Origin of the sequence: Hassallia byssoidea VB512170, assembly GCF_000817785.2 — a bacterium.
Lineage (GTDB): Bacteria > Cyanobacteriota > Cyanobacteriia > Cyanobacteriales > Nostocaceae > Hassallia > Hassallia carrinoi.
This window is the reverse complement of sequence record NZ_JTCM02000006.1, coordinates 115,344-156,767: the sequence shown is the minus strand read 5'-3', so window position 1 is coordinate 156,767 and position 41,424 is coordinate 115,344. Positions and strand designations below refer to the sequence as shown.

Sequence of the window (41,424 nt, the reverse complement as noted above, 5' to 3'; positions counted from 1 at the left end):
ACCGGACTCGAATGAGTCTTTTACGTGAGGGCAAGGGGTGTGAATCCCTTGGCGGAGAAGCCTCCGCTTACTAAACGACCATTTCAGGTCGCGCCGGGCTGGTTACCGTGATTCAGCTTTCAACGAATCGCACGTCGTGGGTTATTGCAGGGGACGCAGAGGACACAGAAGTTGAGAGTTTCGGAGAGTTTTTCCGTAAGTCCTGATATATATGAGGCGATCGCATTTATAAAAATCGAGTGGATGATTGTCGCTATTGCAACGCATCTCCACTCGTAATTTTTTGCATCAAACTGCTTCTACTTTACACAGTTCCGGCACAATTTAACGCGATTCAGTTCCCTGATTCGGGCTGCCTGGTACTGAATCATTTTCCGGTGCTTCTGGTCTTGCCGTAGACTTAACATCATCCTCAGCAGCAACGCCAGTCTTGCGGGTTTCTTCGTCGATGGTGGTTTGATAGCCACCTGATGCATCTGCTGTGTTATCTGGAGTTTTGGTCTTTTCTTCTTCCGACATGGTTACATTCCTATTGTTTATTCTTTAGCATCATTTTAAGAAGATAGGAAGTGCAATTTCATCTCTCTAAAATGTAGTTTTGGCTGATTCCTCCATCTGTCGGAAGGATGATATAAAACTCACTTATATTGAAATATTTGGGCAAAAAAATGCTTTATTGCTCGGCACGATCGCTCGTGTTGTCTTAGTTGTAAGCTACTATCTTGGAGGGGTCGTTACCTGATTGTGGATTGGTGAAGCCATGCACTAAACCTGGTAATACCACCGCTTGCCAGTTCACATTAGCTTGAAGTTGCAAAGTAGCGTAAAGAGTTACCGATTTGCTGCCACTACAATATTGTCGCCGTGTTTGAGGTGAGTCAAAATGCAACTGCACCAAAAAGGGAAGCGATCGCTTTAATGTATCTTCCAAACTTTCACCACCTGGAGGGCGCAAGGAAAATCATCTGCGCCATTGGTAAACTAAGTCTAGACCAAACTTTTGTGCTGTCTGGGTTTTGTTTAATCCTTGCAAAACACCGTAATAACGTTCATCTAATTGCTCAAAGGCACATCTACCCAACCTGTAAACTTGTTTACAGCATTCCAAGTACTTTGACCGTGACGAATCAAAATTAACTTTGCCATTAATTCAACTTGAGGTTTATCTTTACGGCATAATCCACCGCTTCATCATATAAGGATTAGGGATTGGGAGAGATTTTCATTACTTTATTATTTGATTAAATCACAGAAAGGGCTGTTGGAAAAACAATTAATCATTATTTTGATAAAACTATTTTCAATTGTTCGGGTTAATATTTGTTTAAGCTATTTTTAAATTTTCATCAAACTATGCATTTATCTGGAATTTACCTCTCAAGGTGTAAGAAAGTAAAGCTTAATTAATGCAAAAATATTATTGTCTACTGATGATAAAAAAAATGAATGATCTTTTGGCAAAAGACAACATCTGCATTTAAGTAATATCATCACCATTTTTTGTGCATAACAGCATATTGATGTTTGTTCCGGTTATTTTTGAAACTCTCATCAATAGATATTTATCATGTTTGAGATTGCGTATTAAATGATATGTTTGAGGAAGTATTATGTTTTTCTCAAAGAAGTCAAATCAAAGACTGCCTAAATTGTTAATATTATGTATTTTAGTTTCGGGTTTGGTAATTGCACCGTCTGTAGTTGAAGATAATTTACATTGGTTTAACAAACCAGTTTTAGAAGTTAGTGCTAACGCTCAAACTCAGGCTGGGGTACAAGAAGCGCAACCGAAACAAAGCAATCAAGATAAGAATTCCGAAGAAGAAAAAAGTAGTAAATCTGAAGGTGAAAAACCAGGAAAACTGGATATTTTCAAAATGATAACAGGTGCGCTAGCGGGACTAGTGCTTTTTTTATATGGGGTGACAAGAATGGCAGAGGGATTGGAAGCGATCGCAGGCGATCGCGCCAAAGAATTAATTAGCAAGTTCACCACCAATCGCTATGCTGGAGTAGCAACCGGCGCGGTAGCAACAACGATATTAGATTCATCCTCAGTAACAATCATCATCGTCATCGCGATGGTTAGTGCTGAATTATTATCGTCTGTGCAATCTCTCGGTGTCGTTTTAGGTTCAAACATCGGCACGACAATTGGCGCCCAAATTGTCGCTTTCAAAATTAATGAATATGCTCCGATTGCGATGTTTGCAGGCTTTTTGTTGATTTTTCTCGGTAAAACCGAACGCTGGAAGCAAATCGGTTTAATTGTACTTGGTATCGGCTTGTTATTCTTTGGTCTTGACACAATTGAAAAGGCAATGGAACCTTTTGAAGAATATCAGCCATTTATCAAATGGATGGAAACCTTGGGGGATAACACGCTACTCGGTGCGGGAGTTGGGGCATTGTTTACAATCTTAGTTCAATCTTCCTCCGCTACGGTTGCGATTATCGTGACTTTGGCTAGTCAAGGTTTAATTTCCTTACCCGCAGGGATAGCATTGATGCTGGGCGCGGAAGTTGGTACATGTGCTGATACACTAGTAGCTACGATTGGACGCGATCGCCCAGCAATAAGAACTGGTGTGTTTCATTTAATTTTTAATCTTGTTTGCGCTGCTGTGGGAGTTGTATTTGCGGCACAATTAGCAACACTCGCTAAATGGCTTTCAACAATGCTGGGTGCGGGGGACGACATTGCTCGTCAAATTGCCAATGCTCAGATAATATTTAACATATTGGGCGTAGTATTAGTAATTGGATTTCTCCCGTTGATTGCCCGTGGATTGGAAAAGCTGATTCCTGATAAACAAAAAGGCGATCGCCAAGCTGAAGCTTTAGCAAAATAAAAAAATACCTACAGGCTGGAAGCCTGTCTCTATAGCCGCACCCTTCACGATACAGAAGCGCGAATCAGGGGTCAAACCTATTATTCGCTGTTCTGTATCCTAGAAGGGTGTAGGTGCAAGATATGCGATGTTAGTAACCAAAAGCATGATGTTAGTAACCAAAAGCGCGATGTTAGTAACCAAAAGCGTGATGTTAGTAACCAAAAGCGCGATGTTAGTAACCAAAAGCGCGATGTTAGTAACCAAAAGCGTAGATACAGAGGAGTAAATCAGGGGTATAGCCCCTCACAGAACAATTTTTCGTCATTCCAAACAATTGTAGAGACGTTCGGTCTAAAACGTCTGTACGAGGGTTTTTTGGGAAATTGAGGAGTCAGACCTACCATTTGCTTTTCTGCATCCTTTTTTATTGTCGGTGCTTTCATTGGGATGCTGCACTCAAATTAAACGGCGATCGCTACATTACAAGGAAAGCATAAATCGTAAAAACCGTCTTCAATCATTCTCTCAACTTACTAGACTGAAGATATATAGATAAAAATCGCCCTTATTTACTCGCAACTCACACAAAACCATGAGTGCAAACGCCACTATTTCTCAAAATCCCTTACTGAAAGGCTACGGCTTACCTCCTTTTTTTGACATTTCCCCAGAACAGGTAGTCCCAGCCTTCAAACAACTCCTGGCAGAATTAGACACAGAACTTGCCACCTTAGAAACTAAGATAGAACCATCTTGGAGCGGTTTAGTAGAACCTTTAGAACATTTAACAGAACGCCTAAATTGGAGTTGGGGCATAGTCAGCCATTTAATGGGCGTAAAAAATAGCCCAGAACTGCGCGAAGCTTATGAAACTGTTCAACCAGATGTCGTGCAGTTTGTCAACAAGCTTGGTCAAAGTCAAGCTATCTACAATACTTTTAAAACACTACGGCAAAGTAATACTTGGGCAACTTTAGATTCTGCTCAACAGCGCATCATCGAAGCTTCAATTCGAGATGCAGAACTTTCCGGTGTCGGGTTGCAAGGTGAAGCGAAAGAGCGTTTCAACGCTATTCAGATGGAGTTAGCGGAACTTTCGACCAAGTTTTCTAACCATGTACTCGATGCTACTAAAGCCTTCAGTTTAACTTTCACAACTAAAGCAGAAATTGACGGCTTACCACCGAGTTTACTCAGTCTTGCCGCACAAGCTGCACGCTCTGAAGGTGCAGAAAACGCTACACCCGAAAACGGTCCTTGGCGCATCACTTTGGACTTTCCGAGTTATAGTCCTTTCATGCAGCACAGCACCCGCCGCGATTTGCGAGAACAGCTTTACAAAGGCTTTATCACTCGCGCTGACTCTGGGGAGTTGGATAACAACCCGCTAATTGAGCGCACTTTGGAGTTGCGTCAAGAACTAGCAAACTTACTCGGCTTTAAAACTTTCGCTGAGTTGAGTTTAGCCAGTAAAATGGCTCCGAATGTTGAAGCAGCAGAAGCGCTTTTAGAAGAATTACGTCGTGCAAGTTACGATGCTGCTGTTAAAGACTTAGAAGAACTCAAAGCTTTTGCAGCAAAGAAGGGTGCAGCAGAAGCGAATGATTTGAAGCATTGGGATATCAGCTTTTGGGCTGAACGTCAACGAGAAGAAAAATTTGCTTTCACAGCTGAAGAGTTACGTCCTTATTTTCCGCTTCCCCAAGTGCTAGATGGTTTATTTGGGTTAGTGAAACGGCTATTTGGCGTGACTGTCACTCCTGCCGATGGACAAGCTCCAGTATGGCATGAAGATGTACGTTATTTCCAAATTGCTGATGAAACGGGTAATCCTATAGCTTACTTCTACTTAGATGCTTACAGCCGTCCCGCAGAAAAGCGCGGCGGTGCTTGGATGGATACCTGCATCAATCGTGGGAAAATCAAAGCTCAGGGGGTAACTAATACTCGTTTACCTGTAGCGTATTTGGTATGCAATCAAACTCCCCCTGTCGATGGCAAGCCGAGTTTAATGACTTTTAATGAAGTCGAAACTTTATTTCACGAGTTCGGTCATGGTTTGCACCACATGCTAACGAAGGTAGATTACAGCAGTGCGGCAGGCATTAATAATGTAGAATGGGATGCGGTGGAATTACCTAGCCAGTTTATGGAAAACTGGTGCTATGAAAGACCAACTTTGTTTGGGATGGCAAAGCATTACGAAACTGGCGAGACGCTACCAGAGCATTATTATCAAAAGCTGTTGGCAGCAAAGAATTACATGAGTGGTAGTGGTATGCTCAGACAACTGCACTTTAGCATGTTGGATTTGGAATTGCACTACCGCTATCGTCCAGGCGGAAATGAAACTGCTAAGGATGTACGCGATCGCCTAGCCAAAACCACAACCGTTTTACCACCACTCCCCGAAGACGCATTTTTATGCGCTTTTGGACACATCTTTGCTGGTGGATATGCGGCTGGTTATTACAGCTATAAATGGGCAGAAGTCCTCAGTGCTGATGCTTTTGCCGCTTTTGAAGAAGCAGGCATAGAAGATGAGCAAGTAATCAAAGCTACTGGCAAACGCTACCGCGATACAGTACTGGCTCTTGGTGGTAGCAAACATCCGATGGAGGTATTTAAATCCTTCCGAGGACGCGAACCGAGTACAGCAGCCTTACTTAAGCATAATGGTTTAATGGCTGCTTAATCCTCTAATTAGCCCGCCTAGGCGGGCTTTGTTCGTATAGCTTCAGGCTTCCAGCTTGAAGGTGAATAAATTAACTTTTTATTAAGCATAAAACGTTAATTTATTTACTTTCTTTTGGTACTTGTTTGCAATATTTAACCATTTTTTAATTAAGAATAATTAACATAGATTAAAACTAATAAAAATAATTATAAATAGTTAACTTAAGAGTGCAAAATTGGAAGTATGCTTAATCCTTAGGAGCCTAGTTGATAATTTAAGTAACTGGGTGCAAATAAATATAACTTATCGATAGCTCTTTGTCATATATTTCAAACCCAATGACAAACGTTTATTTGTACCGATTTACTTGCTAGGTTGTTGAGCAAAGCGGTGAAAACCATAGCAAACTTAACAACAGAAGGTAACATGATCCAAAAAATTTTGCTAGCTGTCTCTGGATTGGGGCACGCTGAAGAAATGTTAAAAACTTTAACACAATTGCCATCCATCCAAAAGGCAAAAGTTACAGTTTTGCACGTTGTACCGGGAAAAACTACCACTGAAGCAATGACAGCTAAGTGGGAAGAAGGTGGTAGAATATTAGCTAATGCGATTCAAACTTTAAATTTAGATCCTAGCCAGATTTCTTCAATTTTGCGGCAAGGAGATCCCAAAGATGTAGTTTGTCAAGTCGCCGATGAAATCGACGCTGATTTGATAATTATGGGTTCACGCGGATTGAAGCGACTGCAATCGATTTTATCAAACTCAGTTAGTCAGTACGTTTTTCAGTTATCTTCTCGCCCGATGTTGCTGGTAAAAGATGACATTTATGTCAAAAATATTAAGCGCATTATGGTGGCGATGGATAAATCTGATGCTGCAAAACACTGCTTAAAATTGGCTACATTCTTATTGCAAGGTATTCCCGGCGGTCAGTTAATTCTTGCTAATGTTGATACAGATTTACGCGGTAAATCATCGGAAATAACCGAAGTTAGTTCCGAAAAAAATCCAGTTTTTGCAGCGGCAGTTGCAGAAGCCCAAAGATATGCTGTACCTGCTCGTTGTTATACTAGCAGTGGCAAACCCGGTGAAGAAATTTGTCGTTTGGCAGAAGAATTGAACGTAGACTTATTATTACTCGGTTCGCCCGATCGCCGTCCTTCAATTGCCAAGAGTTTTGTAGATATAGACAGACTTATAGGCGCTTCTTTATCTGACTACGTTCGCGTTAATGCTACTTGTCCGGTATTGCTAGCCAGAACCGAAGCTTAAGCATCAATAGAAACCCCCACACTACAAGTGCAGGGGTTCTTTATTTTATACAAATCTTAATTATCTTTTCCACCTTCGCGGCTGGCAGTTTGGATGTAAAGAATGAGTAAAAACACGGCGGGAACTAGTACGAACAAAATGCTCGCTACGAACCCTAACTCATTAACTTGCATGGCAAGATAGCCTCTCTTTTATTTCCGGTCAACAACTTTAGAATAGCATTATACACGTCCGAGTCAGCCCAAATTTTTACTTACGTTCATTAGTTACGCCCCAAGAACCGAAATCTTAAGGCTTTGTGGCTACGCTGACTGCACCATTAACCACAGTTTGACAAGCTAAACGGTAATTTTCCGGCTTTTTCTTCAATATCCGTTTTTCTGTATCGGTGCGGGGTGAAAGATTTTCCATTCCTTCAACAATCTCAACAATACAAGTGCCGCAATTACCACCACCGCCACAATTCGTCATTTTGCCGATAAATTTATAGATGTCAATGTTGTTTTGCATGGCTTTAAGCCGCAGATTAGCACCATTTGCTGCTATTACTTCTTTATTCTCTTTAACGAATTTGATGTTACCCATTGCTGTTTAGTGACTTTCAAGGCAGAGTGTTGATTTGGCTTGATTGGTGTATCTTACTCATTATATAGAAATATTACGAAATATTAATAAATATAAATTTAATCAAAGATGGTTATCCAAAAAATAAGACAGGCATGTTGCCTGTCCCGTAAAATCTAACTCAATTGTGGCGTTACCACCAAAGCCAAATATTTAGCTTACCTAAAACCCACCGCTGCTTGCCAAACGAAAGCTAGCAACAAAAAGAAAACGGGAATGACTGGTAGAACATCTACCAATGGGTCGAAAATTTGGTAAGCTTCCGGCAATTTTGCTAATAATAGTGCAGCTTCCATGTTCGTTTAAATCCACCTATCCAACACAGCTTTCATAATTGAGAAATATCTTAACACGCATTGGTTCAGTTGTTAATTGTTAGTTGATGGGTATTGGGCATTGGGCATTGGGAATAGGTAATAGGTAATAGGTAATGGGTAATAGAAAGAAATTGTCCCCCAAGTCGTCCTCCTTGTCTCCTTGTCCCCCTTGTCCCTTTGTCCCCCTGTCTCCCCATTACCCCATTTCCCCAGGAGTAAGCCAGTGAGCGAATTCTTTCGTGAAGCGATCGCCTAAAATAGCCTCTCTTATCTTTTGCGTAAAACGTATCAGTTCGCTGATGTTGTGAATACTCAACAAAGTGTAAGCCAAAATTTCTTGCGATCGCACTAAATGAGATATATACGCACGGGTAAAGTTTTGGCAAGTGTAACAAGCACAAGTTTCATCTAATGGCGTAAAATCTTCACGAAATTTAGCATTTTTCAAATTCCAGCGATCGCCTTTTACCATCGCCGTACCATGTCTCGCCCAACGAGTAGGAATCACGCAATCAAATAAATCTACACCAGAAGCGATGGCGATCGCCATCTCTCGATAAGTACCTACACCCATCAAATAACGCGGCTTATCTGGCGGTAAAAGTGGCGCTGTCGCTTGGACAATACTCGCAATTAATTCTGGCGGTTCTCCCACACTCACACCACCAATCGCATATCCGGGCAAATCTAACTCAGCCAAAGCCACAGCCGCTTGAGAACGCAAATCTAAATACACGCCTCCCTGTACAATACCAAACAACGCCTGATCGCTACGTTGATGCGCTGCAATACAACGTTGTAACCAGCGATAAGTACGCGCTGTGGCTGCTTGGACCTCTTGGCGAGTAGCTGGATAAGGTGGACATTCATCAAACGCCATAATCACATCCGCTCCCAGAGTATTCTGAATCTCGATTGAGCGCTCTGGTGTTAAGTTAATAATCTGACCATCGTGAGGTGAGCGGAATATTACACCATCTTCAGTAATTTTTCGCATTTCGCTCAAGCTGAAAACTTGAAACCCACCAGAATCTGTCAGCATTGGACCATTCCAGCCCATAAACTTATGCAACCCTCCACCCCCAGCCACAATTTTTTCACCAGGTTGGAGGTGGAGATGATAAGTATTTGATAACACCATTTGCGCCCCAGTTTCCTTTAATTGGGCAGGTGTCAAGGTTTTGACATTTGCGAGGGTTCCCACTGGCATAAACCGTGGAGTTTCAACGATACCATGAGGCGTAGAAAACACCCCAACCCGCGCTTTTGTCTGGCTACAGCAAGCAAGGCATTGAAAAGAGAATGTGGAACTCAAGATAGGAGAGGGGGGGAGGGGGAGACAAGGAGACAAGGAGACAAGGGGGAGGGGGAGCCAGCGCTGTGCGGAGGTCACGAACGCCATCGGAGCCAGTGCGTTGCGGGGGTTCCCAAGGCAGCTTTTGGGGGGAAGCTTCCCCCCAAAACGTGCCGCCCCGTTGTAGCACAGCCGCGTGCGACTGGCGTGGAGACAAGGGGGATTTAAGTCTTGACTTAAGACTCTTGACTAATGAATCTAAAACGAATCAGAACTGTCATCGTCAATTTCCGCATCCCACCTTGCTGATAGTACCTGCTCCATCATGGCTTCAATGGTGCTGACATTCAAGTTGCGATCGCGTCGCTCTTGTAAAGGGGTAGACAAAGGAATAAGTCGCAAACAAGTTCCTTCCTGCACCAAATCAAAAAAGCTTTGCTGCTGCGGAGACTGTTTTAATTCCAAATAATCGAAGCTATAAACATTTAAATAAAGAGCATGGTTAGCTACTAGCGTAGACCGTTGCGGATTCGCGAAGACTTCCATTACATCCCCGTCACCCTTGCTCTGCAATTTGCCATCTTGGGTGTAAATGTAGTGGACGCGACCTAAATCCGTCAACAATCGTCGTATATCGAGCTTATTTACAATTACGCCCGTGTTAATGATGCACGGAGCTGGTATCTTGGTGTCGGGTAGATGGTGGCTCATAATTAAATAGCTTGAGTGCTTTGAAGGTGAAGTACAACACAGCTAAACAGTCAATTGAACAGATGCAGCTAAACCCTACATTTAAATAATTATCAACTTCTTTGTGGGGTGACAACTAATAATTTGAAATAAGTTATTAGTTGAAAATCGGTACAACGTCACTGCTACTGATTAAATTGCTACTTCGTAAAAGAGGAATTAAGTTTATTTTTATACTATGCATTTCTAGTTAACCACTGACATAAGCATAACAAAATTTTCTGGGAGAATTCCGGTATGCTACTAAATCTTATTTAAAGCTTTAAAATTTGATGCTGCTCCCTGTGCCGGAATTTTCAGCGTCATTCTTCATTTGTCCTTTATTTTTTGTCATTTGTCATCTGTAAAAATGCTAATGATTAATGACTAAGAACTAAGGTAATAAATATGACTAATGAAGAGCAATGGTGGAAAAAAAGTTTATCCCAAATAGCAGCTTCAGTGATATTTTATACTACAATACCTTTGCCATATTTGGACAAGTTAGACTTTTCGCAGGTGGCACGCTTTGCGCCGGCTATCGGGCTGATGATTGGGGGAATTTTGGGGCTATTTGATACTGCGATAAATTATCTGGGTATGCCAGTATTAACTCGTAGTGCGTTGGTAGTTAGTGTTTGGATTGCGATTACGGGAGGACTGCATTTAGATGGAGTAATGGATACTGCTGATGGGTTAGCGGTAGGTGACAAAGACCGACGATTGTCGGTGATGGCAGATAGTGCGACAGGCGCGTTTGGGGCAATGGCAGCGATCGCCTTGCTATTATTAAAAACAACCGCATTGACAGACATCCATCAAAACCGCTGGTTAGTTTTGATGGCTGCTTGTGGGTGGGGACGTTGGGGGCAAATTTTGGCGATCGCTCAATATCCTTATCTCAAATTAACTGGTAAAGGCGCATTTCATAAAGAAGCAATTCGTTCTTATTTTGATTGCTTACCAGGATTATTGCTGCTGAGTTGTTTGAGTGGTTTAGAAATATTAATCGACAAACGCCTATTTTTTGCGCTAGGGATGACACTGGCAGGAAGTGCGATCGCTTTTGTGACTGGTGCTTGGTTTAATCATAAATTAGGCGGACATACAGGAGATACATACGGTGCAGTCGTTGAGTGGACTGAAGCCTTATTTCTCTGTGTACTGACCGCACTGTGAACGATTTTGGATTTTGCGAAAAGTTTGAGCGAAGGTTACGAGTGAAGTTTGAGCGGAGGAAACCTCCGCTCAAAGCTTCTCAATCGCAAAGACGCTGCGCGAACGGTGTCTGCTCAAAGCTTTTCAAGACGGATTTTTTTTCATCTAAAATCTAAAATCTAAAATCTAAAATTATTTAACTGGTTGCAACTTTGTCACTTTGAGTTTATAAGCGCCAACTCCAGTTTCTCCAAAAGACCTGACACGAATGATGTAATTTCCTGTTTCTGTAACGCGGGTAAACAGCAGAGAATTACTGCTACCATCGGGACCATCATCATTTTCTGCTACTGTCGATCCGTCAGGAGCTAGCAGTGTGATGATGCCGTCAAAGCTGTCAGAGGACAGATCAACTGCGAGATTATCCCCCTTGGTCAGTCTCACAAGGTAATCACGGGCGAATCCACCTTGACCGGTGGGAATGTCTTTATCTGAAAGCGTATCAGAAATTTCCGCAGTATTAGGTAAAGGTATAGGGGTATACAACTTATTTTGAGCAAAAGCTGCTGTTGTACTTATACCAATTGCCAGCAATGTAGCAGGAACAATTATTACTTGCCTCAAACTTGCCCCGAAAGCTTTACTTATCATTCCCAGCAGTGTTCCCACAAAAACAGTATAATCTGGTCAATTATAGATTTCTCAAGCATAGCTTGCCTACATATTCTTTGTTTATCTTTCTTTTACAGCAGTAGCAACCGCTGCTAATCCCTCTACGGCAATTCCAGATTGATGAAGTGCTGAAATCGCAGATTTAGCAGTAGCACCAGTAGTGTAAATGTCGTCAATTAACAACACTGGCACATCTGGGCGACACTGAGAAAATTCTTTCCCTAAAGCAAAAGCTTCTGCTAAGTTTTTTTCTCGCCCAGATGCAGATAAACCAAATTGTGCTTCGGTTTCTCGCACTCTTGCCAAACCACTTTGTTTTAATTTTAACCCGGTTGTTTGGCAAAAGCTTTCTGCTATGAGCGCGGCTTGGTTGTAACCGCGTTTTTTTTGCTTACTGGGGTGAAGTGGAATGGGAACAACTATTAAGCGTCGGTCACAAGAAAGTGAATTTAACCATGCTTCGCCTAACCATTGTCCCAAAGGGCGGGCGACTTGGGGGTGATTTTCGTATTTCATGGCGGCGATCGCTCTTTTTAAAGAACCGCTATACATCCCCCAAGCAAATACTGGTATTGATTCTTGCCAACGACTATTAGGTTTGGCTAAATGACAGCTATGTAACTGTTTAACACAGTATTGACAAAATTCTTGAGAAGTTTGGCGCTGGCACAGAGGACAATTAGATTCAAGAAAAAGGTTGAGTAAGCCTTTGAGATTTTTAGTCCAGGTTGGCATTTTCAAAGTTAGGATATACGTTTGCAAATTATATGTCGAACCTATCCCACTAATATCGAAATGCGCTAATTTACTTATCATCTTGAGAAGGGTGTATCTGTTTATGGCTGGGCGTTTTAAAGGATTGAGTGACTTGGAATGGAAACTATTTGAGGATATATTTCCTGAAGAACCGTCCAACATGGAAAAGGAATGCCTCATGCACCATATCGTTATGTATTAAATAGTTTGTTGTACATCCTGATTACTATCTTGTCGATGGTGTGACTTACCACATGGGGATACATGGGCATCAAAAAGTTCATCCGACCGATGGTTAAAGCGATGGCGTTCTGACGGAACATTTGAATATATACAAGGACATCAAAAGCGCGATCGCGCTTTGAAAGGAAGCTTATAAACTGGAAAACCAAGAAAAACAGAGGAAGACCAATCAAAATCTTTGTTCCTAAATTTCACTTCTGAGCGGTGTTTTGCTTGGAAGAGAGCGCAAATACCGCCGTCTGGTCGTCAGATGGGAACGTCAAAATGTTTACTTTGACGCATTTATTGACCTTGCTACTATCCATATCTGGATTAACAAAATATTATTAGTAGGATAAGTTCAAAATTATTTCAAAAATTGGGAAAATAGTATACTTAATCTGTATCAGAAGTTATATACCAAATAATTACTACGAATAAATAAAAAAATTGAAAAAAATTTTAATATTATCAGCTAATCCCAAGAATGCAAGCCCCCTGCGCCTAGGTGAAGAGACGCGATAAATTGAGACAGCGCTTTTGTTAGCCAAACACAGAGATAATTTTAAAATCATCACTGAGTGGGCGGTACGAGTTGACGACTTGCGTCGTGCGTTATTAAACTATCAGCCTCACATAGTTCACTTTTCTGGACATGGCTCAGGAAGCACTGGATTAATCTTAGAGGATAATTCCGGGCAAGTGCAACTGGTGACTACAGCGTCTCTGGCAAGGCTATTTAAATCGTTTCAGGACTCTGTTGAATGTGTTTTACTCAACGCTTGTTATTCAGAAGCTCAAGCACAAGCAATTCACGAACATATTGATTATGTGATTGGCATGAATCGAGCAATTGGAGATAGGGCAGCAATTGAGTTTGCGATTGGATTTTATGATGCTTTGGGGGCTGGTAGACCCTACGAGAATTGTTTTGAACTAGGCTGCGCTTCTATTGACCTTGAGGGAATTCCAGAGTCAGAGACTCCAGTACTCAAAGCCAGAAGGCGTCGAAATCAAACAGAACTCGAAACAAATTTAGGGGGAGTAGTGTCCGGGAAATCTAAAACTCAAGAACAGAGCAACTCACAGCTTAGATATGGTGGCATTTCCCAAAGCATAAGTGGCGGAACAATGTATGACGGAATACAAGCAGCGCAGGGTAACCAAAAGCAGCAAACGCAAGAAACGAAAGTAACTGCGTCAGAAGAAAAATCTTCTTAATCGTTCAGCATCAGTGGGGGTCAGGTTTCTAATGCCCAAATTGGAGGTCAAGCGGGTCGCGATATGAATGTGACCCAAAATCAGCTTCTTGACCAAGGTAATTCTGAAAAGCCGCTGACCCAAACAGATGTAGTTGAATTAATTGCCCAACTTGAAGAACTGTTTCGCAACTCAAAACTACCAGAGGCGCAAACTTCAAAAGCAATTAAGCACTTAGAAGCTGCTAAAGAAGAAGTTCAGGAAAAGGAACCTGACAAGGATTTTGTAGCTAAAAATTTGCAAAAAGCTACAAAAGTTCTCAAACAAGCGAATGAAGCAGTGACAGCAGGAACAAATATCTGGGAAAAAGTTCAGTCCATTATTACTAAGCTTTTGCCTTGGCTGGGTGTAGCGGCAAGCTTTTTTAGCTGAAAGGGTCTTGTTTATGAGCGAACACGCTCCCAATGACCACATCAAAACCTCAATATTTCAGATGGCGCTTTCCTTAAGAATGGTCAGATTGGAGAAATAGCTGGTCGTGACCTGAAGGTAAATCAAATATTGTTAACCTTCCTCAGTAGTCAATTGCGTTACTTCTTGACCACTCATCTGGGCAAAATGCTCCATCAGCATTCGATGAATGAAGATGTAGCCGCCCCCCACTTTTTGCAGGAAGATGCGATCGGTAGCATAGTCAAGAAAGCGAACATAATTCCAAGGAATGTTGCCCTTGCGCCAAAGGAGAAAACGTAAAGTAAAGTGACGGATACAAGCTTGCCCCCCTCCATTAATTAGTCCAATAAGTGCTCCATAACTGAGTGCAGCAAATACCCAAAAGAACCTATAATCATATAGTTTTTGATTATTCAAATAAGCTAGTCCGAAAAGTAGTCCTAAAACTACTCCTAACACCAGAGTAACAATTATTCCAATAAACATGGCACTGCTAGCCGATTTCCAAATCCCCTGATTTGGCTTTATTTTCGTTTCAATTTCTGGACCTTGCATACCCTCTGTCCAATGAACAAGCAACCCTATAAACATTCCCCAGAATAATCCCCAGTTCAAACCTTCAAATAATCTTTGCGGTAGGCTTGGGAATGTTACCTGCAATGCCAGCTTATAAGCTAGGATAAGTTTCTCTAGCGTTGCGCCGAAATACAAACCCCTACACATGTTTCCCAATTACAGCAATTTTCATGTATTTAGACCACACTTTTCTTCCTTTGCGACGGCAGTTGCTTCAAGCCGGGAGACCCGTCCAACGCACTGCCTCGCCTTTGCGCCTACCCTTCGGGTTCCGCCTTAGCGGTATGCGTGAGATAAAAATAATGTGGTTCATTTAGGTGAAAATCGCTGTAAGCTAGCCAAGGTAGACACCATTTCTATAGTTTCAACGGGTTTGGGAATATGAACAGCAAACCCCATTTTAAATGCTCGTCCACGTTCTTTAGAATCATTACCTAGAACGATCGCAACCATTGCCATCGACTTACGCGATTTTTGCTCAACTTGTTTGAGTTTGACTTGAGTTGTCAGTAAATCAGCTTCATTGTCATTTAGGGAAGTTAAATCGATTAGCATCGCATCGGGTTGAACTTGATTGAGTAAATCGGGTATCTCTTGAATATTTGTTTGGGCGATCGCCATAGCATGGTGTTCTTCAAGGCTGCTGCAAATAGCTGTAGCTTCAGGAGATACAACTAAAACTTTCATGTTTTCCAGACGACAGTAACTAAATTGATACCCTACTCGATGTATTTTCCCCCATTCGCACATTAATTCGGTGATGGGAGTGAAAGTTTGACCGTGAGGGGTGAGAGCATATTCTACGCGAGGTGGTGACTCTGGAAATGATTCTCTGTAAATTAAACCCTCTTTTTCTAATTCTCTCAATTGTTGAGTCAAGACTTTCTGTGTAATGTTGGAAATTAATAACTTTAACTCACCAAAACGCCTCGCATCCCGTCTTAGCCACCAAAGAATCAGACATTTCCACTTGCCACCAATCGCTTCAATCGTTACTTCTACAGGGCAGGAATAGTTTTTGATATTAGTATCCATTTGGTAACTTTTAACCCTTGGATATTATAATTTATCGGCTCGTTAAAGACACCAAAACCAAAATTACTGGTGTTCATTATCTGGCAAAATACCTTAAGGAGAACAGGAAATGCAAATTAGCGGTGTAGTTGCATTAGTCACAGGCGCAAATGGTGGGATCGGTTCTCACTTTGTAGAGCAATTACTGAATTTGGGTGTAGCAAAAATATATGTTTGCGCTCGCAGTCTTGGCAAACTCAACCCTCTTGTTTCACTCGATCCTGCTCGCGTTTTCCCAATTGAATTGGATGTGACGAATCCTCAATCAGTTGCAGCAGCAGCAACTCAGTGTCAAGATCTTCGTCTTGTAATCAATAATGCGGGAACCTCCCTCAATCAGGGACTGATTGCTGCATCAGATATCGATAGTGCGCGAGCAGAAATGGAGGTCAACTATTTTGGGATGTTGTCTATGTGTCGTGCTTTTGCACCTATCCTTAAACAAAATGGTGGGGGTGCGATCGTCAATCTTTTGTCACTGCTGGGAAAAGTAAATTTGCCGTTCAGTGGTTCTTACAGCGCTTCTAAAGCAGCTGCTATATCGATGACTCAAGGGGTGCGGGCAGAACTTGCAGCACAGGGTATCCTGGTAGTTGGCGTGATGCCTGGAACTGTGGATACTGAGTTAGCGAAGGAATGGCCCAATCCCAAGGTAGCACCTGCGGAAGTCGCCAGGGCTGCTCTACAAGCAGTTATTGACGATGTGGAGGATGTTTATCCTGGGGAACAGGCTACACAGGTTTCTGCACAATTACTAAGCGATCCAAAAGGTGCTGAGAAATATATGGCAGGTTTTTTACCTGGCATGGTGTTAGCAGGTACTGATGCTTAATGAAAAAGAGGGGGAAAGGGTATAAGAACTATAACTGTTTAACATAAACGCGATCGCATCTTGCGGTTTCTACACCTGTTGGTTGTTTGTAGCCACTGCTTTCATACAGTTTGACAGCTTCGGCTAACACGCTAGCGGTTTCAATCCAAATTTGCTGGAAACCACGAGAAGCGATCGCTTCTTCTAGCTTTTGTAACAAATATTTCCCCAATCCTAAACCCCTCGCACTGGGCAAAAGATACATTTTCCTGATTTCTACAGCTTTTTCCCCACGATGTATGGGGTAGTATGCGGCAGTACCGACTATTTTATTTTGGTGTTCAATTACCCAAAATTCGCCACCTGTTGCTAAGTAGCATTCTTCGACTTGCAACACATCTCGATCTGCACCGTTTGGTTCCCAACCCAAACCGTATTCTGATAATACAGAACGAATGACTTCAGATGCGGGAGTGCGATCGCCTTCTTCCCAGTTACGAATCAGAAAATCTTTATAAGTGGCTCTCATGAAATTAGGAACCTAAATTACTATTAATTTCAATCAGATTTCCATCAGGATCGCGAAAGTGCGCTGTCCTAGTTCCCCAGTCTGGGCGATCGCATGGCTCAGTCACAAATCTTACATCTTTTTTTGTAAGTTGTTGATATGTTTCATCGACATTATCTACTGCAAAAATCAAGGCACTTCTATCAAGGCATTCCAGAGAAGACGGTTGATTAGCGTTTCCAACTGCTTCAGCCATTAAGTGTTGTCTAAATAAAGCAAGCTTGGTATTTCCGGTTTTAAACTCAGCATACGCACCATTTTCATCGCCCCAACCGATATCAAATTCCATGATATCTCGATAAAAAATAAAACAAGCCTCAAAATTAGAGACTAGCAGTCTTACATATGTGAACTGGAGGGTCATATTTAGGACTTATGCATTGTACATATGTACTATACATGATTTGGACATATTAGCCACCGTTTGCCCAAATCTCCCTTAAATACAATATAAAAGTTTATAGTAGGCGTTTTAACGCCTGTTTTAAGCACACACGAGTGCTTAGTACGATTAACTATGAATTCTCGGTTATGGGTGCAAAGTTGATAGTAATTCACTTTCGGCAATTGCTAATTCATCGAGGCGTTGCATGACGATTTGCCGGGGAAAATAAGTATCAGCTAAAATCCAGTAAGTGCCGAAGTGCCGCGCTTCGGATGCCATTAAACCGCGATAAAATTTAGCTAATTCTGGTTCGGGACAATGGGTAGCTAATAATCCTAAACGTTCGTGACTGCGGGCTTCAATTAAACCGGCGACAAGTAAAGAATCTAAAAATCGTTCTGGTTCTTGGGGACGAACTTGTGCTTTTAAACCCGCACCGTAGGGAGGTGGTGATAATGGGGCAAGGGGGATATTGCGACGTTCAAGCCATTGATTGACTAGCTCAAAATGTTCTAATTCTTCACGAGCGATCGCTGTTAATTCCCGTACCATTTTGGTATTGTCAGGATAGCGAAACATCATGTTTAAAGCCACACCCGCTGCGAGCGCGTTCGCAGTGAGAGTGGTCAAGACGAATAATATCTAAGTTAGCGATCGCTTGTTCTACCCAAGCAGAACTGGTAGGTTGTTTTAGAGCGTTAATTGTCGGTAATTGAGAAGAAACCACAGCTTAACAAAACTCCAGATATTTCAATTTAACAAAAGTAGCAAGCGCAAATTGATTGTAATCGTAGTGAGGACTTTAGTCCTCTCAAATGAGGACTAAAGTCCTCACTACGAAGTCAATACAAACTACATTCTGTTGTAGTGTATGGTTTAATAACGTTTGGAACAATGTTTTTTTGACCGGCAAATTGCTTTCCGTAATAACCATCATCGAAACCGCGAGCAAATTCACCCCCAGCAGTGCGCGGTTTGTACTTTTGACGTTTTTTAGCGCTCGTCTGTCCTTGGCGGTAGCCGTCGGAGTAAGCTTGAGGGTGATAAGCGGGGTCTTCGTCAACCAGCCATTGAGTTGTAGGAAAGCAGTATCTGATTGGCTCTATAGGATAACGATAGCGATGGTAGTAGGGATACCCACCATAATTGTAACGCCGATGAGCTTGAACAGGCTGTTGCCCGTGTAAAAAACCAGTAGTAGCAGCCAAAACTACTAAACTAGCGGAAATAATTTTTTTCATAGTTGCATTCTCCAGAGTTCAACAACTCCTGGTACTTTAAAGATATCGTTCGGCAGTTTTGAGCGACATCACCAGATAGGGTGAACAATTAGAATTACAACTAATGAATTATACATTTGGTATTAAGCATACTCTTTCAAGCGTGGGAGCAATCCAAATAAAGTTAAAAGAGCGATCGCACTCAGCGCTACTGGGGTGGTAAACTCAAAACCATCCACATCTTTAAAGCCTTGCTTAATTGCTTTGTCGAAGGCTGCTTGGTTAATATCAAAGGTTTTTTGATTAGCTTTCAATCTGAATTCATCAAATGCCCAATTAGATTGTCCTGGTTGACTACCTAAACAAAGTGCGATCGCTTCAGTATGTTTTCCACTGCGTTCGAGTTGGCGAATCTGTTTATCAATAGCAACATAAGCGCCTAAAGTTGACAGGTTTTTCACTGTCGCTTCTCGTTCACCAGCAAAGGTAATATTTTTTAGTTGGTCAGCCAATAAGCCTGTGAAATTATTATTCGGTTTATATCCTGGTGCTGATGCTGATGCTGCGACTGTCTCAAAAGTTTGACCATTAGGCAATTGAGCAATTTTAGCTATAGTATTAAAAAAAGCTTGTTCATAATTCAAAGCAAAAGCCGAATCTAACAAATAGCGACTTTGAGCGGCATTGGCGATGTAGCCTAAAGCGCGGGCTTGTCGTAATGCGTGTATAGAAGTGAAAGCATCTTCTGTAGCAATTCTGAGATTTTGGGAAGCAGAAAGAAACGCACCTGTTGTGTAATTTAAAAAAGCAATAGCGATCGCACTCGCTGCTAACAACATAGGATTGAAGGTACGACGAGTCCGCTGACTGAGAAAAATCTGCAATCCCACTAATACGCTGATTAGTGCGACACCAGAAATCACTATAAAAAATAGCGATTTCCCAGAGTCAAATTTTTCCTTATTGTATGTAACATTTAAAGCGTCTACATTCACCTTATCCAGTGCGTCGGTTGCTGGTAATAATTTCTCATCCATAATTTCCGCAGCACTTCGATAAGCAACCAGCATATTATTAGTATCACCGCGTTCGTGAAAATCACGCGCCTGTTGAATTTTGGCAATGTAATTACCTAATTCAAGTTGCAAAGTTTCGATAGGTTTTCGCTCTTTATCTCCGTAGGTAATATTCTCCGCAGCAGCAACCAGCCTTTGAGTTAGTTTCTCATATCGCTCCTCGTAACCCTTAACAGCATCTTGGTTTTGTCCAGATGGTAATAGCAGTTCTTTAGCAATGTAGGCATCCATACCCGCTGCTGCATCTTTGAGACGTTGGGCAGTAGTAATACTCGGTGTTGCATCTTTACCGATTGTGTTAATAGAGTGCCGTTGTCCTTGGATGCCGCTAATGGTAGAAACTAATACTAGTAAACTTGCAGCCCAAGTTAAGTACAAGCCACCTTGAAGCTGTTGTGGAGTATTTAGTTTCTTAATTGCTTTATTTGAAGCTGAGATTATCTTACTCATATTTTTTATCTTTATAAAGATTGGTGGGTAACTTTGACAGCAATTTGAGTTCCGTAGGGGAGCCAGTGCGTTGCGGTGAGTCCAGTCCCCGTCTTGGCGGTTCCCGTCACGATGGGGAACTGGCGAACCCGTTCGCGGAGCGTCTGGTGAAGGAGAAGGGAGGTTCCCTCCGTTGTAGCAACTGGCGTTGCGTTATGCATAACGCACCCGACAAAAGAAAAGAGTCTCGTAGTTATGAATAACGCACCCGACAAAATAAAAGTTTTGCATTTTATTTAATCCACGAAACTTATAAAGATTGATGGATAACTTTGACAGCAACTCGAGTCCAGTGTCCTAAAGTAAATTCGTCTCCATCTTGTAATAGGGCATCTACCATTGGCTTCAATTCCACCCCGTTAAGCTTAGTCCCGTTAGAAGAATTAATATCGCGCAGAGTTAAAGAACCGTCTGACTGAAGGTTTAACAAAGCGTGACGGTGAGAAACAGCATTGTCAAAATCCAAAGCAATTTCTGGTTCAATTGCTCTAGCTTGGCTATTACGACCGATGAGGTTATTTGCCTTGTCTAGACGAAAGGCGATCGCCTGTTGATTTGTTGGCGCTTCTGGGCTTTCTGGATGCCGTAGGGATGGATCGATTGTGACAACAAGTTCCCAGGTGAGGGGGGTGGGGGAGGGGGAGAGGGGGAGAGGGGGGGAGGGGGAAGACAAGGAGGAGGGGGAAGACAAGGAAGCAAATTCACCTTTGTCCTCTTGTCCCCCTTGTCCCCCTTGTCCCCCTTGTCCCCCTTGTCCCCCTTGTCCCCCTTGTCCCCCTTGTCCCCCCTGTCCCCCCTGTCCCCTTATCCCCTCAACAATGGGCACTTCCCCATGTGCGCCGGTGACGAAGTTGTAACCGCAAATTTCGCAAAAGTCGCCGCTGTTAAGTTCGCGCTGAACGCTGCAAGCTGGGCAGATTTCGAGAGTTATGTTTTGTGGTACTTGTGGTATTGTTGGGGCGTAGACGCGCAGCGGCTTGTCGTCAGACATCGCTTCACCTACACCGAGAATTTTCACCCCACACTCTGAACAATAATCGGATTCGGTTGATTCGTGACCTTTGAGACATTTATAGGTAGAGATGTCATTTGTCATTTGTCATTTGTCCTTTATTTGAAAATTTGACTATTGACTATTGACTAACTTTGTGGTTTTTGAATGCGGGTAGTTTTGGTAGAACGAGTTTCCAACGCCATTTCGTCTTCTTTAGCAACAGCTTTTTTTAATCGCACTGTTCCTGTGGGTGCATCTTCTATATCAACTACAGTTTTTAAGAGTTTGGCTGTTGCTTCGTTACCAGATTCATGGGCAAGTTTTACTGCTTTGCCTAACTTGGCAGTGGCGATTTCAATATTACCTTTGGCACGCGCTTCTAATCCTTCTTGAATCGATTGGGCAAGTTCTGCTTGTCCGGTGTAGTGGGCAACTCGTCTGTCGATTTTGGTCGATTTGGCATCGTCGTCAGTCCAAGTTGCCAGAATGCGTGCCTCAACAATTTTCGTTTCTACACCCTTGTTTGTGTAAACTAAACTTGCGCGACCGGCTAACATTTCATCACCAACGTTGCCGGGATTAACTTCGATGCAGAAGTGGTAATCACGGGATTCTTGTTTTCCCCAAGCGCCGGTGGGATAATCTACTACTTGGGTCTTGACAATTTTAGCGCGGTGTGTAAGGTCTACAATATCGGGACTCACTTGTTTGCAGAAAAGTATTTTTGCACCTTGGGGAGTCCACAGGCGCATAGCGACATCGCTGACATCTTTGTTCATGGCTTTGTCTAAAATCGCTCGAAAGTCAGCTTCAATCATCTCGGCGTTGGGGATGATGTCAGTTGTACCCAGCAGTTTATTAGCAATTTTCTGGAGTTGGGCAACTCGCCAATCAGTACCGACGCCTCGACAATCACATTGAAAGACTCCTTCACAAGCTTGGAGAATTTTATTGAGTTTAAATTCGTCTGAATCGTCGTTTTGTCCGTCTGTGAGTAGTAATGCTTGACGAACGGCGTTTGGCATTTTGTTGAATTGTTCTAAAGCTTCATTCAACCAAGTTGACATGAGTGTACCGCCGCTAGCATAAATCTCTTTGATGGCGGCGATCGCCCAGGTTTTTTTATCTGGTGTAGCTTTTGACACTGGACATATGACGCTGGCTTTACTAGCACCTGTGACGATGAAGAAGTAGGCATCGTCTGGCAGGAGATTTACGACTTTGACCATCGCATCTCTTGCCGCGTGAATCTTTTTACCTCCCATTGAGCCGGATGTGTCGCAAATAATACCGAATAGTCTGCCGTTGTTGGAGGTTGCAGCTACGCTGTCGCCGGCTTGGACGGTGACGGTCATGATGGCGTGAACTTCTCTGGCGCCTTGGGGTAAATATTGGTTTTGGAAGACTTCGGCTTTGAATTGGTTAGGCATGGTGTTTGGTTGTAAGGAAGGATTTAACGAACCGCCAAGGGCGCCAAGGACGCCAAGGAAGAAAAGAAAGGGTTTATAGGGAGAGGAGGGCGACGGTGATGTTGTCGTGTCCGCCGCTGTGACGGGCGAATTCGATTAGCGATCGGGAGATGGTGATGGCATTTGTATGTGATGTCTGCTGTATTAGGTTGGCGAGTTGCTGTGGTTGGGGGGTGTAGTTCCACAGTCCGTCGCTACACAGCAGTAAATATCCGGAACTGGGAATGGTGAAGTTGATGATGGAGGGGATGGCGTCGTCTATTATATCTGCGCCTAACCAGCGGGTAATGGCGTTGGCTTGGGGAGATTGTTTGGCTTGGGCTTGTGTCATTTCGCCGGCTGTTACTACTTCACTCAGCCAGGAATGGTCTTTGGTTAATTGTTGGGAATTGTTGTCTGAAATCCAATAAGCGCGGCTGTCACCCAGCCAACCTATGGTGGCGGTGTTCTGTTGGACTACGGCGGCTACAATGGTGGTTGATGGGGGTTCGTAGTTGATACTTCTAATATAAGCAATATTACATAGGGAGGAGAGGGCGGCAGCTACGGCTGATTTGATGGCTGATTCGGGTTTTTCTTTTTGTTTGATGGCGGCGATCAATGCTGTAGAAGCACTTTCGCTGGCAGTTTGTGCGGCTATATGAGGATTGCTAGAACTGGAAACTCCATCACAAACGATAAGGATATGAGTGTTATAATTAACAGTTTGCAGGGCAAGGTAATCTTCGTTGCGGTGGTGTCTGAGTCCGCGATCGCTTACTCCTGCTAAATGCGAGTCAATAATTATCTCAAGTCGCTCCTGAAGTTCTTTGCGAAATCCACAAACTGAGCAGAATCCCTCATCGTCAATTGCTTTCGGTTGGGCGCCACATTTTTCACATCCCACTGCTGTTAAGGATGTACCGCATTCTTCACAAAATTTATCGTTTACCAATACTGCCGTTCCACAGTTTGGACATTCCATAAGTTTAATTTGCTGTTCCTAAGTTCATTTGGTGATTGCGAGAAAGCTGATAACGAATTATTCCCTCTTCGGAACCTTGTCCAATATATGTAAAATGGCTTTTTTCCAAAACCCTTTGTGAAGCTTTGAGTTCTGGCAGAGTTTCTGCTATAACTTGCTGAACTTCAGGATGAGTAAATGCCCAAGATACAAGTCCTTTGATAGCTTCTGTACCGTATCCCAAGTTTTGAAACTCTGGTAAAATTGAATAGCCAATTTCGACGATGCCATCAGATGTGGGCTTACCTTTGAAACCACCGAAACCTATGAGGATAGATGCATCTGTAACTCTATCTTTTAGCAGAAAGTACCAAGACCACCATCCTGATTCCTCAGGAGCTTTTTGCAATTTATTTATAATAAACAAAACCATTTCCTCGTTGTTAAATTCAGGTGGCCAAGTATTGGGTATAGATGCATCTAGTAGCTTAGAAAACTTTGATTTATCATTTTTTTCCGCTTGAGCAATTTCCAAAGTACAAGCAATTAGTTGCAAGTTTTTGGTTGTGACTATAAGTTGGTTCATTTTCTCAAATTTATTAATTAAAAAATAGTCCTTGGTCGCACGCGATTTGCTTCATCGACTAAGCGAATCTTTTCTTCTTTGGTTACGAGGTGTGCCATGTCTCGCAAGGCTTTTTCTAATCCTTTTCTTAAATGCTTTTCTTGAAATGGCTGTCCTAAAATTTTCATGTCGTCAGCAGCTTTTACTGTCTTCGAGGTAAGCAGATTTAGTGCTGTTTCTAACAGTTGTTTGGTTAATTTATGGCGATCCATTCCTTCTAAAGTCAGGGCTTCAATCGCGGTGGAAGCGGCTTGTAATTCTTGGGTTCCGGGGGTAGAACGATCGCTATTAATTAAGGTACGGGCAATTTCCACACGCGATCGCGTAAATAAATTTGAACTTTGCGGCACTCTTTCTAAAGCTGCTACCGCACCGTTACGATCGCCAACAGCACAAAGGCATCGACCTAACCCAAATGCCGCTGATACATAACTCGGATCGCTACGAGATACTAAGTTATACATCTTAATTGCTAGTTGATAATTTTCCGCTTGTTCTGCTGCAAGCGCTAACGCCAATTTGGGCGCAAGTTCCCCCGGTAAGTCAAAATAAACTTGGTCGAATGCTGCTTGTGCTTCTTTAGATTTGCCTTGTCGCATTAGCGATCGCCCGCGATACCAAAAAATTCGCCAGTCCCAAGCATCTTTTGCCTCAACTTGTGCTATAATATGCTCTGCCTCTGAGTATTCAAAGGTGTCAATTAGGCTATTTGCCAATCGCAGTAATGCTTCGGCAGAATTGGGATATAGTTTAACTGCTATTTTTAAACTAGCTACTCGTTTCACCGGATCGGCGATCGCACTCGCATTTACGACACTATTAAAGCCAGAATCTTCGGAGTCTAACATTGGCACGGGCAATTGCTGATAATCGACTTTTATCGGCTCAAAGTCATTACCGTTACCCAGTGCTAGCATATCTCCACTAAAGACGTTACTCGCAGATGGACGCGGAATATTAGTGCTAATTGCTACTACTTCCCGCAACACACCCAGCAGTTGATCTGCCATTTCATCCGCTGATTGAAAGCGATCGTCGGCATTTTCGGCGGTGGCTTTTATTAAAAAGCGATAAAGTGATTCTTGTTCGGCAAATATTGGTTCTTCTTCAGGACTGGGTAAGGTATATAAATGTTGCTTGTTAAAACCTTTAATATCAGTCAGCAGCACTGCCAAGCTTCTACCAACTGTAAATAAATCTGATACAACCGTCGGTCCTTCACCAGCTTCTGGAGCGCTGTAGCCGACTGTGCCATAAATATCACCATCAAGGTCATCAATTCTGCGGACACCACCTAAGTCAATTAACTTGACATCCCCGCCTTCAATCATGATGTTATCTGGCTTGAAGTCGCAGTAAACTAAACCTAAGGAATGTAAATAAGCAAACGCACTGAGGATGCGGTGAATGTAGGCGATCGCTTCTGCAACTGGTAGCGGTCCGCGACTTTTGCGAATTTCTCTCAGGGTTTTGCCGCCGACATATTCCATAATAATGAAACCTTCGTTACCGTGGTTAACGAAGTTGTAAATCCCGACAATATTCGGGTGTTTCACTGCTGCTAAAAATTGTCTTTCAGCAACGGCAACGGCTGCACTTGATGCATCTTCGGTGTTGAGCAGTCCTTTGAGGACTACGTAACGAGACAGAATTTTATCGAAGCCTAAGTAAATCCAACCTAAACCACCGTAAGCGATCGCTCCTTTAACTTCATATTGTCCAATAACTAAATCACCTGGCTGAAGGCTGGGAATAAAAGAATACTTCTGTCCGCACTTGCTGCAAAATCCTTTTTCTCGTCGCAGCGGGTTATTACAATTCGCGCAAAAGCGTTTATTTTCCGGCACCATCGGGTTAGGGATGATGGCTTTTTCTGGTTCGGTGGAAGGCAGTTCGGGTACGGATATCAACCCCGCGCCCAGGTGCTTGCGGGTACTTCTAGTGATGGTTGTACTAGTACGCCGCGAACCTTTAGAACGATTGGTTAGTGGAGAAGAACCCGTTCCCGTGGTGACGGATGAAGTTCTTGCTGTAATAGTTGCGCTTTGTCTTTGGCTACTCGGCTGAAATTTCACCGCCGCCAATCCGCAGACGTTACAGTAACCATCTTCGATGATACCAGTGCAGCCATTTTTTGTGCAGCGTAGAGCTTTGCTCTTGTCGTAGACATCGCCGTCCATTACGACTCTCCTATATTGGGCAATGGGCATTGAGCATTTATCCCCCTTGTCTTCCTTGTCTTCCTTGTCCTCCTTGTCCCCACTCCCCACTCCCCACTCCCCACTCCCCACTCCCCACTCCCCATTACCCATTCAAACGTTTTTCATACTGAGAAATTAATTCAGCGGCTTTATTTAAAGGAGTTGGACGACTGTAGAGAAGTTGTTTCGCCTGTAAAGCTAGTTCAGTTAATATAGGATCTTCGATTAATTGCCGTGCCAGCGCTTTTGCCTGAAGTGCGTCCAATCTTCCGCGTAACTCTCGACGAGTTTGTAGGGGAGCGTTATTAACTGCATATGCTTGTTGTTCTGATGCTATATATTCTTTAGCTTTGATAGTCCAATTGTCTAAACCAACGATAATTGGATTGACTAAACCTTCAGCAAACTTAGTTTCTAACTTCATAAGCCATTGTCTAAGCGCTTCAATTTGTTCCTTGGGTAAACAAGGAAGCAATATAGAGTGATCCAAGACTTTATCGGGACATTCCGCAAAAGCTGCGATCGCTTTGAGGTGAATTTCTTTTAACTGCTGTAACAAATTGTGAGCGATCGCCAATTTTTCGCGAATTTGATTTTGTTGTCTGATAGCTTGGTCTAAAGTGGCTTTTACGTCTGCTAACATCGGTTGGACATGTTGTTGAAAGACCGCAATCGTTCCTAGAGGGTCTTGTTCTATACTTTGCCGTAAAGAAGCGATGCCTTCGGCGAGCTTCGCTAACGCACTCGCAGCTTGAATTAATTCACTTTGGCAATCTTGATTCAGCGATATAGCTAAATTTTGCAAGGAAAAAATTTGCGCTTCTGCATCTGCCAGCATCACATCTAAATGTGTCCAAGCATCGTCAACCGCTAAAACTGCATCCCTAGCTACAGAGAAAGCATTTTGCATCACTTCAAGTAGCTGTGCGGGAGTGATTTTAGTTGTCGTTTCTGCACCAGTCAAAAGTTCTCTTTGTGATAATGGGGTTTGCACCATAGGTAACTCAATTGAAGCACCTGTGAGCAATTGTGTAATCTCGCTAATTTTTTGTGTTGACAAAAAACGCGGTAACTGCTGTCGCAGCTTAATTGCTTTATCAACTGTCTGCACCAACAAATCGAAGTGTTGAAATAAATCGTTCATCGCTTCCAGTGCTGGAGTCACCTGCGTTTGAGTGATTCCTGTCAACTTGACTGGAGGGAAACCAAAACTACCGCAAAGTCGCTGATAAGTTGGTAATTCTTGAAGTTCGAGGAGATTTTGACCTGCAATATTGACTTTATTCCTCCAATCGGCTATTAGTTGGTCAATTTCAACAGTCACCGCGATCGCTCCTGTAAAAAAGAGGCTGTCTTTACTGTAAGGTGCATTAGGGTTTGTCTCATAACGCACCGTAATTTACCCATATAGATAATTTAATGGCAGGAACAGAGTAGATGCTAAATAAATTCAGTTTAACAACCTTATATTCGAGAAAACAGGTTCTTCTCGTTACCTCGTTCGACTTCTCAATACCTGAAAGAGCGCCTTCCGCATTGTAAAATATAATAAGTAAACATACTTAATGTTGTAACAGATAGCTTATATATAAATGCGTTTTCTAGATAAAATTGTTTGGATAACTGGAGCATCATCTGGTATAGGTGAAGCATTAGCTTACCAGTTTGCTAAAGAAGGTGCAAAGCTGGTCATTTCTTCCCGCAGAGAAAAAGAATTACAACGAGTAAAAGAAAATATAATCAGCGAATGTTTAATTATTCCTCTTGATATTACAGACAATTTATCTGTAGAAAATGCCCTAAATATTGCAATAAAACATTATGAAAAAATTGATTTACTGGTAAATAATGCAGGTATCAGTCAACGTGCCTTAGCTCTTGATACGCAAGAAGTAGTTGATAGAAAAATTATGGAAGTAAATTATTTCGGGACTATCAACTTGACTAAAAAAGTTTTACCGCACATGATAAAAAATGGTAGTGGACAAATCGCAGTAATTACTAGCTTAGTAGGTAAATTTGGCTTTCCGTTACGTTCAGCATATGCAGCTTCAAAACACGCATTGCATGGTTTTTTTGAAACGTTGCAAATCGAATTAAAAACAAATCATATTTATATAACTATTATTTGCCCAGGACGAATCAAAACTAATATTTCCTTTAATGCCTTAAATGAAGACGGTAGCGTCTATGGAAAAATGGACGAAGGACAAGATAAAGGAATGAGTGCCGATGATTGTGCCGAGAAAATACTAACGTGTATTTATAAAAAACAGCGCGAAGTATATATTGGTGGTTTTGATATTTTGATGGTGTATATCAAAAGATATTTTCCATTATTGTTTCATCTGATAGTTAGCAGAATTAAACCAACTTAAAATTTCTTACATTAGTTATCTCTACGCTTAGGCAAAACCTAATCTAGTTATTTCAAACAATTCTTGGGCATTCTTTCCTAAAAAAGCATCAAAAAGCTCTTGCTTACCCGGTTCCACTTCTATCATGTAACGCTGGGCAATTTCATAATAAGCGTAAGTCCAGGGAATTTGGATTTCGGCATTGGTTATATCATCTAATACAGGTATTACTTCGATAACTGCTTCTGTAGCGGTTTGCCGCAAACCAATGGCAATATCCCCTTCAATTTTAGCTTTCATTGGTACGCCCAATTTAGCCAAACCACGAGCGGTAGTATCTATATCTGGGTATTGTGGTGTATTTTGGCGGTTAACATATCCTGTAAAATGGTTAACAGCGTAACCGTGTAATAATACCCAAGCTCCATATTGCGTAACAGCGTTAACTTTTTCCACAATCGAATGTTTGGGAGGTTGCCAAGGACGGGTAAAGATTTTTTGCAATTGTTTGACAAGGCGTTGTGCATTCGAGTCAAATGCATTAAGAATTGCTGAGTAATTAAGTAAATTGTCACCCGCTACTGTTTGATGGATAAGTTGGGCGATCGCTTCTGGTAATTCATCGACAATCAACTCGCTAATAAACAACTTGGGTAAGTCTAATTCTTCTTGCTGTGGATGGCGATAGTGACGTGCATAAAGATGAGTTTCACTAAAAGTGTACTCCCCCACAGCTTCGTAACCTAAAGCTGACGCTAATTGCCCCAAGTAGTCAATTCCCAAGTTAACCTTACCGTGCGGACTATCGACAGTTGTACGCAAAGAGCGAAAAGCAATATGGTCATTAGCAATACTACCACCAGCGGCAGTTATCATTTGCTCGTATGTGCGGGCATAACTTACTCTAGCGCTGTATTCTTGCCAAAGCAATTCCCAAAGGTTGCGGGTAATTTCAGGTTTCATAAAGTTAAAAATTGCGAATTAGGTAGAGACGTTGCGCCGGAACGTCTCTACAAAAGTTATAATTTATCCAATTTCAACTAATACATCAGCAATAATATCTAAAGCTATTTTAATTTGTTCGCTGTCGATAACTAAAGGCGGACAAAATCGAATTGCAGCTTTACCGCAACCAAGTAATAATAAACCACGTAAGAAAGCTTCTTGAAGAATGCGATCGCGCAATTCTCTATCTAAACTTTGCTCTTTATCTAATAAATCCACCGCTACCATCAAACCTTTACCGCGTGGTAAAGACATTCTGGGAAATCTCTCATGCAACCGAGTAAGACCAGCTTGCAATAATTCTCCCATGTTTGAGGCGTTTTCCATCAAATTGTTTTCCAGCAGTTGCAAAGTGACAATTCCTGCCGCACAAGCAACCGGATTGCCCCCAAATGTGGTAGCGTGAGAACCAGGTTGCCAAGTCATAATTTCTGGACGAGAGAGAATTGCACCCAAAGGTAAACCGCTAGCGATACCTTTTGCCATAGTTATGATATCCGGCATTACACCCCAATGCTCAATGGCAAACATGCGACCGGTGCGTCCCATCCCCGATTGCACTTCATCGACTATCATCAGAATGCCGTAGCGATCGCATATATCGCGAATTCTCTGCAAAAATCCATCTTCAGGTACAATGTAACCGCCTTCACCTTGAATTGCTTCAACTACTATTGACGCCACCTCGTTTGGTGGTAATATAGTTGAAAATAAATCTTTCTCTAAATAATCCACACTGGCGTGAGTACCGTAAGGAATGTGTGTTACTCCCGCTAGCATTGCACCAAAGTTTGCTCTTTGCACAGTTTTAGAAGCAGTTAAAGACATCGCTCCATAAGTGCGTCCGTGAAACGCTCCCAAAAATGCCACGATTGAAGAACGTCCCGTGTAATATCGAGCGAGTTTGATTGCTCCTTCGTTTGATTCCGCCCCAGAGTTGCTAAAAAACACCTTTGCACCGTTCGGGAAAGGAGCGTGGCAAGCTAACTTCTCTGCTAATTCTACCATCGGTTCGTAGTAGAAATCAGTTCCGGACATGTGTATTAAATTAGCAGCTTGTGCTTGAATTGCGGCGACAACTTCCGGGTGTGCGTGTCCGGTAGCGGTGACGGCAATTCCCGCAGTCATATCTAGAAAGATATTACCATCGACATCTTCGAGCATACAACCTTCACCCCTCGCCACAACTAACGGATAGTCGCGAGTGTAAGAAGGAGAAGTGACAGCGCGATCGCGTTTGACAATCGCTTCAGCACAAGGTCCTGGTAAAGATGTTATCAAACGAGGTGCGCGAGGTAAACCCAGATTAACGGGGATACTTAACATTATTTATCTAGATTTTTGAGAAGATTACTTACGATTAAACGCTGAGGCGAAATTTTTTATTGTAGCGATTTATTCTATTTTGAAAGACACCAGTTTAACTCATGGGCAGTTGGACACAAAAGCTAGAGCGATCGCGCTTGAGTATCAGGAATGAGCGCAAAAATTCTCTCTCTTCCTCATTCCTCTGTGGACTCTGCGTCGCGCCAGTCGCTACAACGGGGGGAACCCCCGCAACGCGCTGGCTTCTCTGCGGTTCGTTTTTCCATGACTTTCCGTAAGTCCTAAGTATAATAAACTTAACAGAATACTTCCTACTCCTGACGAAACTTATAATTAGGCTACGTTCCGTTAAGAAACAACCTATGACCTACACCCCATCCAAACTACTTAGCTTTGAGGAGTTTATTGCCCAATATGGGGATAACACACGCTATGAACTGATTGACGGAGAACTCAGAGAGATGGAACCTACCGGTCCTTATGAAGCGGTTGCGGGGAGTATTGCTGGTAGAATTTATGTCGAAATTTTTCGTGCTAATTTCAATTGGTTGGTTCCAAAAACTTGTTTGATAAAACCCCTATACGCTGAAGCCACAGCACTGCGTCCTGACGTAATTGTTTTAGATAAAGCAGAACTTGGTACTGAACCCCTTTGGCAAAAAGAACCAGTGATTTGTAAAGGTAATACCATTAAGCTTGTTGCTGAAGTGGTCAGCACTAATTGGCAAGATGATTATGCCAGAAAAGTGGAAGAATACGCTTTTTTGAATATCCCAGAATATTGGATTGTGGACTTTCGCGGTTTGGGGGGTTTGCAATTTATCGGCAATCCCAAGCAACCTACTTTCACCATTTGCCAGTTAGTTAATGGGGTGTACCAGCAGCAACAATATCGCTTGGGAGAGCCGATTTCTTCTTTCCTGTTTCCAAATTTACAATTGCGAGACGACATTATGCCGACTTGAAACTCACGCGCAGTTTTAGAAGCAGTTATTGATTCGGTTTTCGCTCGTCCTATCATTTAAAGGTGAAAGGCATGTTTGACAGCAAAATCAAGGTCTTTGATGTTGTCAATGAGAAATTTGTGCCACTACCAGTTAGTTCTGATTCATCACTAACTGTTACCGATACGACTTTGGAAAGTGATGATATCTATGTTGAACGTTTGTCTATGCCTTCTTGTGAGTATCCTGAGGTGATTGCCCAAGAGCATTTACTCACTATACAGCTAAGTGAGCCACATATACTTGAAGTTGTCGAAAACGGTCAGCTACGCAGGATACACAAAATACCTGGCAGTATCAGCCTTGCTCCTGAGGGAGTAAGATTTAAAGGAAGTTGGGATAAAGATGTCGAAATTTTGATACTTACTCTCAAACCAATTGTGATTTCAAAATGTGCATTGGAATTAAATGATGCGAATCACACAGAACTAATGCACTGCAATGGAATGCTCGATCCACAAATTCAGTATATCGGTTTGGCGCTAGAAGCGGAATTTTTAGCGGGAAGTCCAGGCGGTCGTTTTTACAATCAGTCTTTAGCTAATGCATTAGCAGTCCAACTACTTAAGAAATATTCCACTAAAGAGCCAAAAATACAACAGTATAGAGGTGGTTTGTCAACGCATCAATTAAAACGTGCGATTGAGTATATTAATGACAACTTGAGTAAAGATGTGTCACTTAATGACCTTGCAGCAGTTGTCGGGATGAGTATGTACTACTTCGTACAAATGTTCAAGCAGTCAACAGGTTGTACACCTTATCAATACATTTTACAGTGTCGGGTTGAACGTGCGAAACATCTGCTGCGAACAACCAACTTACCAATAGTGGAAATCGCGCTTCAAGTTGGATGCAGTAATCAAAGTCATTTCGCTAAGTTGTTTAAAAAGTTAACACAGACAACACCAAAAAAGTATCGTGAAAAATAAGTAGTAAGCGTTTAAACGCTTAAATTAAGGACTAAAGTCCTTACTACGAACTAAATCGCAACTTTAGAACAGTTTCGCAAAATTTGACAAGATTATTAAAGCTTGATGCTGGTATAGTCAGGCTGTTGAAAAATTTCGGCGACAATGAAAGGAACGAACGCGATGCAAACTTTAAACGGAAAAGTTGCCATTGTTATCGGTGCATCGATTGGTATTGGTAAAGCGGTAGCTGAACGTTTAGCTTCTTCAGGTGCATCTGTTGTCATTACTTATGCCCAAAAAGCAGACAAGGCAGAGGAACTAATTGCTAGTATTAAAAATACGGGTGGAAAGGCGATCGCCATTAAAACCGATCTTACCCAATTGGCTGACATCCGCCATTTGTTTCAAGAAACAATCAAGAACTTTGGTAAGCTAGATATTTTAGTAATATCAGGCAGTGCGCCGAGAGTTGTCAAGCCTGTTGCCGAGGTGACAGAAGCAGAATTTGATTATGCGATCGCTTTTAATGCTAAGGGTAACTTTTTTGCGTTACAAGAAGCTGCGAAACACATGGCAGATAAAGGTCGCATTGTCACGTTTTCAACTCCATACACTGTACAACCGCAAGCTAATTTAGCAGTAACAGCTGGTAGCAAAGCAGCAATTGAGCAGTTTACCTTTGCATTAGCTAGGGAGTTAGGTGGACGTGGCATTACAGTTAATTCTATCATGCCAGGACCAACAACAACCGAAAGTTTCAAAGATACTATTTCGCAATTGGATCAAGATTTTATAGCGCAGAATTCACCGCTGCAACGACTGGCAGAACCGGGTGAAGTAGCGGATGTGGTGATGTTTTTGGTCAGCGATATGGCAAGTTATATTACTGGACATAATATTCATGTTACAGGTGGGATGCCATAGTTTTGAGAAACGAACCGCAGAGACGCAGAGAACGCAGAGGAAGAGGAAATAGAGAGTTTCACGAATGATTTAGGCTGTTGTTATCGTTGTCAATTTATCCCAAATAGATATTTATGTCATCACCTGTAGTTTTGATTAATGTTTTTTCTGTTCCTCAAGGTAGTGAGGAGCAATTTATTAAAGTTTGGACGGAAGCGCTTGAGTTAATGAAAAATGAGCCGGGTTTTATTGATGCAAAACTTCATCGCAGTATTGATAAAGATGCAAGATTTCAGTTTATTAATGTGGCGCATTGGGAAAGTGCAGAAGCTTGGAAGAATGCGTTTTCAAAACCTCAATTGAAAGCGGTAGGTTCTCAAGCGTTGTTTGAACAAAATCCTGCACTTTACAAAGTTGAGGTTGAAACTTAATTTACCACTTTTAACTACGATTATCAATCTGTGCGCGTTGCAAACTACCAGAAAAGTCAACATACACACTTTTCCATTCTGTAAATACTTCTATTGCGGTAGTTCCGGCTTCGCGGTGTCCGTTGCCGGTTTGTCTCACTCCCCCAAAGGGTAAGTGTACTTCCGCACCGATTGTGGGATCATTAATGTAAGTTATTCCCGCTTCGATGTCGCGGGTGTAAACTGAAGAAGAAAGACCGTAATTGGTATCATTGAGGATTGCGATCGCTTCCTCATTAGAGCTAACTTCAATACACACAATTGGTATCAAGCTGCTGTTTCTTCAACTTCAGCAAATTCAGTTAAGAAGCGGAACGCTTTAACGATATAACTAGCGCACTCTCTCGGAGAGGTGTTGTAAAAAGACCTCCACGCACTACCTTTATCTTCATCATAACGATCGCCTCTTTCTTTATGTCCATCCAACCAAGCGACTCGCACCGCATGACCAATTAACACATCTAACACGATATATTCTTCAATTTGTAAGCTTGGGTTGTTAGAAGCGATCGCCGCTAATTCCATTAATGTTTCAATATTAAGTTGCCGGTATTCTGGTGCCTCAATTTTATTTAATAAATGCTCGACTAGCAAGGCAAAGTTTTTTTCACCAGCTGTCATCTCCGATATCATGACTTCACTATCCAAACGATTGCGACGTTCTAATTTATCGCCAATTACCAAGCCTTTGCAATGATGCATTACCAGCCAAACTTGTTTAAAAAAGTCTTTTGGCACGCGTCCTGTAGCACCTTCAGCTTCGCGAAATCGTCGCCAACCACCAACTGGGGCTTCTATTTCGGCTTCTACTGCGGGTTGTACTACCCAATCAATATCAGCTTCTTTTTGTTTGACGTGCAGTGATTCTTGTTTGCGTAACAAGTTACTCATGCCGGCGTATTCAGTTAATACTTTCTGCAACCGCATTTTTACTTCAAAAGGCGAAAGTTCCATCAATTTTTCATAAGCTTCGTCTTGAGTAAGATGCATTTCTCCAGCAATTTCGCTAGTTAGCAACAAAATGTAATAACCGACTCTTAATGTCAGCAGTCCTTTAAATAGTTCGGGTTCTGACTTGATTAACAAACTCAGATATATGAGAATTTCTTGAGTGAGAACGCGATCGCTTATATCCTCACGACAGAAGTGATTTATTTTCTCGACTATTTCGTTGTGAGATAATGGCACCGTTATCAGCGAGGCTTCGCTATAAGCCTTACCAACAGCGATTTGCTTACCCCTGACCAAAATACTCGTTACCACGTCTGACAGAGCAATATACGTCATCTTCTGCAAACCCGCAGCGCGACGCACTATCCCCCAAATCCCCATTTCTCCGGCTCTGGTGTATACTTCGTCAAGTAAATCTGCTACGCTGACAGTACGCCCAGGTCCGCCAAAGCCGGTGTCAAATTTTAATCCTTGCAAACGAGTTAAAGTCTGCAATAACTCTATTTGCTCGTAAAGATTTTCTGACGATCGCAACGATGAAAGCAACAATCCCAAGTTAGTTTGACACTCCACTTGAAATTCTTGGGTATGTCCTAAATGCCAGTTTTTCTCTGGATTATAAGCTAAATAACAACAACGCAACCCGGCATTTTTTACTGCTGCTTGGAAAAATTCCTCTTCTTTGACTAAATCAATTCTTTCTATCGATGCTGTCAACATCAACTGATTTAATCGTCCTAATTTGACGCGCACACCTTGACAAACACCATCTTTCAATTCTTGCATCAGTTCTAGCAAAGCTTCTGAACCTGTTTCCAACATGGTGTGAGTCAACATCAAAGTTAAAGTCGGACGTCCTAAATCATTCCAATATTTTTGGATGTAATTAAGTTCGTTTCTGAGTTGGTCTACCAAAAAATGATAATCGAGAGTTAAATAGAACTGTTCCGAATCTAAAAATGAAGGTAAAAATACAACTGTCTCGTTTCCAAAGCGGAAAATTCTCGATGTTGTCAAACTGCGCGGACTGCGTGGTGGGCGTCCGGTTAAACCCAGTTTCTCACAACGTCCAATTTGTTTATAAATGGTGATTAAATCGACAGCTTCTCTAACTTGAATCGGTTCTACTTGCGTGGGTGTTTGTGTTTCAATTCCGAAAACTTCTAGCTTTGCCTGTAATTCTTCATCTTCTGCTAGCAAAGCTATTTGTACTAAAGCTTTACGTTCTTTTCCTATACATAAATGTCTTCCCAACGGGTCAATATCGCCAACGGCTAATAAACCCTCACTTAACATTTCACCGAGAAAATATAAACTCTGCGCCCATACTAAGGGAATATTTTCGTTAGGTAAGCGTGGCTGACTTTGCGGTGTTAATCTTTCGGCTTCTACATTCTCTTCGGGAACATAATAAAGTTCTGGTAATAACAGCAAATCATCACGTTTAAAAAGTAATCCTTCTAAACTTGCTTGATATTTGTTAACTTGTTCTTTATCGCCGCGAAATAATCCATCTAAAAGTAAATAAGTGAAAAATAAGGGCCATTCACACTCAATATGCTCAAATTGTTTGAGTTCCCAAGGTTCGTAATGCAAGCGATGACTATCTTCTAAAACGGTTTGGTGTCCATCGCGTAAAAAGCGTTTGCAACCGTATTTTCCTTCGAGTTTATTGATGATATCATTAAAAGTGCGATCGCGTAACTCCACATCTTCCACTGCAAACGCCGGAAAGCTAATTACACTCAACAGTGCCGCATCAATTTCTTTTGAGCTTGATTCTCTCGGCAATAATGATTCTAACGTAATTCGAGCGCGAGCAATTTCATCGGGCAACGCATGAATCACCGATGCTTGACTACCACGCACACCAAATAAATCGACTCCATTAATCGCTTCTAAAGCCGCTTTTGCCATGCCGATAGAACTAGCATTTAATTCCGCGCTTCCACGATTAATTTTATTTCCACGTTCCCAAATGCCATAATCTGGAGTGCGGTAAGCTCGTCCTATATAGTAAACTAAATTTTGGACGAAATTCACTTCATCAATCGTAAAAATAATCTGCAATCCGGAAGCGGTCATTTGTGCTAACATCAATATAAATATTGATGTTGCATCAAGTTGTAAATGTCCCCATTCGTCATCGCCGACAACAATATCCCCTGTCGCGGTATTGTATTTGGCGTGTAACGCATCTAATGGCGACTGAGTGTGTTTAAATTGCTCTACTTTCTGTGATTGTCGCATCATGGCGAACAACAACCCGCGCATCAGTTTGACAACGCTGTGTTCTAACTCATAAGTGCGTCCGTTGTCTTCATCGACTTTGCGATAAGCAAGTCCTAAACCCCAAACTGCGAGAATACTGTATACATTATCTCGCACCCAAGCATCAGTATAATCTCCGTGAGCGGTTATTGCCGTACTCGCTGGAAGCAACCCAGTAATTGCATTTTGACGCACTAAGATAATTGTCTTGATTTGCTCATAGTAATAATCAAGACGAGATAGCAATTCAGTAATTGTTTTCATAATTAGATTCTTCGCAGAGAGTGGAAATTCGATTTAGTGGCGATGTGAATATTATTATAAATACCAGAACAACTTCTGCCTGAGGTTTCTGGTTTTTAACTTATTAGTGAACTATAGTGGAAATTGTAATTTTTTTCAAATCTTCATCACTACTAGTTTTAGTTTATACTTATCTGGAAAATTCTTTTGATAGTTACAGAGAATAAGAAATAATCATGCCAAACATCAACGTAACTGATAATTATTAATTCATAATTCATAATTAAAGAGGGTTTGTACCCGGTGCCGACTATAAGCATTTTTGTTTCAAATGGGGATTTAGACCTAACTTGAAACATAATGCGCGAATTATAAATTATGTCCGCATGAATTTTTAATTATGTCTTGACCTCAAGGTAGTTTTTCGCTTTGACGATCGCCAAATTAAATTCGTCATAGAAGCGATGCCTTCTCAATCGCGGAGACGCTCCGCGAACGGCGAGCTTCTCTTCTCCCAAAGGGAGACGCTGCGCGAACGAGACGCTACGCGAACGCTAACGCACAGCGGATTGCGAAGATCGAGATTATATCACTTTCACAGCACCTTTCAATGGCGGGTAACAAAGAAACCGTCTAAAGTACTGTTTTGCTGATAAGAGTATCATACCGAGTGAGAGCGTGTTTTTAATCAAAGCGGTAGAATAACCTCCCATCTTAGGTATGATTACACAAGTGATGCTTTTGTTGCAAAATAAAGGCTACTTTTGGTATTGTCAAGATTATTACTCTGTGAAGTTTGAAATTTAATTCGTCTAGGTGCTTGACACAAATGCTCGCAGTAGTAAAATCAACACAAAGTCAATAAAAATCAGGGCATTTTACTTTGATAGTGTGGAAAAAAAGCAGATTGACCACACGGAATTTTAGCATCTACCGGATAACCAGTTTCCGGGTTAGTATTATGACTTAGCGATGCCCGATTGGATATCGATGGAACTATTTTTGAGATTTTATGGACCACAGTCCACAAGATGGCAGTATCAACCTCCTCTAGCTGGTGAGTTCTCCCAGCGCGGGGGAGACATTTGGAGGTATTTATCATGCTTATACACGATGTTCGCAATTCACTTGTTGACGTTGATGTTGCTGACTTGAATCAGTTGAAATCAAATTTGAATCATTCACAGCCGGTTGATGTCGGGGAATATATTGCACAACTACCGAAAAAACAGCGAGCGATCGCTTTCCGCTTACTCAACAAATCTCAAGCAATTGATGTATTTGAATATCTGCCCCTAGATGTACAGGAAGAACTGATAAATTCCCTGCATGATGTGCAAGTAGCGCAAATTGTCGAAGCGATGAGTCCGGATGAACGCGCAGAATTATTCGACGAATTGCCGGCAAAAGTAATTAAACGGCTTTTACAAGAACTTAGTCCCGAAGAACGACAAGCTACAGCGACAATTCTCGGCTATCCAGAAGGTACCGCTGGACGGTTGATGACAACCGAATATGTCCGGTTGCGTCAAGGTTTGACTGTCGGGGAAGCTTTGAGTAAAATTCGGCGTCAAGACGAAGATAAAGAGACAATTTACTACGCTTACGTCACAGACGATAACCGCACCTTGGTAAGTGTTGTTTCTTTGCGTCAGTTGCTGTTTACTTTCCCTGATGTTTATATTCGGGAAATTTCTAGCGATCGCGTCGTCAAAGTCAGAACAGAAACTCCCCAAGAAGAAGTCGCGCAAGTTATGAAGCGCTACGATTTAATCGCTATACCCGTAGTAGATAGGGAACAACGATTAGTCGGCATTGTCACGATTGATGATGTAATCGATATTTTAGAAGAAGAAGCTACAGAAGACTTTCAAAAATTAGCCGGTGCGAGTGGTGATGAAGCTGCTTTCTCGTCTCCTTTAGTTACTATTGGCAAGCGCTTACCGTGGCTATTGGGAATTATGCTGTTATATATCGGTGCATCGAGTGCGATCGCCCCGTTTCAATCTACAATATCAATGGTGCCAGTGCTTGCCGTAATTATGCCGCTATTCTCCAACACTGGTGGTACTGTGGGAATTCAAGCATTAACCGTAACAATCCGCAGCTTGGGTGTAGGTGAAGTCACGCCAAAAGATACCTTAAAAATTCTCCGCAAAGAGCTTTTAGCAGGCTTAGGTACGGCTTTAGCTTTAGCCACAACTATGATGTTGCTTTCATTAATTTGGGCACGTCCACAAGAGCGCTGGGTGGCGCTAATTGCCGGAATGGTGATGGCAAGCAATACAATTGTTGCTGTCGCTTTGGGAACTTTGCTACCAATGGCTTTGAAACGGTTGAAGCTCGATCCAGCCTTAATCAGCGGTCCATTAGTAACAACAATGCTCGATACAATCGGCTTTTTAACTTTCCTATCGCTGATTTCCGTAGCTTTAAATGTTTTCCATTTACCAAAATAACCGAAAAAAAATTGCTAATCGTAGTGAGGACTTTAGTCCTCCTCCTATTAGCAATTCAACCGAAAAAAAAGTTATTAGCATTATCAAAAACCTGGTAAAAAAACACGATTCATTTTCACACTTATTCAAAATACAGATTATTGTGTTGATTTAGATTTTTCCATGCAAAGGGTTATGACACAATCAACTTGATATCAGCTAGCGATTAGATTTAGTCAGTATCAATTTTCAATAGAAACAGGTGGTATCATTTGCTCATTTGTGTAAATTAAAAAATTGTAGAGAAGCGATCGCCTTTTGACGCTGAATCAGGAAAAGTATATATGCCTACTACTACTTGGAATCATCATCACGTTCTCACACTCGCGGACTTCACTCTAGCTGAATACGATACGGTTTTACAAACTGCTGCCAGTTTTCAGGAGGTATTATCGCGACGGACGAAGAAGGTGCCTTCTTTACAAGGACAAGTGGTAGCGAATTTATTTTTTGAAGCGTCTACCCGCACTCGCAGTAGTTTTGAACTAGCAGCAAAACGCTTAAGTGCAGATACGCTGAATTTTGCCTCAGCAACTTCTTCTATCACCAAGGGAGAGACAATTCTCGATACAGCGAAGACTTATTTGGCGATGGGAACTGATATTATGGTGATTCGCCATCGCGAAGCCGGAGTACCGAATGCGATCGCTGCTGAAATGGATCGTTTAGGTGTTAAAGTTAGTGTCCTCAATGCTGGTGATGGTCAACACGAACATCCTTCTCAAGCACTACTTGACTTATTTACCATCTGTACTCTGATTGACCCAGAAAATCCCCGACTCGAATTGTTGAAGAATAAAAAGATTGCCATTGTTGGCGATATTCTACATTCTCGTG

General features: G+C 42.0%; 42 protein-coding genes and 2 pseudogenes (1 of these 44 cut by a window edge). 14 read left to right on the top strand and 30 right to left on the bottom strand.

Going from position 1 to position 41,424, the window contains the following annotated elements:
- Positions 1–324 precede the first annotated feature (324 nt).
- The 3 genes from PI95_RS05255 to PI95_RS36655 all read right to left on the bottom strand — a co-directional run bounded on the left by PI95_RS05255 (position 325) and on the right by PI95_RS36655 (position 1,146).
- The gene (locus PI95_RS05255) at positions 325–519 is read right to left on the bottom strand and encodes a hypothetical protein (RefSeq protein WP_039743866.1); all 195 of its coding nucleotides are present in this window, start codon (positions 517–519) and stop codon (positions 325–327) included.
- Between the two features lie 184 nt (positions 520–703).
- Positions 704–955, bottom strand: coding sequence for a hypothetical protein (locus PI95_RS36660; RefSeq protein ID WP_268896643.1), 252 nt, complete (start codon positions 953–955; stop codon positions 704–706).
- 98 nt (positions 956–1,053) lie between these two features.
- Positions 1,054–1,146 carry a histidine phosphatase family protein gene (locus tag PI95_RS36655; protein WP_268896642.1) on the bottom strand — a complete coding sequence of 31 codons (93 nt, stop codon included), beginning with the start codon at positions 1,144–1,146 and terminating at the stop codon, positions 1,054–1,056.
- Positions 1,147–1,610: 464 nt separating this feature from the next.
- Here PI95_RS36655 and PI95_RS05245 point away from each other — a divergent pair, with 464 nt between their 5' ends.
- The 3 genes from PI95_RS05245 (at position 1,611) to PI95_RS05235 (ending at position 6,789) form a co-directional block, all read left to right on the top strand.
- The gene (locus PI95_RS05245) at positions 1,611–2,852 is read left to right on the top strand and encodes a Na/Pi cotransporter family protein (protein ID WP_039743862.1); all 1,242 of its coding nucleotides are present in this window, start codon (positions 1,611–1,613) and stop codon (positions 2,850–2,852) included.
- Between the two features lie 574 nt (positions 2,853–3,426).
- Entirely contained in the window at positions 3,427–5,529 is a 2,103-nt protein-coding gene (locus tag PI95_RS05240; RefSeq protein ID WP_163518626.1) for a M3 family metallopeptidase, read from the top strand.
- Positions 5,530–5,937: 408 nt separating this feature from the next.
- Complete coding sequence (locus PI95_RS05235) at positions 5,938–6,789, top strand: universal stress protein (protein ID WP_039744193.1); 852 nt, start codon at positions 5,938–5,940, stop codon at positions 6,787–6,789.
- A 56-nt stretch (positions 6,790–6,845) separates the two neighbouring features.
- Here PI95_RS05235 and psbM read toward each other — a convergent pair whose 3' ends face one another.
- The 6 genes from psbM to PI95_RS05205 all read right to left on the bottom strand — a co-directional run bounded on the left by psbM (position 6,846) and on the right by PI95_RS05205 (position 9,735).
- Positions 6,846–6,962, bottom strand: a complete 117-nt coding sequence (gene psbM / locus PI95_RS05230) for a photosystem II reaction center protein PsbM (RefSeq protein ID WP_029637865.1) — start codon at positions 6,960–6,962, stop codon at positions 6,846–6,848.
- Positions 6,963–7,077: 115 nt separating this feature from the next.
- On the bottom strand, positions 7,078–7,374 hold the full coding sequence (locus PI95_RS05225; RefSeq protein ID WP_039743855.1) for a 2Fe-2S iron-sulfur cluster-binding protein: 297 nt from the start codon (positions 7,372–7,374) through the stop codon (positions 7,078–7,080).
- A 197-nt stretch (positions 7,375–7,571) separates the two neighbouring features.
- Entirely contained in the window at positions 7,572–7,709 is a 138-nt protein-coding gene (locus PI95_RS05220; protein WP_006195022.1) for a photosystem II reaction center protein K, read from the bottom strand.
- 65 nt (positions 7,710–7,774) lie between these two features.
- Entirely contained in the window at positions 7,775–7,927 is a 153-nt protein-coding gene (locus PI95_RS05215) for a hypothetical protein (RefSeq protein WP_163518625.1), read from the bottom strand.
- A complete protein-coding gene (tgt, locus tag PI95_RS05210) occupies positions 7,927–9,045 on the bottom strand; it encodes a tRNA guanosine(34) transglycosylase Tgt (protein ID WP_163518630.1) in 1,119 nt (372 codons plus the stop codon). The genes PI95_RS05215 and tgt overlap by 1 nt, the downstream gene beginning before the upstream one ends.
- Before the next feature lie 237 nt (positions 9,046–9,282).
- Entirely contained in the window at positions 9,283–9,735 is a 453-nt protein-coding gene (locus tag PI95_RS05205; RefSeq protein ID WP_039743850.1) for a hypothetical protein, read from the bottom strand.
- A 426-nt stretch (positions 9,736–10,161) separates the two neighbouring features.
- Between PI95_RS05205 and cobS the strand changes: the two genes are divergently transcribed.
- A complete protein-coding gene (gene cobS, locus PI95_RS05200; protein WP_039743848.1) occupies positions 10,162–10,932 on the top strand; it encodes an adenosylcobinamide-GDP ribazoletransferase in 771 nt (256 codons plus the stop codon).
- 171 nt (positions 10,933–11,103) lie between these two features.
- On the opposite strand, the gene PI95_RS05195 is transcribed toward cobS, so the two are convergent.
- The 3 genes from PI95_RS05195 to PI95_RS05185 form a co-directional block, all read right to left on the bottom strand.
- Complete coding sequence (locus PI95_RS05195) at positions 11,104–11,562, bottom strand: PPC domain-containing protein (RefSeq protein WP_039744190.1); 459 nt, start codon at positions 11,560–11,562, stop codon at positions 11,104–11,106.
- A gap of 81 nt (positions 11,563–11,643) precedes the next feature.
- Complete coding sequence (locus PI95_RS05190; protein ID WP_039744189.1) at positions 11,644–12,318, bottom strand: ComF family protein; 675 nt, start codon at positions 12,316–12,318, stop codon at positions 11,644–11,646.
- A 212-nt stretch (positions 12,319–12,530) separates the two neighbouring features.
- On the bottom strand, positions 12,531–12,755 hold the full coding sequence (locus tag PI95_RS05185) for a hypothetical protein (RefSeq protein ID WP_039743846.1): 225 nt from the start codon (positions 12,753–12,755) through the stop codon (positions 12,531–12,533).
- A 346-nt stretch (positions 12,756–13,101) separates the two neighbouring features.
- Between PI95_RS05185 and PI95_RS35060 the strand changes: the two genes are divergently transcribed.
- Positions 13,102–13,782, top strand: coding sequence for a CHAT domain-containing protein (locus PI95_RS35060; RefSeq protein WP_336507024.1), 681 nt, complete (start codon positions 13,102–13,104; stop codon positions 13,780–13,782).
- Positions 13,783–13,845: 63 nt separating this feature from the next.
- Positions 13,846–14,193, top strand: a complete 348-nt coding sequence (locus tag PI95_RS35055; protein WP_201280298.1) for a hypothetical protein — start codon at positions 13,846–13,848, stop codon at positions 14,191–14,193.
- 132 nt (positions 14,194–14,325) lie between these two features.
- On the opposite strand, the gene PI95_RS05175 is transcribed toward PI95_RS35055, so the two are convergent.
- Together PI95_RS05175 and PI95_RS37130 are read right to left on the bottom strand one after the other, a co-directional pair.
- On the bottom strand, positions 14,326–14,937 hold the full coding sequence (locus PI95_RS05175) for a hypothetical protein (protein ID WP_039743842.1): 612 nt from the start codon (positions 14,935–14,937) through the stop codon (positions 14,326–14,328).
- Between the two features lie 162 nt (positions 14,938–15,099).
- Positions 15,100–15,825 (bottom strand): winged helix-turn-helix transcriptional regulator, encoded by a 726-nt coding sequence (locus tag PI95_RS37130; RefSeq protein ID WP_063842330.1) that lies wholly within the window; start codon positions 15,823–15,825, stop codon positions 15,100–15,102.
- A 109-nt stretch (positions 15,826–15,934) separates the two neighbouring features.
- Here PI95_RS37130 and PI95_RS05165 point away from each other — a divergent pair, with 109 nt between their 5' ends.
- Positions 15,935–16,696, top strand: coding sequence for an SDR family oxidoreductase (locus tag PI95_RS05165; RefSeq protein ID WP_039743840.1), 762 nt, complete (start codon positions 15,935–15,937; stop codon positions 16,694–16,696).
- Between the two features lie 28 nt (positions 16,697–16,724).
- On the opposite strand, the gene PI95_RS05160 is transcribed toward PI95_RS05165, so the two are convergent.
- From PI95_RS05160 to PI95_RS05105, 12 genes and pseudogenes are all read right to left on the bottom strand, one after another.
- The gene (locus PI95_RS05160) at positions 16,725–17,204 is read right to left on the bottom strand and encodes a GNAT family N-acetyltransferase (RefSeq protein WP_039743838.1); all 480 of its coding nucleotides are present in this window, start codon (positions 17,202–17,204) and stop codon (positions 16,725–16,727) included.
- Between the two features lie 4 nt (positions 17,205–17,208).
- Positions 17,209–17,607 carry a VOC family protein gene (locus PI95_RS05155; RefSeq protein WP_039743837.1) on the bottom strand — a complete coding sequence of 133 codons (399 nt, stop codon included), beginning with the start codon at positions 17,605–17,607 and terminating at the stop codon, positions 17,209–17,211.
- Positions 17,608–17,772: 165 nt separating this feature from the next.
- Positions 17,773–18,355 (bottom strand): annotated as a pseudogene (locus PI95_RS05150) (MiaE family protein).
- A gap of 115 nt (positions 18,356–18,470) precedes the next feature.
- Positions 18,471–18,869 (bottom strand): hypothetical protein, encoded by a 399-nt coding sequence (locus tag PI95_RS05145; protein WP_039743835.1) that lies wholly within the window; start codon positions 18,867–18,869, stop codon positions 18,471–18,473.
- 122 nt (positions 18,870–18,991) lie between these two features.
- Positions 18,992–20,374, bottom strand: a complete 1,383-nt coding sequence (locus tag PI95_RS05140; protein ID WP_039743832.1) for a GlnX family signal transduction membrane protein — start codon at positions 20,372–20,374, stop codon at positions 18,992–18,994.
- 11 nt (positions 20,375–20,385) lie between these two features.
- Positions 20,386–20,574 (bottom strand): hypothetical protein, encoded by a 189-nt coding sequence (locus tag PI95_RS05135; protein WP_163518624.1) that lies wholly within the window; start codon positions 20,572–20,574, stop codon positions 20,386–20,388.
- An 89-nt stretch (positions 20,575–20,663) separates the two neighbouring features.
- Positions 20,664–21,509 (bottom strand): FHA domain-containing protein, encoded by an 846-nt coding sequence (locus tag PI95_RS35610; RefSeq protein ID WP_236116939.1) that lies wholly within the window; start codon positions 21,507–21,509, stop codon positions 20,664–20,666.
- Positions 21,510–21,553: 44 nt separating this feature from the next.
- Positions 21,554–22,837 carry a vWA domain-containing protein gene (locus PI95_RS05125; RefSeq protein WP_039743830.1) on the bottom strand — a complete coding sequence of 428 codons (1,284 nt, stop codon included), beginning with the start codon at positions 22,835–22,837 and terminating at the stop codon, positions 21,554–21,556.
- 73 nt (positions 22,838–22,910) lie between these two features.
- Positions 22,911–23,840 carry a PP2C family protein-serine/threonine phosphatase gene (locus PI95_RS05120; RefSeq protein WP_039743829.1) on the bottom strand — a complete coding sequence of 310 codons (930 nt, stop codon included), beginning with the start codon at positions 23,838–23,840 and terminating at the stop codon, positions 22,911–22,913.
- Positions 23,841–23,844: 4 nt separating this feature from the next.
- A complete protein-coding gene (locus PI95_RS05115; protein ID WP_039743827.1) occupies positions 23,845–24,405 on the bottom strand; it encodes a GNAT family N-acetyltransferase in 561 nt (186 codons plus the stop codon).
- A gap of 17 nt (positions 24,406–24,422) precedes the next feature.
- A complete protein-coding gene (locus PI95_RS05110) occupies positions 24,423–26,756 on the bottom strand; it encodes a serine/threonine-protein kinase (RefSeq protein WP_236116938.1) in 2,334 nt (777 codons plus the stop codon).
- A complete protein-coding gene (locus tag PI95_RS05105; protein ID WP_039743824.1) occupies positions 26,749–28,038 on the bottom strand; it encodes a hypothetical protein in 1,290 nt (429 codons plus the stop codon). The genes PI95_RS05110 and PI95_RS05105 overlap by 8 nt, the downstream gene beginning before the upstream one ends.
- Before the next feature lie 199 nt (positions 28,039–28,237).
- Here PI95_RS05105 and PI95_RS05100 point away from each other — a divergent pair, with 199 nt between their 5' ends.
- Complete coding sequence (locus tag PI95_RS05100; RefSeq protein ID WP_039743822.1) at positions 28,238–29,023, top strand: SDR family oxidoreductase; 786 nt, start codon at positions 28,238–28,240, stop codon at positions 29,021–29,023.
- A gap of 27 nt (positions 29,024–29,050) precedes the next feature.
- On the opposite strand, the gene PI95_RS05095 is transcribed toward PI95_RS05100, so the two are convergent.
- Positions 29,051–29,965: a DUF1338 domain-containing protein gene (locus PI95_RS05095; protein ID WP_039743820.1), complete on the bottom strand. Its 915-nt coding sequence runs from the start codon at positions 29,963–29,965 to the stop codon at positions 29,051–29,053.
- Positions 29,966–30,028: 63 nt separating this feature from the next.
- Positions 30,029–31,333 (bottom strand): acetyl ornithine aminotransferase family protein, encoded by a 1,305-nt coding sequence (locus tag PI95_RS05090; RefSeq protein ID WP_039743818.1) that lies wholly within the window; start codon positions 31,331–31,333, stop codon positions 30,029–30,031.
- 362 nt (positions 31,334–31,695) lie between these two features.
- Here PI95_RS05090 and PI95_RS05085 point away from each other — a divergent pair, with 362 nt between their 5' ends.
- From PI95_RS05085 to PI95_RS05070, 4 genes are all read left to right on the top strand, one after another.
- Positions 31,696–32,298: a Uma2 family endonuclease gene (locus PI95_RS05085; protein ID WP_039743816.1), complete on the top strand. Its 603-nt coding sequence runs from the start codon at positions 31,696–31,698 to the stop codon at positions 32,296–32,298.
- Positions 32,299–32,369: 71 nt separating this feature from the next.
- Positions 32,370–33,269: a helix-turn-helix domain-containing protein gene (locus PI95_RS05080; RefSeq protein ID WP_052324902.1), complete on the top strand. Its 900-nt coding sequence runs from the start codon at positions 32,370–32,372 to the stop codon at positions 33,267–33,269.
- A 144-nt stretch (positions 33,270–33,413) separates the two neighbouring features.
- On the top strand, positions 33,414–34,175 hold the full coding sequence (locus PI95_RS05075) for an SDR family oxidoreductase (RefSeq protein ID WP_236116937.1): 762 nt from the start codon (positions 33,414–33,416) through the stop codon (positions 34,173–34,175).
- A 113-nt stretch (positions 34,176–34,288) separates the two neighbouring features.
- Entirely contained in the window at positions 34,289–34,585 is a 297-nt protein-coding gene (locus tag PI95_RS05070) for an antibiotic biosynthesis monooxygenase family protein (RefSeq protein ID WP_039743815.1), read from the top strand.
- 10 nt (positions 34,586–34,595) lie between these two features.
- Here the strand turns inward: PI95_RS05070 and PI95_RS05065 are convergent.
- A pseudogene (locus PI95_RS05065) lies at positions 34,596–34,886 on the bottom strand (aldehyde dehydrogenase family protein); the annotation flags it as partial.
- 5 nt (positions 34,887–34,891) lie between these two features.
- A complete protein-coding gene (locus tag PI95_RS05060; protein WP_039743811.1) occupies positions 34,892–38,110 on the bottom strand; it encodes a glycoside hydrolase family 15 protein in 3,219 nt (1,072 codons plus the stop codon).
- A 1,079-nt stretch (positions 38,111–39,189) separates the two neighbouring features.
- Here PI95_RS05060 and mgtE point away from each other — a divergent pair.
- Both mgtE and PI95_RS35605 read left to right on the top strand, forming a co-directional pair.
- Positions 39,190–40,548, top strand: coding sequence for a magnesium transporter (mgtE, locus tag PI95_RS05055; protein WP_039743809.1), 1,359 nt, complete (start codon positions 39,190–39,192; stop codon positions 40,546–40,548).
- A gap of 323 nt (positions 40,549–40,871) precedes the next feature.
- Positions 40,872–41,424: the 5' portion of an aspartate carbamoyltransferase catalytic subunit gene (locus PI95_RS35605; RefSeq protein ID WP_039743808.1), read on the top strand. 635 nt of this gene lie beyond the right edge of the window; 553 of the gene's 1,188 nt are visible here — the first part of the coding sequence; it begins with the start codon at positions 40,872–40,874; its stop codon lies beyond the right edge, outside the window.

What these genes read in the sequence shown, in the direction of transcription:
- PI95_RS05255 (WP_039743866.1), bottom strand. Translation starts at nt 519, where the DNA reads ATGTCGGAAGAAGAAAAGACCAAAACTCCAGATAACACAGCAGATGCA.
- PI95_RS05225 (WP_039743855.1), bottom strand. Translation starts at nt 7,374, where the DNA reads ATGGGTAACATCAAATTCGTTAAAGAGAATAAAGAAGTAATAGCAGCA.
- PI95_RS05165 (WP_039743840.1), top strand. Translation starts at nt 15,935, where the DNA reads ATGCAAATTAGCGGTGTAGTTGCATTAGTCACAGGCGCAAATGGTGGG.
- PI95_RS36655 (WP_268896642.1), bottom strand. Translation starts at nt 1,146, where the DNA reads ATGGCAAAGTTAATTTTGATTCGTCACGGTCAAAGTACTTGGAATGCT.
- PI95_RS05205 (WP_039743850.1), bottom strand. Translation starts at nt 9,735, where the DNA reads ATGAGCCACCATCTACCCGACACCAAGATACCAGCTCCGTGCATCATT.
- cobS (WP_039743848.1), top strand. Translation starts at nt 10,162, where the DNA reads ATGACTAATGAAGAGCAATGGTGGAAAAAAAGTTTATCCCAAATAGCA.
- PI95_RS05240 (WP_163518626.1), top strand. Translation starts at nt 3,427, where the DNA reads ATGAGTGCAAACGCCACTATTTCTCAAAATCCCTTACTGAAAGGCTAC.
- PI95_RS05075 (WP_236116937.1), top strand. Translation starts at nt 33,414, where the DNA reads ATGAAAGGAACGAACGCGATGCAAACTTTAAACGGAAAAGTTGCCATT.
- mgtE (WP_039743809.1), top strand. Translation starts at nt 39,190, where the DNA reads ATGCTTATACACGATGTTCGCAATTCACTTGTTGACGTTGATGTTGCT.
- PI95_RS35055 (WP_201280298.1), top strand. Translation starts at nt 13,846, where the DNA reads ATGAATGTGACCCAAAATCAGCTTCTTGACCAAGGTAATTCTGAAAAG.
- PI95_RS05115 (WP_039743827.1), bottom strand. Translation starts at nt 24,405, where the DNA reads ATGAACCAACTTATAGTCACAACCAAAAACTTGCAACTAATTGCTTGT.
- PI95_RS05245 (WP_039743862.1), top strand. Translation starts at nt 1,611, where the DNA reads ATGTTTTTCTCAAAGAAGTCAAATCAAAGACTGCCTAAATTGTTAATA.
- PI95_RS05190 (WP_039744189.1), bottom strand. Translation starts at nt 12,318, where the DNA reads ATGCCAACCTGGACTAAAAATCTCAAAGGCTTACTCAACCTTTTTCTT.
- PI95_RS05085 (WP_039743816.1), top strand. Translation starts at nt 31,696, where the DNA reads ATGACCTACACCCCATCCAAACTACTTAGCTTTGAGGAGTTTATTGCC.
- PI95_RS05135 (WP_163518624.1), bottom strand. Translation starts at nt 20,574, where the DNA reads ATGCATAACGCAACGCCAGTTGCTACAACGGAGGGAACCTCCCTTCTC.
- PI95_RS05090 (WP_039743818.1), bottom strand. Translation starts at nt 31,333, where the DNA reads ATGTTAAGTATCCCCGTTAATCTGGGTTTACCTCGCGCACCTCGTTTG.
- PI95_RS05160 (WP_039743838.1), bottom strand. Translation starts at nt 17,204, where the DNA reads ATGAGAGCCACTTATAAAGATTTTCTGATTCGTAACTGGGAAGAAGGC.
- PI95_RS05120 (WP_039743829.1), bottom strand. Translation starts at nt 23,840, where the DNA reads ATGGAATGTCCAAACTGTGGAACGGCAGTATTGGTAAACGATAAATTT.
- PI95_RS05155 (WP_039743837.1), bottom strand. Translation starts at nt 17,607, where the DNA reads ATGACCCTCCAGTTCACATATGTAAGACTGCTAGTCTCTAATTTTGAG.
- PI95_RS05215 (WP_163518625.1), bottom strand. Translation starts at nt 7,927, where the DNA reads ATGGGGAGACAGGGGGACAAAGGGACAAGGGGGACAAGGAGACAAGGA.
- PI95_RS37130 (WP_063842330.1), bottom strand. Translation starts at nt 15,825, where the DNA reads ATGGATACTAATATCAAAAACTATTCCTGCCCTGTAGAAGTAACGATT.
- PI95_RS05140 (WP_039743832.1), bottom strand. Translation starts at nt 20,374, where the DNA reads ATGAGTAAGATAATCTCAGCTTCAAATAAAGCAATTAAGAAACTAAAT.
- psbM (WP_029637865.1), bottom strand. Translation starts at nt 6,962, where the DNA reads ATGCAAGTTAATGAGTTAGGGTTCGTAGCGAGCATTTTGTTCGTACTA.
- PI95_RS05100 (WP_039743822.1), top strand. Translation starts at nt 28,238, where the DNA reads ATGCGTTTTCTAGATAAAATTGTTTGGATAACTGGAGCATCATCTGGT.
- PI95_RS05220 (WP_006195022.1), bottom strand. Translation starts at nt 7,709, where the DNA reads ATGGAAGCTGCACTATTATTAGCAAAATTGCCGGAAGCTTACCAAATT.
- PI95_RS05080 (WP_052324902.1), top strand. Translation starts at nt 32,370, where the DNA reads ATGTTTGACAGCAAAATCAAGGTCTTTGATGTTGTCAATGAGAAATTT.
- PI95_RS35610 (WP_236116939.1), bottom strand. Translation starts at nt 21,509, where the DNA reads ATGACAAATGACATCTCTACCTATAAATGTCTCAAAGGTCACGAATCA.
- PI95_RS05060 (WP_039743811.1), bottom strand. Translation starts at nt 38,110, where the DNA reads ATGAAAACAATTACTGAATTGCTATCTCGTCTTGATTATTACTATGAG.
- PI95_RS05175 (WP_039743842.1), bottom strand. Translation starts at nt 14,937, where the DNA reads ATGTGTAGGGGTTTGTATTTCGGCGCAACGCTAGAGAAACTTATCCTA.
- PI95_RS05095 (WP_039743820.1), bottom strand. Translation starts at nt 29,965, where the DNA reads ATGAAACCTGAAATTACCCGCAACCTTTGGGAATTGCTTTGGCAAGAA.
- PI95_RS05145 (WP_039743835.1), bottom strand. Translation starts at nt 18,869, where the DNA reads ATGAAAAAAATTATTTCCGCTAGTTTAGTAGTTTTGGCTGCTACTACT.
- PI95_RS05125 (WP_039743830.1), bottom strand. Translation starts at nt 22,837, where the DNA reads ATGCCTAACCAATTCAAAGCCGAAGTCTTCCAAAACCAATATTTACCC.
- PI95_RS05110 (WP_236116938.1), bottom strand. Translation starts at nt 26,756, where the DNA reads ATGGGTAATGGGGAGTGGGGAGTGGGGAGTGGGGAGTGGGGAGTGGGG.
- PI95_RS05195 (WP_039744190.1), bottom strand. Translation starts at nt 11,562, where the DNA reads ATGATAAGTAAAGCTTTCGGGGCAAGTTTGAGGCAAGTAATAATTGTT.
- PI95_RS05235 (WP_039744193.1), top strand. Translation starts at nt 5,938, where the DNA reads ATGATCCAAAAAATTTTGCTAGCTGTCTCTGGATTGGGGCACGCTGAA.
- PI95_RS05070 (WP_039743815.1), top strand. Translation starts at nt 34,289, where the DNA reads ATGTCATCACCTGTAGTTTTGATTAATGTTTTTTCTGTTCCTCAAGGT.